Raw genomic sequence first — 41,594 nt, forward strand, 5'->3', positions numbered from 1 at the left:
GAAACAGTTAATGGACGGGTGCCGGTTATTGCCGGGACAGGCTCAAATAACACGGCCGCATCGATTGAATTAACAAAAAAAGCCGAAGAAATCGGCGTCGATGGAATTATGCTTGTGGCTCCTTATTACAACAAGCCGTCACAAGAAGGGCTCTACCAGCATTTTAAAGTCATCGCCGAGTCCACAAAGCTACCTGTCATGATTTACAACATTCCTGGTCGTAGCGTTGTGAACATTGATGTGGAAACCACTTTGCGCCTCGCGGAAATAAAAAACATTGTTGCGACAAAAGAAGCAAGTGGTGATTTAGATGCCATGGCAGAAATTATTGAGCGGGCTCCAGAAGGCTTTTCTCTCTATAGCGGAGATGATAGCTTAACTCTTCCAATCCTAGCCATTGGCGGTACAGGTGTCGTTTCCGTCGCATCACATGTGATCGGAAATGAAATGCAGCAAATGGTCCGTAATTTTACAGCTGGTCAGGTTCAAGCTGCTGCTCAACAGCATCGTCAGCTTTTACCATTAATGAAGACAATCTTTATTGCACCAAATCCAACCGCTGTAAAAGAAGCGCTTGAAATGCAAGGTGTTCCTGTAGGTTCAGTGCGATTACCCCTCGTCCCCCTTACTGCTGAACAAAAGCAGCAGCTACAGCTTGTCATGCAGCCGTCTGTCAGCTTTTTTGTAAGCTAATTTAATTTCAGAAAAACTGAAGGTGTCCGCCTCGTTACTTGAGCCGTTGGCGCCTGGAGCTAGACATCAGCGAGTGTATCCTTTCTTAACGCAGAATAAGCATGTGGTGCCATGGCATCACATGCTTTTTTCATTCACCGTCATTTTCTGTTTTTTCTGTAACAGGTAAGCATCCACATGGCCTGTGCCAAGTAAAACCCCTCCTACAATCAGAACGAGGCCAAGCACCTGTGAAGGATAAATCGCCTCATCTAAAAACACAGCTGATGAAATTAACCCAAAAAAAGGAACGAAATTGTTAAAAATGGCTGTCTGACCAGCACCGAGTCGGTGAATCGCTTCATTAAAAAATACATGCCCAAGTCCTGTCGCAATAACGGCTGAAAAAAAGAAGATAAACCACAACCAAGCCGTTCCCTCCGTCATCCCTTGAAGTCCACTTGGTTCTATATAAAGGCTCGTTCCAAATAACAGCAATGAACCAATAAACAGCATCATTCCTGTCATTTGTTTTGCATCGAGGGTGCGTGTCGCTTTTTTAATAAAAATGAAGCTTAACGCTTGCACAAACATAGAAATAAACACAAAAAGATCCCCTTGACTGACGGCTGAAAACCCTCCTTCTCCAAGGGCTAAAATAACGAATACACCTGATAAACCAAGAATAATTCCGAGAAATCTTATTCTTGTCAGATAATCGTTAAGGAAAAGAATTGCAAATAAGGACGTGGTTAATGGAACGAGCGCAAGAATAAGAACTGCGTTTGACGCGGTGGTCATCGTTAAGCCAAATGACAAAAAGAAGTGATGCCCGTACACGCCAAGAATCGTTCCCACAATCACATATCCCCACTCTTTCTTTGTCAGCCGCTTAAAGGAACGAAGCATCACAACGAGAAGAAGGACAACCAAGCCTGCCGTCATGATCCGAAAGGCCGTCATCGTTGCTGGAGGGAATACCTCAACTAACACCTTTAGCATAACGACATTCAATCCCCAGATAATCATGACAAGAAACAACAAACTATAAATAAGCCAAATTGGTGCTTGTTTCACCGAGATTCTTCCCTTCTAGACCCAACCGAATAAATGAAAGCAATAGACGATTGCTGTTAGTAATATCGATAAAATGGCAATAAATCGTACATTCTGTTTGACAATCACACCCGTTGATTTGTTTATCAGTCTTGAGGCCATCAATACCTGGCCTGAAAACGGAGACAGTTGTGTAGCCAAGGCCCAAGCAATGATCATCACAAGTGCTAAATACTCGCTGCTAACTCCAAAAGTAGACGGCGTGAGCGTACTTCCAATTCCGCTCACGATAATGACAGGATGCACCCCTATTTGAGCAAGCAAAATCGCAAACGCAATGAGTAAATAGCTCAATATAAAGACGGAACCGAAAGACGCCTCGTAAAGAAAGGCAGAACCATAGGCGCCAATCTCTGTTTCAGCTATAGCAACACTAAAAAATCCAGCACTAATAAAAACAGCAATTTCATTTTTTAACCTAAAAAAAGATGATTGCACCTGCTCAGACACAGCCAATAAATAATCTGATAAACTTTTGGCAATTATCGCCCAAAAAAACGGTAAAACGAGCGCTAACACGCAAACAATCGTAAGCATATTCACCTCTAAGAGAATGTCCAATGAAAAGGACAGGACAATTAAAACGAGCGAAAAACTAAAAAGAGGCATCAAAGAACGCCCAGAGTCTACTGATTCATCAAATTGTAGCTCTTTCTCAATGATCGGATCATTGGGGAAAGAAATTTGTTTAAACATGAGTAAGCAAACGACGATGTAGACAAGACCCATAGCGAAACCATATCCGCCTATTTCAAACCAAGACAAATCGAACAGCACAAGAACAATCCCAACATTGACAAAGTAAGGGGACCAAAAAATACAAAATCCGAATGCTCGCATAATCGTCAAGGTGAGCTTTTGGTCTTGGTAGGATGAAAAGCTTCCTTCTACTATTTTTTTCACAATTGGCATGGAACCAAAGTTTAATAGTACACCGATTAATATCGTTAGCAAAAAGCTCAGCCGATATGGATGAGATGCTCCGCCTTCCTTCTGTCGCTTCTGTACCTGCTCTTTCAAAAGGGACAAATAGCCAGCAATTGACATAAAGGTTCCAATTAAAGGGATGAGAAGAAACAAAGAAAGCAGATTAATGTTTCGTCCAAAACCAAGGAGGGCATCGTCTAAGGGCGTACCCTCTACATAAAAACAAAAGCCTCCTACCGTTACGAGGATAATGACAATGATGCGACTGAATGTAGAAACAAAGAAAAGCGTACTGCCGAGTAAAATTGCTGCTAGAATACTAGAAATCAGTATGATCATGTCACTTGGAAAAAACAAATGAAACAAATAAAAGAGTACCGTTATGTAACAGACTCCACCTAACAATCGAATAAATGGGTGTTGTTCCGTTGTTGTCATCCCCTTTATCTCTTTTTCACAGGTATCCTTTTCCATTTTATCACGTTATTGTGACTTCATCACCTTTCGATATACGAAGCAATTTGATTTCATACTCTTCACAGAATCCTGCATGAGCGGATCCCTCTTCTCATTTGAATGGAGACGAGTCCGTCAAGTAACGCTGAGCGACCTCTCAATAAATGAGTGTGAGCGAAAGGCCATCATTGTTTTATCAACTTGCACTGAAGCTCCGTCCCCTTTTCCACTCAAATCCGCAAGAACGGCTCATTCTTCCCACTCGAATGAAAACGAGTTCGTCAGGTCATTCTGTGTACCATTTCAATTAAGGTGGTGTGAGCGAAAGGCCATCATTGTTTTATCAACTTGCACTGAAGCTCCGTCCCCTTTTCCACATTAAAAAGACCGCAATCACGGTCTTCACGTCGCATTATGTACACTTTCTTCATAGGCAATAATGATCACTTCACGATTTGTGACAGCTTGTATTTCCTCTTCTAGCGCCTTTACCTTTGATAGCATTTCCGGATTTAGCTCTGCCGTTGTATAACGGTCTGACATTCGCTCCAAAATCATCGCCTCCCTCGTTCTACCTGTAAGGTACCCTATTTGTAGATGAATCATACATCAATAGATTTGGTGAGTGAAGCGTATGAAACGTGAAAATAAAAAGCTTAGAATCTTATACATTCCAAGCTTTTTTAATCGATAAAGTATTATTCGTTTGTTAGAATCTCTCTATCCATTTCAACTGAGGGAATGTGAACGAAAGCTCCATCCCCTTTTCACAGAGTAAAAATCAATCTTCAGTTATATTAATCGTTTCGATTAAAAATGATTTTAATTTCTTCTCCAACCATTTAGTAAGCAGACATTTCCCCTTGAAAATATCCACTTCTAAAACCAACTTCATCCTCTTGAAATTTTCCTTTAAGCAATTGTCCCATTTTTTTGATACTTTTCCGAGATCCTATCTAAATGAAGCATCTTGTCATTGTCGTCTGATTTTAAGATAAATTCCAACTCAATTATCATTCTTTCGTAGGCAATGGACATTCCTTCGAACAAACCTTTTTGAAATTCTTCTGAAATTATTCACCTCGTTCAAACCACAATGTTTCTCCGATTGCTAAAACAGAGAGCTGCTCCTGTGGTAATTGGAGTCGCTCCCACTCCTTGTGCAAGCGCGCCAACGCTTCAGGGCCTGTGTCATCAGCTAGGCGGTAAGCTCCATAATGCATTGGAATAAAAAGGTTGCCGTTTAACTCCATAAATGCTTTGATTGCATCCTCTGGATTAATGTGCGAGGCTTCCATAAACCATTCCGGCTCATATGCCCCAATCGGCATTAAGACAACGTCGATGTCAAAGCGTTCCCCAATGTCAATAAAGCCATGGAAATAGCCTGTATCACCGACGAAATAAACCGATCTTTTGCTGCGCAAATCTTCAAGCACCCAGCCACCCCAATGGGACGTGTTTGTATCGAACAGCGTTCTTTTTGTCCAGTGCTGAGCCGGAACAAAGGATAGCTTCACGGTTTCATTCTCCTGAATAAAACCCTCCCACCAGTTCGCTTCCACGACCTTTTTATAGCCCCTGCGCGTAAAAGCAGATTTTAAGCCAGTCGGAACATAAAAGGTCGGATTTCCCCTTAGCTTTCGGATCGAGGCGAAGTCCAAATGGTCATAGTGCCCGTGTGAAATGACGACTAGGTCAATATCCGGCAGCTCGCTCATAAGGAGTCCTGGTTCTGTGAGCCTTGTTTGAACCCCCATCCGCTGTGCCCACACCGGATCGGTTAAAATGTTCAAGCCGTTCATTTGAATAAGAAACGTCGCATGACCGACCCACGTTATCGAAAAGTTGCTTCGGTTTTGCTTCAGTTTTGCAACCTGCTTTTCTTTCGCATGTGGAATGTGAGTTGAAAGGTCTTTTTGCTTCGCTCTTCTTTCTTTAAACCAGCGAAGCATATCGGAAAAGGATTTTCGGTTGTCTATATCGTCATAGTTCGTGTATCGGGTTCTTTTCATTTTTCATTCCTTCTATAAATAGTCTCTAGTTAAACGTACACTTCAATTTGCTTTCTTGTAAAGTAATATGCCTTCACACTTATTTAATGCTTCCTTTAGGTTCCGTTATTCACGGACACAGATTCATTACTGGCTTGGCTTTTCCCGAAAAACTCGTAATGATTCTGGCTTTTTCCCTTTCGGCACAATTAAGAACCTGTCCCTTCTCTAAAAATCTCCAAACGATTGAACAACAAAAAAAGATGCTATTCTTACACATAGGCTGACTTTGCCATGGAACACTCTCTATCCTTCCTTGCATATGTTCAATTGACTATATTGCAAGACTCATTCGAATTTGCTATATTCAGGTAAAGTTCTTGGTTTTTTCATGCTAGTTCTTGATCAATTCGTATTGTGAATGGAAAAAGTCTCTCTGGAGGGGAATCAAAATGATTGTCGTCAGCTCATGTCTCGCTGGCTCAGAATGCCGATACAACGGTACACACAGTCTTATAAAAAAAGTGGAAGAGTTAGTGAAGCAAAACAAGGCAGTTATGGTATGCCCAGAGCTGTTAGGAGGCTTCTCGACACCAAGGGAGCCAGCTGAAATTATAGGCGGCAGAGGAGAAGATGTCCTAACCGGAAAAGCAAAGGTGATTGAAAAATCAGGAAACGATGTCACCTCCCTCTATGTAGCCGGAGCCTATAAAACGTTAGAGCTCGCCAAGCAAGTCCAAGCCACTTGCATCGTCTTAAAAGAATACAGTCCTTCCTGTGGCAGCGGCATGATTCATGACGGTAGCTTCTCCAATGCCAAAAGGGTTGGCGAGGGTGTCACGACAGCATTACTAAGAAAAGAAGGGTTTCAGGTCATTTCTGAAAGGGAGCTTGCAGCGAGGATAAGCTAGCTTTACTTTTCTTGTGGAGTGTTCGCCTCCATTGGCAAGAATCAAAAACACGAGTCATTTCTTCTCAGCTTTCTCTCGTATTTCCTTCAAAATGATGGAAATTGAGTTACATGAGGACCCCATAAAAACACGAGTCACAGAAAATGTCCGTGACCCGTGTTCTTTGTTACACAGTTGCCTGTTCTTTTTCGTCCATTTTGCTCCCCCGTCTTTTCAATCCTTTTATCCTTACAATACTTTTATCGACGACAGAATAGATCGCCGGAATAAGGATAAGAGTAATACCTGTACCAAATAACAAACCTGATATAATCACAATAGCTAACGGTGATTGGTACGTACTCGCTCCTCCTGTCGCTAACGCTAAAGGAAGCATACCTGCTGCCGTCGTAAACGTCGTCATAAAGATCGGACGTAGACGATCTTTTCCTGCTTGAATAAGGGCAGCTTCACTTGTGACACCCACTTCTCGAAGCTGATTAATCCTCGTAATGAGCAAGATTGCGTTATTTAAAATGACCCCGATTAAAATCACCATGCCAATCCCAGAAAGCATATTTAGCTCCTTCTGTAAGAGGAACAAACCTAGTAACACGCCCGTAAAGGTAAGTGGAATAACAGACATGACAATAATCGGTTGTAAAAGACTGTTAAATTGAATTGCCATGACAAGGAATACGAGGAAAATCGCCAGCACAAGAACGATAAACAGCTCAGTAAATGCTTCGCCTTGCTGTTCAAGCTGCCCGCTTAGCTCCAGTTCATAACCAGCAGGAACGTCGACAGATGCAATCACCTCTTCCATAAACGTGCGGATGCTCCCTAAATCTTCACCTAGAAACTCTGCACTAACGGATAGAACCCGGTCTCCGTCCACACGAGTGATTTGTAAAGGAGCTGTTACCTCTTCGAATTGAACAAAGTCAGAGATCGGTTTCATCCCTTCAGGCGTTAGCCACTCCACCTGACGAAGCTGTTCAAGTGTCTCGATTTTCTCTTCTCTCTCTAAATAAATCGCCACATCGTCAGATCCGTCCTTCATCAACCCTACAGGCTGACGGGCAAACAGCATGGAAATCGATTGCCTTATATTGGACGGAACAATGGCAGCACCTTCGATCTCGCTTTCGTTTAATTCGACTTGAAGAACTTGCTGATTCGATTCCATCGAATGGCGAATGTTCCGTAGCGCTGGATAAGCTTCTAGCTCCTCTATAACTTCCTCGGCTACATTTATTAATGTTTCAATCGAATCTCCCTTCACAGTTAATGAAATGTCTTCACTTACCCCTCCTGCGTCCATGGCCGATCCGACCTGGACAACCGGATAGGAATCTTGCAATTCTTCTAAGCGGTCTAGAATCGTTTCATTTACTTCACTTTGTGTCATCGTCGCCTCAGACTCTGGTGTCATGTTAATAAAGCTGTAGAGCGTGTTGCTTCCAAAGAGGAGGACCATATAATGGTCAACGTCCTCAACGGTTTGGAGTTTTTCATGGATCGCATCAGCTACATTTTCACGCTCGTCACGAGACACGCCAGGCTCTAGCATTACCACAACTTCTGCCTGTCGGTCGTACACATCTGGCATTAGTCCTGTCGGAATCGCCGTTAATAAGAAAAGAGAGCCTGCAAAAATCGCAAAAAACAGGCCAATGACGGCAATGCTACGCCATACCTTTTTTGACACCCACTCAATGACGGAGCCATAGCCACGAATGAGACGGGGCTCTTCTGTCTTTTTACGTAGCGGTTTCGTCAACCATCTGTCTGCTAAAACAGGAATAAGCGTAAAGGAAATCAACACCGAGCTTACGAGAGATATGACAATGACAGCCCCGAGCACCACAAAGATTTGACCAAGATCTCCACTAATCATACCGATCGGAATAAATACAACAATCGTCGTTAATACGCACGCAATGACCGCCGAACTAACTTCTTTTGTTCCTCGAACAACGGCGTTACGTAACGGCAAGCCGTCTTGAAGATTTCGGACAATCGATTCCAAAATAACGATCGATGCATCAATCATAATCCCAATTCCCAGCCCTAATCCAATTAACGTAACCATATTAATCGAATAGTCGAGATACCACATAAGCGCAAACGTTAAAAGAATTGAGGTTGGGATCGACAGAGAAATAATTGCTGTTGCTTTAATATTTTTCAAGAACAACAACATAATCAATATTGAAAGCAGACCGCCAATTAACACATTCGTCGATACATCTTCAATCGAACGAGTAATGAAATCCCCGACTGCCACTTGCTCTTCCAATATGGCATCCCCTAAAATGTTCTCATCCTGAATGCTCTTCAATTCCTCTCTTGCTGCGGCTGCAAGAGATACATCTGTTTCTTGCGAGGAGGGTGAAATAAAAATCGAGATATAATCGGCATCTCCATTTCGCCATGCCGTTGGAACGCGGTCACCTTCTCTAGCAAATGAAAACGTAACGAGATCCTGCAGTTCCTTTTGTCCGTCGTTTGTCATTACGGTTAACGTCTTAATATCGTCTTCCTTTGTAAACCCTTGTTGCCAACGGATCTGTGCTTGTTCCCCATTCAACTCGACCGATCCTAATACTTCATTCACGTTCTCTTCTTGAATCCGTTGACTTATTGCGATAGGATCCGTCCCATTTTCACGCAAGGTTTGTTCATCCCAGTAAATGGTCACTTCCCTTTCTGTCACACCCATCACGGTAACAACCCCAGCTTCAGGCAATGCTTCAAACCGAGGCTTAATCACTTGAAGCGCTTTTTGAGATAATGCGTCTATGTCTTCTCCGTACAAGTCAAGAAAATAACTATCTGTCCCTCCAAGAGACCATTCATATGTCATATGATCTTCAATTTGCGGATACTCCACTTGGAGTTGCTGAACCGTTTGCTCGAAATTAGGGAAGGCGATGCCGCCCTTCCCTTCCTCAAACATCACTTGAAATTCAATCATTCCTTCTGACGTGGTGGACGTATATGTTTCAACATGATCGAGCAAGCTCACCCGCCGTTCTAAGTTCTCTGCAATCCCTTCAAGCTCTAGCGTACTCGTGCTTCCAGCGTAGAGCGTTGACACCCCACCGTCTAATGTGACTTTTGGCATCAGTTCCAAATGCAGCTTCGTCAAACCATAGCCACCAACGAATAAGATAAGCGCTACAGCTAGGCAAACAATTAACTTTCTATTTAACAAAAAATGTAACCACTTCAATTTAGCTTCTCTCCTCTCCAAAAACTGTCAGTATGAGTATAATCTTTCATCTCCCACAATGTCACCAAAAATTTCATATTTACTATGAAATTCAGCCTAGAGACGGAGAAGCTTTTCGTTCCATGGATGTAGCTTTTGAAGCAGACGAGCGTGAAAGGGAAAACTGAAACAGATCACGGGGCTGGGACAAAAGAGTTTTTATTGAAGAGAAATCCGAACGTCATGATCGTCGATGCATAGAAATCGCTTCGGAAATATACTCCGCTAAGGTTGTGCATTGTTCGCTTTTTCAATCATACACGTTCGTTATGTCCCAGCCTCGTATTGATTTGAGTCGGTAGCCTAACAGAGTGCAGATACAAGGAGTTTACATTCATTTTCCTGAACGATGTAAATATCATTTCATCAACAAAAAAGAGCACCGACAAGCTAGCCTTGTCCAGTACCCTCATCCCTTAGCAATGAAATTATACTTAATTAAACTTACCGTTGTAAAAATCCTCGTACGCCTGTCTAATTTCTTCTTCAGAATTCATGACAAATGGTCCTCTCGCAACAACAGGTTCTCCAATCGGCTCACCTGCATAAAGAAGAACACGCAATCGCTCTTCACTCTCAATACGAATAGAGCTGTCTCCCCCTTCATTCTCCCCTTTTCCGAGCCATAGTACCTGTTGCTTCTCCCCTTTTACACGATCCTTACCGAACGCTCCCTCACCTTCAAGAACATAAAGGAAGCCATTATAGCTAGCTGGAATCGTAGGAGAAAGCGTTGCTCCGCGTTCAAGCGTCATTTCGATCATCGTCACCGGTGCATAGTTTTCTGTCTTTGATTGAACATCACGGTACGAGCCAGAAAAAAGCCTGACTGTCGCCCCTTCTTCTTCAATGACGGGGAGGTCATTTTGGGTTAAGTCCTGATAACGTGGTGCTGCCATTTTACTTGCTTTTGGCAAATTGACCCAAAGCTGCAAGCTGTGAACCGTGCTCCCTTCCACAGGTTCCTCCGCATGAAGAATTCCGCTACCTGCCGTCATCCACTGGACATCGCCTGCTTTTAAAAGACCCGATCCACCTTTGTTATCCTTATGCTCCAGCTCTCCATCAATCACATACGTCACCGTTTCAATGCCACGGTGAGGGTGAAAGCCAAACGTTCCTCTCTGAAACCAGTCCTCCGCCATCAGCAAAAATGGATCGAAATCAGACCAGTGACCCGGCTCAAGGACGAAGCCTTGCTTATGTCCAGCACCCTGTTGCTGATGAGTCACGTTCCATACGCGTTTAATCCCTCGTTCATTACCTGCCATTGCAACCACTCCCTTATCTATCATCCTTCACCTTTTATCTAAAACCAAATCACAAATACATGCAAACAGTTTGCTCATCGTATTTTCATTTAAAGACAGGATGAAAGAATAAAGGACGGAACATACTATCAAACGATAAAGAGTGAACGGAGGGACAACATGAACGACATGATTGATGAATTAACAGAATGGTTTGAGGCTAAAAAAGGCCAATCGTTGCATATACAAAAGGCGGAGCATTCAACAGGAACGGATGACGTCACTGATTTTGATGATGTAACGATTAGCCTGGAGGAAGTCTCCCTTTCTCAAAGGAGCGAAGAGGATCCTGATGGCTATGTACCAAATCAGGAGCTGATCCTCATGGGTAACGGCCACATTCAAGGAGAAGACCGAAACATGCCGCTGCCACAAAACCGATTTGAAATTCCTCTATATGATAATTTTCAGTTATCCAAGGACGGGGAGGTTGTGAAGATTTATACGGAAAAAGCTGTTTATCGGGTTTCGCAGAGTTGAATGCTAAATGAAAAGGAGATTTTTATTTTGAAGGGTCCCTTTCGCCGCTATTTAAGTAAGCCAAAAGACTTCTTTAGACTTTCTAAACTTCTTATTTTATAACAACTGGAACATTATAATGGTTTATTCCTTAAAAAATTGGATATTAAACAAACACGTCCTTGTTATACCATTGTATAATCAGGATGACTTTCATCATTGATAATTATCTAAGAAACCTTCATATCCATCAACATGTTGTGATGGTCTATATGACTTCCTTTTTGTTTTTTTGTCCCTTTAATGTTTCATCAATGACCTAAATAATCATAAATACCCTAAAGCATGCTGCGTTTTTTACTCAGAACCCTTTTCTAAACTGAGTCATAAAATTCATCCGAATATCACATAATGGTTGAAAGCTCTTCGGCAATTTGAGCAATCTGTTCATAGGCTTTTTTGAGTTCATTAATTGACGCCGAATTATTTTCTATTTTTGTAGAAACAGTTTGCATCATTTCTACCATGACCGATAATGAATGTAAAATCTCATTTATTTGATCTGAAATATCATTCGCAGAATCCTTACTTTTGTCAGCCATCTTTCTCACTTCATTCGCAACAACTGCAAAGCTACGCCCATGTTCTCCTGCCCTCGACGCTTCAATCGAGGCATTTAATCCAATTAAGTTGGATTGCGTAGCGATCTCTTTAACAAAAGAAGCTACCGATTGTATCTTTGCTACATAATTGTTAACAATCTCTGATTCTTTATTAAGTGATTCCATATCATTAACAATGGTTTGCGATGCATCGTGAACGTTATTCGTACTGGAGATCATTTCCTCAACAACAGCAGTAAATTCAGCGATACTCTTCTGCAACACAGTTTGGCGGTCAGTAATGTCCGTTGCTATCTTAACAACAGCTTGTACTTGCCCATTTGAAGCTAACACGGGAGTATAAAATGCTTCCAGCCACACAATTTGTCCATCTTTTGTAATCCGTTTCACTTTATCATGAAATGCCTTACCATTACGTAAATTGTCCCAGAAATCCACATATTCTTGACTATTTCTGAACTCAGCAGAACATAGTTGCCTATGGTGTCTACCTTGTATCTCACTCATTTTATAGCCCATCACTTGGGAAAAATTATTATTTATCCATGAAATATTCCCAAGTGGATCAAAGGTGATCATCGCAAACGATTGCTCCATAGCAGTGAACATTTGTTTTTCATCAAGGACTAGCTGGTGTACAGTCATTATTTTATCCCCTAAATATATTTATTTTATGTAAGCCCGATATGTTAGAAAACTTCTCATACGTTCAAATGTAATTATTAATCGTTGTAAGATATATCGGTTGTATTCCGACTTTATTATACAAAATTCTATTACACTATTAATATTAACAAAATTATTTCAAATGATATACTTTTTGGTCTCACTCTTATCAAAAATCGCCCCTATTTTATCGGTAATTTCCCATTGTAATGTCAAATAATCAAAACCAGCCATGATTGATCACGGGTGGTTTTGATTATTTAAGAATTAATGGCTTTTAAGCCTGCTTGATTTAGAAAATTCTATGGCTTATTATAATGCGGTTGGAAAAAGAAATCCACAAACGCTAATTCCCCAACAGTCATTTCATTTTGAATACAAACGGATATCGTATTAATCGCGCTTGAGTAACATCTGCTTTGGATAATAATTGTGCACCAACAATTCGATTCGTCGTTTCTTCATATACGACCTTTAATCTAACTTTCTCTGCACCAGGCATAAATTCAGGAAGATTTGCATCAGTAATTGTGATAGTTTTCACATTCATTCCGAAAAAACTAGCTGCATTTTCTGTTAATCCTGTTGAAGCCATTTAAGATTATAGATTTTGAGTGCAGATGTTCCTTGAGTTCCCATATATCGTACAGTACAGTTGGGTTTGTTAAATTCTTTGCTACCAATGCTCCCATTCGAACCGCATTTGTTGCAAGTGGAATAGGCAAGTTGCTTTGCTGGATTATAAAAAACAGCACAACTATCTCCAGCAGCATACACATTCTCTTTGCTTGTTTGCATATATTCATTACAATGATTGCACCATTTGCAAGCATATCAACTTGACCACTTAATTGAACACTAATAATCTATATCCTAAATAACAAAAAAGCACGAACCTCAAAGTCCGTACTCTTTCTCGAGCTCTTCTAATTGCACCAATGATTGCTCTGCCCAAGGGCTTGCTTCTTCTGCCAGTGCTTCTTTTTGTTTCTGCAGTGCTGTTTTCAGGGAGTCCTTGTAAGCTGGCAGGTCCTCTTCGAGCTTTTTTAACGAAGACAAGGGCATCCAAGCTTTTTCATATTGCGCCAATGCTTTTCGTTGGTGAAACAACGGCACATTAATCTGCTTTGGATTGTGCAGATCTCCTTGGGTTGGATGCTTGAATACGGCTAAGACCTTTACAAGGGCTCTTTGTTTTTCAGGCTCTAACTCCAGTAATTCTCCACCGTAGACTCCTGTTTTATAAACTCCACGTACATAATCACCAACATTCATTGCTCCTTCTCCCCTCTTCCATTTAATGAATCGCTATATTCGTGTAAACATGCTAACAAGATAGACAGCGATGCATGCAAAACCGATTGCAAAAGACCATTTTGCCCGTTGTTTTTTGCCATGAAGAACGCTGTAAATGCCAATCGCCCCAAATACACCGATGAGTAGAAAAAAGCCAAATGCCGTTAGGACGACGATAATATCACTCGACATCATGTCACCTCCATTATAATCCTGGAACGAGGGATGTAAACAAGTCCCACATAAATTCAGAGACAGGAACGAAATACGTCTCTGCAAAAACCCCAAGTGAATCTGAATCTGTCACAGCGTCAATAATGACAAACGTAAAGGTGACAAAAATAACAATAATCGCAACAGCGAGGGTTAAGGCTAAAAGGCCGATGTATGCTAAGCCAAGGCGGATCGCCCATTTTATTACAGGTGATTTAGTCTTTTTGGTCACCGACATATGAAATTCCCCCCAATTACTCTATTCGTTTTTGCTGATACTACTATCGTACCAAAAGCAACGATGTTTGGAGAAATTGAAATGGGAACATCTTATGAATCCTATTGCTGGGAGGCTTACACCCCTCTACCAGCCAATGCTTCCTTTTATCTATCCTGTTGTGCAGATCTCGTTTTCTATAACTAACGCAAAAAGACCGCATACTGCGGTCCCTTATGCCATCCAATACGGGGGCATATTTTTGCCCCAGTAGATGCTACCAAGCTCGTGATGGCCTTCAAATGCGTCTTTATCGGAATGATAATGAAAATTGAACCAATAGCCTTGTTTCGGCGGTTGATCGCGACGAACGTGAAAGCGCAAAAGGTCTTGACCTGTTGATGTGTCATACAGATGAATGATCTTTTCACCTAATCCTGCTGAAGGGTCATCCGAGAGGGTTAAACTTTGTAGCTGATCCATTGACAGCCCCTCTGTTTCATGTATGATCACATCTTTCAACCGAGTCAATATTTCCGCTTCAAAGGTTTGGCCGATTTTCGCTGCAATCACATCGCCAAACTTTAGTAGACTTTGCTCGTAGGTTTGCTCAATGACCGTATCAGCAAAAGCATTCAGCGTCGCCGCATCCCCGCGGTGAATGTAATCATCCGTTTGAACGGGAAGAACCGCCTCATACAACGCATATGAGTTCGAATCAACCTTATAAATATAAGGCTTCTCCGTATTCGTGCTTTCCGACTTGGGCAATGCCGCTGCTTGTGCATCCCTCCCTATGTCAGGTGGTGCAATAAGACCGAGGGTCACGATTGCTGTCGACACGAGAAGCCCTCGTTTTAACCATGTGATCATCGCCGACTACGCCCTTTCATGGAAACTAGATCTTATCTATATTTTCGCATGAAAGCTATAAAAATACCATTACAAATACGTAACAAGTTTTTGAATGATTATGGTAGATTCGAAGAACCCATCAAGAATCGATCACACTCACGAGCCGCTTCACGTCCCTCATGAATGGCCCAAACAACAAGGCTTTGTCCACGGCGGTTATCACCTGCCGCAAAAACGCCTTCTACACTTGTTTGATATTTTCCGTATGTTGCTTTGATATTGGAACGATTGTCTGTTTCAAGCTCCAATTGACGGATGATTTCTTGCTCAGGACCTGTAAAACCAACAGCAAGGAGTACAAGGTCTGCAGGCCATACCTTCTCGGTGCCCGGAATTTCAACACGTACTTTGTTGCCTTGTTCGTCAAACGTCGTTTCAACTGCGATCGTGTGAATTTCTTTTACCTGTCCGTTCCCATCACCGACAAATTTTGTTGTCATGACTTGGTACGCGCGTGGGTCATTTCCGTACACGGCTTTCGCTTCCTTATGCGCATCTTCTAAAGAATGTACAATTGGGAAAAGTGGCCACGGATTATTACCAAGGCGTGTTTCACTCTTCTCGCGGTTTATGTCAAATTGCGTAATGGACTTAGCGCCGTGACGAATAGAGGTTGTAATACAGTCAGCACCTGTATCCCCTCCACCGATCACGATGACATTTTTTCCTTCAGCTGAAATGTATTTTCCATCACGATGATTAGAGTTTAATAAGCTCTTTGTATTCGCTGTTAGAAAATCCATTGCAAAGTGAATACCAGCCAAGTCTCTGCCTTCAACTTCCACATCGCGAGGCTTTGTCGCACCTGTACATAAGATCACAGAATCAAAGTCAGATTTAAGCTGAGCAACAGGGAGATCCTTGCCGATTTCCGTGTTTGTTTTAAAAATGACGCCTTCTTCTTCAAGAATGTTGACGCGGCGCTGTACTACTGCGTAGGCAAGCTTCACATCAGGAATCCCGTACGTAAGTAATCCGCCAATTCGATCTTCTCTTTCAAATACGGTTACAGTGTGGCCTGCTTTGTTCAATTGAGCAGCCGCTGCGAGTCCTGCTGGTCCTGAACCAACAACAGCAACACGTTTTCCGGTTCTGGTTTTTGGAGGGTTGGCTTTAATCCATCCTTCCTTGAAGCCACGTTCAACGATCGAATATTCAATGCTCTTGATCGAAACAGGGTCATCTGAAATTGCGACCGTACATGAGCCTTCACATGGAGCAGGGCATACACGTCCAGTAAATTCCGGGAAGTTATTTGTTTTATGAAGACGCTCAAGTGCTTCCTTCCATTTTCCTCGATAAACGAGATCGTTCCATTCTGGGATTAAGTTGTAAACTGGGCAGCCAATTTCGCCAGAGCCAACCATGGTTGTACCCGCTTGACAAAAAGGCACACCACAGTCCATACAGCGAGCACCTTGCTTGCGCAAAGCACTTTCTGGCATCATGATTTGAAACTCTTGCCAGTTCTTTGTCCGCTCAAATGGGTCTTTCTTCGGAGAAGTTTCTCGTTTGTATTCCATAAATCCTGTTGGTTTCCCCATTGCAATCACTCCAACCTTCCATCTATTTTCCGATACCCACAATGGGCAGGAAGCGCGTGGATACGCTCCCTATTTCCCACTCACACGACTTTTGTCGTTTTTATTTTCATCAAATGCAGCCATGACTGCCTCTTCACCTGATAGACCTTCTTGCTTCACGCGCTCAATCGCTTCGAGCATCCGCTTGTAGTCTTTTGGGATGACCTTGACGAATTTTTTCAATGCAACGTTCCAGTTGCCGATCACCCGCTTTGCAAGTTCACTGTCTGTGTAACGGATATGATTTTCTAGCATCGTTTTCACGTATGCTACATCCTCTTGCTCGGTTAATGCTTCGAGGAATACCATTTCCTTGTTGCACTTATCGGCAAACGTACCGTCTTCATCAAAGACATAGGCAATCCCACCGGACATCCCTGCAGCAAAGTTCTTTCCAACTTTACCGAGGTTAATGACTCGTCCGCCAGTCATATACTCTAAGCCATGGTCTCCTACCCCTTCAACGACAACATTGGCACCAGAGTTCCGCACACAGAAGCGTTCGCCAGCAATGCCTCGAATGTACGCCTCTCCACTCGTTGCACCGTAAAAGGAAGTATTCCCAATAATGATGCTTTCCTCTGCTTTAAAGCTAGAGACAGCAGGTGGGCGAACGATCAGCTTTCCGCCTGATAGTCCTTTACCTGTATAATCGTTGGCATCTCCTTCAAGGTCTAGTGTCATCCCTTTTGGTATAAATGCACCAAAGCTTTGACCAGCAGAACCCTTAAATTCAAGATGGATTGTATCTTCCCGAAGGCCTTCTGCACCGTAACGCTTACTAATTTCACTTCCGACAATCGTTCCGACGACACGGTTTGTGTTTCGAACCTGGAATGTGCCACGAACTTTCTCTTGACGTTCAAGCGCAGGCTCACAAGCACTAAGAAGCTCTGTCATATCAAGCGATTCCTCTAGCTGATGATCTTGTGCTTTTGACCAATAGTTCTTTTCATGGTCAGGGTTTGGTTGGTAGAGCAAGCTAGACAAATCAACATGCTTTGCTTTCCAATTATCAATCTCCTCGTTCATCTCTAAAACATCGGTGCGGCCGACCATTTCTTCAATTGAACGGAAGCCAAGCTCTGCCATTGTTTCACGAATTTCTTGAGCGACAAAGGTCATGAAATTCACAACATGCTCTGCTTCACCCATATATTTTTTACGCAATTCTGGGTTTTGTGTGGCGATACCAACTGGACATGTGTCCAGATGACAGACACGCATGATAATACAGCCTAAGACAACAAGTGGGGCGGTTGAAAATGCAAATTCCTCTGCTCCAAGCAACGCTGCAACGACAACATCGCGCCCTGTCATGAGCTTTCCGTCTGTCTCCACGCTAATTCGATTACGTAAATTATTTAAAACTAAAGTTTGATGCGTTTCAGCTAAACCTAGCTCCCAAGGAAGTCCTGCATGCTTAATACTCGTACGAGCAGCAGCACCTGTTCCACCATCATAGCCACTAATGACTAACGCATCTGCTCGTCCCTTCGCTACACCAGCAGCAATCGTCCCAACACCTGTGCCTGAGACAAGCTTGACACTAATGCGTGCTTGAGGGTTTGCGTTTTTCAAGTCATGAATTAATTCAGCTAAGTCTTCAATTGAATAAATATCATGGTGAGGTGGTGGTGAAATCAGACCAACACCAGGTGTAGAGCCACGAACCTCGGCTACCCATGGGTATACCTTTGTGCCAGGAAGCTGTCCACCTTCGCCAGGCTTCGCCCCTTGCGCAACCTTAATTTGAATTTCATCGGCATTCACAAGGTAATGACTTGTCACACCGAAGCGACCAGATGCCACCTGCTTAATCGCACTACGACGGAGGTCTCCGTTTTCATCAGGTGTATAGCGTCTTTGATCTTCTCCACCCTCTCCCGTATTGCTCTTACCGCCAATGCGGTTCATGGCAATTGCGAGGGTCTCATGAGCCTCTTGAGAGATGGAGCCAAATGACATCGCACCTGTTTTGAAGCGTTTGAAAATGCTCTCAACCGGTTCAACCTCTTCTAAAGGAATCGGCTTGCGGTCAGCTTTGAATTTCAACAAACCACGAAGCGTTGTTTGCTCCTTTGTTTGCTCGTTGATCGTATTGGAATACTTTTTAAACAAATTGTAGTCATTGTTACGACATGCGTGTTGAAGCATATGGATCGTATGCGGGTTGTATTGATGCGGGTCCCCGCCGCGACGCCATTGCAAGTCATCACCTGGGTCTAACGTTTTGTCTAACCCTTCTTGCTCCGAATACGCACGCTCATGACGAAGCAATACTTCTTTGGCAATGATTTCAAGGTTCACGCCACCAATTCTTGACGTTGTCCATGTGAAATATTTATCGATGACTGACTCATGGATTCCGACAGCTTCAAAAATTTGCGCCCCGCGATAGCTTTGAATCGTAGAAATCCCCATTTTTGAGAGAACCTTCATGATTCCTTTCGTCGCAGCCTTCACATATTTGTTGACCGCTTCCACATATGAGATATTTTCTAACAAACCATCGCGGATCAAATCCTCGATGGAGTCGAAGACAAGGTAAGGATTAATCGCCTCTGCTCCGTAACCAAGGAGAACAGCATGATGGTGAACCTCACGTGGTTCGCCAGATTCTATTAAAATGCTAACCTTCGTACGCGTGCCTTGACGAATGAGATGATGATGCAAGCCAGCAACAGCAAGCAAGGATGGAATCGCTGCACGATCCTTGTTCATGCCTCGGTCACTTAAGATTAAGAGTGTTGCATTACGAGCGATAGCTTCATCGGCCGCTTTAAATAACTCATCCAAAGCAGCTTCAAGACCCTTTTCTCCAGCCTTGGCGTCAAATAAAATAGGTAACGTTTCAGATTGAAATCCGTCCATTTTATTGTAGCGGAGCTTCGCAAGCTCTTCATTATTTAGAATCGGATAAGGCAAATAGATATGACGACAGCTAAGTGGTTCTGGATTTAGCAAATTTCTTTCAGCCCCAATGGTTGTACCCATCGCTGTAACAATCTCCTCACGAATGGCATCAATTGGCGGGTTGGTTACCTGGGCAAACATTTGCTTAAAGTAGTTAAACAATAGCTGTGGTCGTTTTGATAAAACGGCTAATGGTGAGTCATACCCCATAGAACCAATTGGATCTTCTCCATTTGTCACCATTGGTTGAATCACCTTAGAGATTTCTTCATACGTATAACCGAAAGAAAGTTGACGCTCTCTTAGCCTTGCGAAATCTGTGTTTTCAACCTTTGATGTTTCAAGGACATCCTCCAAATGAACGAGGTTTTCTTCAACCCACTCCTCATACGGGTATTCACTGGCTATTTGATGCTTAATTTCCTCATCAGGAATGATGCGTCCTTCCTTCAAGTCAACCAATAGCATTTGTCCTGGATGAAGTCTTTCCTTGTACAAAACGTTTTCAGGATCAATGTCCAATACACCTACTTCAGAGGACATGATGATGTAATCGTCTTTTGTTACATAGTAGCGCGATGGTCTGAGTCCATTACGGTCAAGACATGCACCGATTTGCTGACCATCTGTAAATACGATCGCAGTCGGACCATCCCATGGCTCCATTAATGTGCTGTGGAATTCATAGAACGCCTTTTTCTCACGGCTCATTTTCAGATCGTTTTGCCAAGGCTCTGGAATCATCATCATGGCCGCATGTGCCATGGAGCGTCCCGATAGTGATAAAAATTCAATCGTGTTGTCAAACATGGCCGAGTCACTACCATTTTGATCAATCACCGGATGAATCTTATCAATGTCTGCTCCAAATGCGTCGGATTCAAACATTGCTTCTCGGGCATGCATCCAGTTAACATTTCCTTTCACGGTGTTAATTTCACCGTTATGAATCATGTATCGATTCGGGTGTGCTCTCTCCCAGCTTGGGAAAGTGTTTGTACTGAAACGTGAATGGACAAGAGCCAATGCCGTTTCAAAATCAGGATCATTAATATCCAAATAGAACTGATTGACTTGGGCGGTTGTGAGCATTCCTTTGTAAACGATTGTGCGGCTTGAAAAGCTCGCAAAATAAAAAGAACCTTCGTCCACTAGCTTGGCAACCTCGCGCTCAGCCCGTTTCCGAATGACGTAAAGCTTTCGTTCAAACGCTAATCCAGCATCCACATGGCTATCCTTTTCAAGAAAGATCTGTCGAATCACTGGCATGGCTGCTTTTGCCGCATTGCCAAGCATTGAATCATCAACTGGAACCGTACGCCATCCAAGAACGGATTGTCCTTCTTCCTGAATCAGCGCTTCAATCTGGCGCTCACATTCTTGACGTACCATTTCATTTTGTGGCAAAAACAGCATACCAACACCATAATGACCTTCTTCTGGGAGTGAAAAACCTTCCGCTAAACAGACTTTTTCAAAAAAACGATGAGGGATTTGTAATAAAATACCTGCTCCATCACCTGTATTCACTTCATCTCCCTGCCCACCACGATGTTCAAGATTGCGTAATACATGAAGTGCATCTTCAACAATTTGATGTGATTTTACACCCTTCATATGAGCTAAAAAGCCAATCCCGCAATTATCATGCTCAAACTGTGGGTCATAAAGGCCTTGTTTCTTCGGGTATCCATAGTTCTGCATGGGCATCTACCTTTCCTTAAAAAATAAAAAGCCATAAACACTTCACGAAATGTTCGAGCTAATATACAAGATAATATCATTTTTCTGACATTTCGGCAAATTAATTATTATAATTTTTTTCAGTGAAAACGCTTTCTTAACTGGGGTTATAGGTAAATTTCCCATGTTGACACAATCTATTTTTATAAAGAGTATGAATAAAAATTAGAATTTATGAATATTTATTATTATTTTGTTTGAAAATTTTATTTTTTTATAAAAGTAGTGTTCCAGTGTACAAATGTTCATTTTCGAATATTCTTATAGAAAAGCTTGAAAATATTCCTTTTTCACAAAAGTGCTTTTGTCGTTTTTTGTATTTTGTATGGCTTTGGATTCTCTTTTCGCTTTCGTAGATTTTTACAATCTCTCGCACCGTTATGCAACTGGTTAAAAATGGATATAAGTTATTTACTATACCCGTTTATGCACCATTTAAACGTGTTCATACTAATCTTTTCCCCATATGGACCATAATTTTTCTCTACAAACGTGACATGACCATTTTTTCGAACAAGGAGAATAGTTGACGATCTTGTTCCGTAGTTCTCACCATTGATAAAGATCGGCGAAAGTGTTCTTTCTAAGGTGATTCCCACCTTAGTATTTGGCAGCATCTCATCTGGGAACCGTTCCTCATCTCGCAACATCTGCAGCAGGGCTTCAATGATGTCTTTCTCATCTTCATGCTCTTTTAAGACATGTTTCAATCCACTTTTTGCTTTCCTCGCTTTTGGCCAGTTTGAATTTAATTGGGCATTGCTTAGCATGTAGTAGCCCGGTGATAATTTTTTAGGATTGGCCACACGGTTTGATTGATAATACAATTCTCGAAACGAACCAAAAATTAAATTGTAACCTTCGTAATTTTCTGAACCTCTACTTAGTTTCTTCATATATAATAGGGGAGTCATCTTTTCAGCTAAAAAATCACGAACAAGGTATCCCCGTGACTGAAATGGCTTCTGATTTGTTATTGCGCCCATTTCTCTCACATTGGTTAATGCCCCAAATCGCCCTTCTTTTGTTACACCAAGCCAGGTTCCATTTTTTTCAAGATCCTTCCCTGCAAGGATGGTCGGATCTGTGTCCCAAAATTGTGCCTCTAGAGTGGGACGGGCATAAAATTCATCTCGATTTGCAGCCATGACAAACTGAAAGCGCGGGTCCGCTTGAAATGCAAAGGTTATTAAACACATAGGTACCTCTCCTCTCTTGACCTTAATGTAGCCGAAACTTGTGGAAATCTGCAAAGAACACGACTCATGTATGTTGTCATGTTGTCCTCCATCCTTCATAATAGAAGCAGACAAATTACGACGTTTCCTGAAACCGTTAATGCGCATAAAGCGTATACGTATTAATGATAGCGGCTAGATGCCAAACACATTTAAACGACGGTAATGGATATAAAGAGATGGAGGTTTTTACTATGATAAACCACCAAGATACAAAGGCTGTAAGCAAACAAAAAAGCGAAGAGCTTTTAAAAAAATTTCAAACGGAGGCCAATGTAGATGAGCTCATTGAATCCCTCGGAGGACTTGGCGAAGAAGCACAGCGCCAAGCAGGGGAGTCATTAGAAGCCTTAAAGCGTCCGGTGAAGGAAATGATGAACGATGAAAATAATCAGCTGCCTCAAAAGCTCCATGAACTAAAGGAAATGGTCGCCCAGCTTGAACCCGATTATTTAAAGCAAGGCTCCTTTCAAAAGCTGATGAATAAAGTGCTCCGGCGCAGCCCGATTGAGCAGTATGCACGTAAATACCAAACGGTTGAAGCCCAGGTAGAGCAAATCATAGAAGGGCTGTTATCAGGTAAAGACAAGCTGCAAGAGGATACCTTAATGCTTCAGCAGTTAAAAGAAGTCGCTCGGGAACGTATGGCTCATTTAGAAGAGCAGATTGAGATGGGGAAGCAGTTAAACGACATGCTTGAGCAGGAGATGACGAGCGAACGCTGGCAGGATAATCCAAATCCTCTGAAAAAAGGGCAGCAAAAAATCATTTCTAGAGTTAAAAACATGTCCCAAGCGATTATGGTGCTTCAACAGTCCCTCGCCTCTGTTGATTTAATTATTGAAAACAACGATAAGCTAGAGGAAGCCATCTTTAATGCGATAACAATGACAAAAAATATCATTACGGTGACCGCTTCGATTCAATTGGCGTTAAGCAACCAGAAAAATGTGATTTCAGCGGTTCGAAATGTCAATGAGGCCACTGAATCCATGCTTCTTTCAAATGCAGAAATGCTGAAGCAAAATACAGAGGAGACGTTAAAAACGCTTGAAGAGCCAGCGATTGCTATTGATGCGTTTAAGAAGGCGTACGAGAATGTTTTTGAAGCGATTCAATTAACGGAGCAATCAAATGAACGAATTGTTAATAGCGGTAAGCAATTTATCGCTGAGCTTGACACTTTAAATCAGGAAATGAAAACAAAGCTTCTTGACCGTTAAGAGAACATAGGCTTTGTCAGAAGGAGGTGCTCCTATGAAACTATTACAAGAGTGGCCTTTTTTTCACGTCTTTGTTCCAAGCCACCGAAAGCCAGTTGATTCCCATATTCTCGGAGATGAAGCAAGCCGGAAACTGATTTCTGATACGGAAGCCTTGTTAAACAAAATGGTGAACCAATCATTGGGACAAAATCAAAGGAAAACGGTTCGACGTAAGCATAAAGAACGAAGAATCATCGTAAAAATCAATCAAAAACGGATAAGAGTCATCATGATGGACACAAAGTTTTCTTCTGCTGCCGTTCAAAAACGAATGTTCATTGAATGCTTTCGCAAATATGTAAAAGCAAAGGATGGGGTTGGCAAGTGCAAAGAGGCATCGATTCATTACTTAAAAGATGGTCGTTCTCATGTTCGCAGCATTCGGCAATCTCCTCTCCTCCATGGTGTCTTTTTTCAAATTAATCGTTTGGATGAAGCGTATTTAGGCCATCGCTCCAATGCAGAGCAATCTGTGTCTGCCTTGACAATGCAGCATCAGGAACGGGCTGCCGCAAGTCAAAATGACATGCGCCTTCTCCACCAGGAAACAGAGCGATTCATTCGACAGCTACGACCGTTTTCTTTGGACCCATTACTGGAAAATCGTCTGTCACGAATTGTGGACCAAACTGAAAAGCTGATTCCAGATTTTGAACTCCTTGATTTCGAAGAGCGGCACACCGTAAGACGGATGCTTCGGGAGGACATTCCTAATTTGTTAAATACGTATCTTTCCCTTTCGTATCAGCACCAGCTTGCTCAAAAGGAAAATGTGTTTGTAGCCTTATCAAAAATGGAGCTCTCCTTAATTTCACTCAATGAACAATTAGAGCAATCAAGGGTCGAACGAATGGAGCACCTCCTGCGCTTGAATCAATTACGCTACGACAAATAATGAAGAACGTCTGTCTCTTTGTTGGACAGACTTTTTTCTGTAAAAAAGGGGTCGGAACTTCAGTTCAAGTTGACAAAACATTTAAGCCCTTCCGCTCACACCCCTTCATTGAAAGGTTTGCTCAGCATTATTTGACGGACTTGTTTCCATCCAAGTAGGAAGAGCGCGCCGCTCATGAAGGTATGTGTAGAAAGGACTAAGCCTCATTTCGCAATGAATAATTGAAGAAGCTATTGGGGATGTGCTTCTCATGGGATAAGATAAGGACAGCGCTCGTGATGATTTCCTTGTTGCAAACGGGCAAGAACCCTTTTACACTATTTTTGTAAGGGTTTTCCTGAAGGAGGAATGCACATGTCGAATTGTAGAAGTGTTGGCAATCGAATTTCATTAATTGATGGCTTTGATTTGAATCTGAAAGAACGAACAGGAACATATGTCATTCATGAAAAGGAATTAACATTGATTGAGACTGGCCCAAGCCTTTCAGTTCCCCATATTCTTGAAGGATTAAAAGAGCTTGACATTTCATCTGCTCAAATCCGTCATATTATTGTTACTCACATTCATTTAGACCATTCTGGCGGTCTTGGCTTATTGCTGAATGACTGCATAAATGCTCGTGTCTATGTTCATCCACGAGGTGCCCGTCATCTCGTTGATCCAAGTCGGTTAATCAAGGGTGCGAAAGCTGTCTATGGTGACATGTTTGAACGTTTGTTCACCCCTATTCTTCCTGTACCAGAAGATAAAATTACAACCGTTGAAGATGGGGATGAATTAGAAATTGGTCCTGCTTGTAAGCTTGAGTTTTTACATACTCCGGGTCATGCTGCTCATCATATTAGCATTTTAGACCCGGTTACAAATGGGATTTTTACAGGAGATACGCTTGGTGTTCGATATGAGCCTCTTTCAAGAGAAGGCATTGAATTTGTGCTGCCTTCAACCTCTCCCAATCAATTTCATCCTGAGCAAATGCTCCAATCGTTAAAACGGATTCGTAAAAAACGTGTCGAGCGAATTTATTTTGGGCACTTTAGCGTATCCACTGATCCTGAGTTTGTCTACTCTCAAATTAATCATTGGCTGCCGATTTTTGTGGAGGAAGGCAAAATGTTTGCAAGCGAAAATAAATCCTATCACGAGCTCGCAGATCACCTTCTTGGGATTATCCAAAGGTATTTACGAGAAAAAGGCATTCCTGACACTCATCCTGTCTATGAGCATATCCGTGTCGATTTATTCCTCTGTTCAATGGGAATTCTTGAATACTTACAGAAACGAACATGAATCCTTACTCAACCGCAGGATGGAAACAAAGAAAAAGTTCTCTACCCCCTGAGAAATCAAGGAATTTTTCATAATTACTTGCGAAAAGGAAGGCAACTTGACTATAATAGAATGAATAAGTTTTAATAAAGCCCCTTTTTATCAATGAATGGGGAGCTATCCGAACAACGATCGGAATTGATACGGACTGCTATAAGCTCCGTTGAATAGAAACGACCAAGAAATAAAGTGAGGGTTTTCATGGATCGAAAAAAAGCACAAACGTTAATCGGAACTGCGGTCACAGTTCATGAAGGAAATCTAGGAAGCTATTTTGGAGAGTTATTAGAGGTACATGCAGAGCCTCGAAAAACATGGGTTGGCACCGTTAAAATTCTTGGCATTGCTACTTTCCCTACCCTCTCCTTGGACGATGAAAAAACGTCCCTTCCCCTTTATAAAGAAGGAGAAATTATTCAATGCTCTGGTTCTAAAATTAAGCCTTCTGAAGCAGAAAATGTGGAAGACATTGAATACAAGCGTTCATTGCTGCAAACTGCACAATTAAAGCTTGCTGAGCTAAATCAGACGATCGAACACAGTCACCGTCACATTGAATCCATCGTTCATTATTTAAAGTCTGTCGGTGCTAGTCCCGATGAATTAAAAGGGACGCTTGATCAATCAGATTACATTTACTATACATGTATGTTTGAGCAGAAACGGCCCATATTAGTCGATGAGCAAGGGGAAGAGCTTGACCTTGAGGGCTGTCCATTTGAATTTGAATGGAAAACAAAACAAGGCTGGGTACCTGTGCACTACCAGGGAGAAGGTGTTTTTGTCTCTAAAGACGGCACGCCATATCGGATCAAAGAAAATAAAAAGATTCGCTTGAAAAAAATTCAGTTGGATCCTTACTACATTTTACGAAATGAATTGGAAAAACCAGCGCTTCAATCACTTGAAAAGAGTTTAGCAGGTCTTGGCATCTCTCATGATCATATGGTTCATTGCCACAATTCCTTACTGATCAAATTACTCCAATCAAATGGAGACGCTCAACAATCATTTTCTGGTGTGAACTTTATTGCCTACCTAAGTACACAAGGTATGATCCTTGTACAGCATCATTACGAGCGAAAATTAGTTGAAAATGGCACAGATGAGATTTATGACCGTTTTGAATTTACATCTGATTCTGGAAAACGCTCGATTATTACCTACACAAACGAATTTTCACGCTAAACGAAAAGCATTGAGCTTCATCGCTCAATGCTTTTTATCGTTTGAAAACCAAGAAAGAAGTTCCATTCCAGTCTCTTCGTCCATATCCTTTAATACAAAGGTTTTTCCGACAATGCTTGATTGAACAGAAATGAAGAAGCTTGTTAGCCGTAAACGCTTCTGAAAGTAGGACGTTCCTGTTTCAGCGTTTTGAATTTTTTTTCTTGGCGCCACGACCATAACTTGATTTAGTTTGCGATAACGGATCCAAAGGAAATCATCATTATAGCCTGATCCGGCATCTCGGTATTGAAAATAACCAAGCAACAGTGCGAAGAATACAAGAATCACGCTATAGCTTCCGTAACTCGTAAATATAAAGAGTAAAACCGTAATCACAATTGGAATGAACACTAAGCGTAAGAACGTTCTAGGTAAGGCCCTTTTAGGGATCGGCTGAACCGTGCGTTGAAAGGAATATTCAGGCAAAGTTTCGCCTATCACTTGCTCTACATCGCGCATGTGAATAAGCGGGATTAAAATCGTTGAGAGCTGCTCATCGTTTGAACCGCCACCTGCGCTTTCCACATAGACGGACGTAAAGCCAAACGGCTGGCGGAGAACGTTACTTACAAAACGAATCGCCGTTACACGCTTGGCATTCAAGGTTAGCTGTCTCTTTTCTAGTAACCCTCGGGAAATGATTAGCTCATCCCCATTTTTCTCTAGCGTAAACCCTCCGTATTTGAGGAGGGTACCAATCATGGAAAGAAGCCATGCAACGATCGCTAAGAAGAACACGAGGCCAACAATAAACCAAGCTCCTGTAGCTAAAAGAAAACCAAACGTTTTTTCATAAATCGCATCAGGGATAAATTGTTCAATTTGGCTATACAGTGCTGCAACAGCAGATAAGGTTAAGCCGATCCCGCTCGAAGTCATCGCCGCAAGCAGTAGATGCCGGCCGTCTAATTTCCAAATTGTCTTTTTCTTCTCTACAGGCTCTGTTTCAGTTGCAGAATCATCCTCGGAATAATTTTCGGTTTCCTTTTCCTTCTCAAGCAATTCTTTTCGTAAGCTTTCAGCCTCTTGCCTAGTAATGGCAATCAGCTGGACTTCTGGTTCATTTCCCCCACCTGCAGTTTCGATTTTAACTTTTACCAGTGAAAACATTCGTTGAAAAATACCAGCCGTTACATCCACTGCTTGAATTCGTTGCTTACGAATGTAGCGTTTCTTTTTGATCAGTAGCCCTTTTTCAACATAGAGCTCCCCAGCAAACAAACAATAACGGAACGTTAGCCAATGAAGAAGTCCACCAAAAAACGTGAGCGTCAGAATTCCAAAAAAGATGTAATTGAAATTGATAAAGCCTGATGAGTTTGAACTTCCGAGAAATAAACTAATCAAAAGGGGAACGATAAGCCCTCTCAATCCGCTTAAAAAAGAGACGACGATGGCCGCTGGATGAAGGCGCTTCAGCTTATTCATCTTCTGCCACCGCCGCAAGTGCCGCAATTCGATCCCTTAATTCATCAGCTACCTCGATGGACAACGAGGGAATTCGATGAACGGACGCAGCAGTTGAGATCGTCACAGCAGCAAGATTGTACTTTCTTAATAATGGACCTTGTTCTGTGTCAACATGCTGCACCCGTGTCATTGGGATCAGCGTACGCTTGACAATAAAAACTCCTCGTTGTAAATCAATTTCCTGCTCAAGAACGTCATAGCGCCAGCGCTTCCGGCGAATGCTTGGAACCAACCCAACAGCGATGACCGTATAGACTAGGTAAACCGCAAGAAGCACCCAAAGAATCCAAAGAGGAAAATCAAAAAAATACCGTAAAACCCCATAGCCAATCGGAGCTAATAGGACTAATAAGCTTTCTAAAAACGCCTGAAGACGCCATGCTGGTAACGCCTTCGGGGAAATTTGTGTCTGTGGAGCTGGACGCACAAAATGACCTCCTAGTCGTTCATCTCATCTTCATCTTTAACATAAATAATCGTGACACCTAGCTCCTGTAGCAGGGCAAGAACACGGTCATTTAACGTTTGGTCATAAAGCAGTCCGATTGATTCCACTAATTCAAGCTCTTCTAAATCACCAGACTCTGCATCTTCAATCAATTCAATAATATCATCCAAACCTTTTTCTTTTAACTGGTCCATTATCGCTTCTTTTTCCATCATATGCCTCCTCCACTCTGTCTTTTCATTATATAAAAACATCCCATCTTAAACAAAACTCGGCTTTTTTCTTGGCTCATGGTGAAAGCCTTCGTTGCATTCATATTTAGCCCTTTAAATTTTTAACGACGTTGATAAACTCCGTTGTTAAAAAATTTACTTCCCTAACGTACGCTTCTAAAAAGTGGCGCCCGCTTCCGTGGCGCCGCATCGTAACCGGTTATTCTGCTTCTCTATTTTTCGTAACACTTTCTGTCATTTGCTTCCATACGGAGCCTTTTGCTTCCTCTCCACCAACAATCCGCTCCAACGCCATCTTCACTTGCATGCTTACTTCAAACTCAGGATCATCTTCTGCTTCACGAAGGGCTTCAATGGCTGATTCATCACCCACTTCGTAAAGAAACATCGCAGCACGCCAGCGAACGAGCTTGTTTGAGTCCTTCAACGCCTCAATCATGGCTGGAATCGCTGCTGGATCACCTAAGTCAGACAAGCAATCACCTGCCGTACGGCGAACAGTGACCGATTTGTCTTTTAATGCTTTGTACAAGTATGGAAGCACGACCGGTTTTTCAATCATTCCTAAGTAGACCGTAGCCAAACGGCGGATCGATGCCTTCTCATCCTCGAGGGCTTTTTCAAGGACCGGTAAATCCTTCTCTTTCGGATCCATTTGCTCTAGTGCGGCATAACGATCCTTCCAATCAGGCTGGGATAGGTCATCTAACGTAACCTCTCTGAATCGATTTTCCGCTAAAGCTTTTTGCTCCTCTTTCGTACCCTTCGCAGCAGCCACGAGGCGATCCAGACGCTCTTGAGGATAGGCAGCTGAGATTTCTTCTGCGACCTCCTTCGCCACGTCTTCCATTTCGCCGTAGCGGACTCCTTGTTCAACCCATTTCCGTTCCAGGACAACATTATCGTCTGGTAGCTGTGCTGCAAAGGCTGCATTGGCGAATCGCTCTGGAAGACCTTCACGCATTTCACGCTCTCCATCTGTTAATTTGATTTGCATGGGTATTTCTTTGAACATTTGCAGGAATACTTGTACTTCCCCAAAGTGTTCAGAAGGTGCTTGCGCACTGCTTTCTGACACTTCAGTCTCCTCACCAAATACGGCGCGTACTTGCGGAAGAATGACTTTCCAATCAACCTTTGCATTTCGTTCAATGGCTAAGAAATCAGCGACATGGTAGACGCCCTTTACTCCTTCAATCTCAAAAAGTGATTGGATGTAGGACGGGGCATCCTCTTTATTTTTTACCGTATAATTATTGCTTTTACCACCCGGCAAGCTTTCATCAAGGGTTAATTTCATTGTATTGGGACTTGGTGTAGGTTCAATTGATAAGATTTTCACAGACATCGTCTCCTTTCAGTTGCTGCGCTCACTCTTTGTCTTGATCTTAACATAGGGCCAGGTTGCAAGCCAGCTAAGACACTCGCTACTGTAGCTTCACGGTGGAGAAGCCTGGTTAAAGAAAACTCTCCTCGCCTTGTTTCTATCTCACGGGTTAGAGCAAGCACTCATGGTTGTTTTGAGACATTAGGATAAATGCTTTGCCAAGCCTTGTATGATCTCCATCAATGTAGCCTTATCGGAAAAACGCTCCATGATTTCAAGGTTTTCATTTAGAATGAACGTCGTTGGCACACTCATGCAGCGGTAAGCATCATACGTTTTCGTTCCTTCATCAATCAATACTGGGAACGTAAAGCCTTTTTCCTTCGCAAATGCAAGTCCGTCAGATGGATGAGCTTCTCTTCCAGTGACATTGATCGTCAAAAAAGCCAATTTATCAGACTGCATTCTTTTAAAAAGCTCTTCCTTTTGTTCGAGATCACGGTTCGAATCTGGACACCATGAAGCCCAAAAAGTAATCATCACTACTTTTCCTTTTTGGTCATGAAGACTCACTTTTTCCTCATTTTGTCCATCCAATAAAGTAAACATTGGTGCTTGCATGAAAAATCTCTCCATTCTCTGTTTCGAGCTCCTAGTTTGAACCAATATTATTACAAAGCAGTGTATGTATGAACCTCAAACAAAAGAAGGATCGGACCCAGCAGTCAGCAATCAATAGCAGTACAGCCTTTTGCTATTGAATGGGCGTATCTAGAGGGTCAAATCCTTATCTTCTAAAACTTATTTATTGCCCACAGTGCTCATTATAAGCAAGAGCTAAGCGACGAATAATCGTCTCCGGATCTGAACCTTCAATGTCTTCACGTGGGATAAAGTGAACAAGTTCATTTCCTTTAAAAAGAGCCATAGATGGAGAAGAAGGTGGATGTGGTGCTAAAAATTCACGCATCTTAGCTGTTGCTTCTTTTTCTTGTCCAGCAAATACTGTTACAAGATGGTCTGGACGACGATCGTGGGCAAGGGAAGCCACAGCTGCAGGACGGGCAAGTCCAGCTGCACATCCGCAGACAGAATTGATTACGACCAGTGTCGTACCTTCAGCATTTTTCATGTAGTTTTCTACATCCTCTACTGTAAGAAGCTCTTGGAATCCATTGTCAGTTAATTCTCTGCGCATCGGTTGCACGACCTGCTTCATGTACTCTTCATAATGCATTGACATGTTTTTAATCTCCTTTCAATGTTGATGTGGAAGAAAAAGCTTTATGAATCGCCTCTACCGTCGTATAAGGCTTGATTCTATGATAAAGGTGTTCTAGAGAACGAAACGCGTAAAGACGTTCCACTTCCACATCCTGGTCAAATAATAGTAAGCACGGGACACTGGTAACCTTTCGCTCCTGAGCAAATTGAGGTTTTTCATTGATGTTCACTTCTTTTATTTCAAAGCGAGGAAAGGTTTGTTCCATCACCCGAAGCATAGACTTTGCAAGCTTACATGTTCCGCATAACGGTGAATAGACAAACACAGCGTAGGTGTGCTTGCTGGTTGTGTCTATTTTTACATTTGCTGCCACAGTCATCCCCTCTCAACGAGCATTTCTTTTACATTGTATCAAACTTTCCATCGTGTGAGCATGTTTTCTGCCTGCTTATACCCCTTTTATACGAACCGAAATGCGTAGATTGCATATACATAATTTATTATATTGTGCAAGCTTGTTACTGTTTCCAGTCCCATCCTTCGGACAAGCTGCCCCTCCACAGCACAAGAGAGACGGCTCTCCGTCTCTCTTGTTCAATGGTTTAAAATCATCCGGTTTTGCAATTGCCTAATCTGCTGTAGTGTTCGACCGATTTGCTCCCGCTGCTCTCGTGTTCCCATCCGTGCCAAAGCATCAAGCTCATGACTCATTTCTTCAAGTGAAAGCTGGGCTTCGTGAAAACCATTTCCCCGCTCAGGTTCATTCCGTTTCGCACCATCTAATCGCTTTTCGGCCTCTTCCATCGTCTTTTCGGCTTTGGCGATCGTCTCGCTAAGCTTTTTTCTTTCCGTCATCTGTACGCACCCTTTCACAAATGGAATCTACAAAGGTACGTTATCCCAAAGAGTCCGCTTTTATTCTTAAGGTAGATGATGAATATAGAAATCTTCCGCAAGGTAGCTGTTCATGAATCCTTGTTTTGCTTCTTCTTCTAATTCTTCTTTTAGACCTGCATAACGGGAGCTAATATGAGTTAGGATGAGTGCATGGACGCCTGCTCGCTGCGCCAGCTCCGTTGCATCCTTAATGGTCGAATGTCCAAATTGATGTGCATGCTCGCGGCGATCCTCCCGAAACGTTGCTTCATGGATCAAAACATCAACCCCTTTTGCAAAGGTAACGAGCTTTTCGACAGGACGCGTATCCCCTGCATAGACAAAAGAACGGCCTTTTTTTGGGGGGCCGATAAAATCATGCCCGTTCATGATGTCACCGTTTTCAAGCTCGACCTTCTCCCCTTTTTTCAGCCGACTATAAAGGGGACCTGGCATAATGCCACGCTTCATTAGCGCCTCCACGTTTAGCGTTCCTGGTCGATCGCGCTCCGCTACTCGAAAGGCGAAGCTTGGCATTACATGGTCCAGCTCTTCCACATCGACACGATGCGTATCCGTTTCAAAATAAAAGCCTGCTTCAATTTCAATGATTTCTATAGGATATCTGATGTGCGTATTGGAAACCTCGAGAGCAGCCTGTATAAAAGCCTTCAGTCCTTTTGGTCCATAAATGGTAAGGGGGGATTCTCCACCTTGGAACGATCGGCTCCCTAATACACCTGGTAGCCCATAAATATGATCCCCATGCAAATGGCTAATAAAAATCCGTTCAATCTTCACTAAACTAATCGACGAGCGTAAAATTTGCTGCTGCGTTGCTTCCCCGCAATCAAACAACCATTGTTGCCCGTTTTGTAAAAAGCGCACGGCACACGCACTAACATTTCGTTCAATGGAAGGAATGCCAGCACCTGTTCCTAAAAAATGAAATTCCATATGACCACCTACATCTTTTAATCATTCCGTTAACAGCTGGCGCTTGATTCAGTTGTTCAGACGTAATCTTAAAGAAACGGTTACCTATGTCTCAACATTTACTAGGTGACCAGGAGTTCTTTTATCATTATTGCTCAGCTAGCAAGTCCGCAAACGCTTTAACATATGGCGGCAAATCTGGCGGACGACGACTTGAGACAATATGTCCATCAACAACCACAGCTTCATCCAACCATATGGCCCCTGCATTTTCCATATCATCTCGGATGCCAGGTGTGCTTGTGACACGCTTACCAGATAAAATTTTTGCAGAAATTAATACCCAACCAGCATGACAGATTTGACCAATTGCTTTCTTGTTTTCATTCATATGCTTTACAATCCTTAATACGTCTTCATATCGCCGTAGCTTGTCAGGTGCCCAGCCACCAGGAACAAGTAGCGCATCATAATTCGCCGGATCAACGTCTGAAAAAGCATATTCGGAAGTAGCAGGCACACCGTATTTTCCTATATATTCTTCCTGTCCTTTGGCACCAACTAAATCAACGGTAGCTCCTTCCTCTTGAAGACGAAGGATTGGATACCATAGCTCCAAATCTTCAAATTCATGATCTATCAATGCGATGACTCGCTTTTCTTTTAGACGCATGTACAGCCCCTCCCAATCATTTCTCTTTGTCAAGTATAGCATGAATAGAAAAAGCAGGAAACGCCCCTTCCTCCCTCCAACTACATGCAGAGGTGGCTCTCCCAGGATAAACCCAGTCACCACCATTTGCTCAAAACACTTCAATCCTGAACGATCGCTCAATCATTAGACGTCCTTGCTTGGACACTCGAGATTTCGAACTCTTCCTCCACTGTTTTCTCTTGAATCGGTGATTTTTTATAGCGACCAATGATTAAGCTTGCCATCAAAATGACAAGAATGGATAGAAGGGCATGACTCCAGCAATGATACTTTTTTATCCATCCACTTGATTTTTCATTAACAAAGAAGCATTCAAAAAGACGCTCCTTCACTGTTAGGGGCGTCTATTTCTGATCTCGCTTAGGCGATTAAGCGATCAATTAATTCAATCAGCTTCACAATTTCAGGCTTACTGACCTGACCGTCAGCGCCAACTTCTTGGCCTTTATAAAATAAATCCTTTGTGATCAAAGAAGAAAAAATAATGACTGGCAAGCTCTTCAATTCCTTATCACTTTTAATTCGTTTCGTTAAATGATGGCCGTCCATTTTCGGCATTTCTAAATCCGTAATAAGTAGATCGACTTCCTGCTCTAATTGGTTCTCGTTCTTTAAATACTCCAAATATTCAAGGGCAGCTTGACCGTCATCAAAAAACGTAATTTGGTCATAGCCTGCTTCAGAAAGAGTATCGAACAAGAGCTTCCGTAGTATTGCAGAATCTTCTGCGATGATCAGCCGCTTGTTTTGCCGTTCCCGCATACCTAGCTGCTTTACTTGCTGCACATGGATGCCCTTTTCAGGACTAATGTCGAGAACAACCTTCTCAAAATCGAGTAAAAGAACCATTTGTCCGTCCATTTTCACGACGCCTGTTGTCATTCCTTCAAGTCCCTGGGACAAATCCGTCGGTTTTTCAATTTGCTCCCATGAGATTCGATGAATTCTTGAGACATGCTGAACACGGAAAGCCACTTTCATTTGGTTCAGCTCTGATACAATCAGCTTGTCCCCATTCGGATTAGCTGATGGCGCAAAGCCTAACGTCTTGCTCAGATTCACTACGGTGAGAATTTCATCGCGCAAACGTATAATCCCCTCAACATGGGGATGGCTATTCGGCATCAAAGTGACAGGTAAGGGCTGAATAATCTCACGGACCTTCATTACATTTATGCCAAACGTTCCGTCTCCAATATTAAAAACGATGACCTCTAGTTCATTTGTGCCAGATTCAAGTAATATCGATTGATCGTTGCTGGTCATATCTCGCTTCCTCCTTCTCTTGGCATGCGACTTACGTCTAGAATAGCATGAGTTGACAAGGAAGACTATCGTTTTTTTCCAATTTAGCATGGACTAACATTCTCTTTTCAATGGATTGCAAGCCCATTATACAAGCCTTTATTCCACATGCCCGCTCTCAGGAACGAAAAACCCCTCTGTAAAAGCTTGTTCGCTTTGCAGAGGGGTTTTTCGTTTTAAATTAATAAATTAAACAGCGTCGCATTTTTATTAATTTCGTCATAATCAAATCCTTTTTTATTTAAACGATCAATAAGCTGAGCGTAATCCTCATCACATTTTAACTCAATTCCAATCAAAACAGGACCATCTGGTTTATTGTTTTTCTTCGTATATTCGAAACGAGTAATGTCATCATCTGGACCAAGAACCTCTGTAATGAACTCACGCAATGCCCCAGCACGTTGAGGGAATTGGATGATAAAGTAATGCTGTAGCCCTTCATAAATCAGTGAACGCTCTCTCATTTCCTGCATCCGCCCAATATCATTATTTCCACCACTTACGACACATACAACCGTCTTGCCTTTAATCTCGTCTTTGTAAAAATCAAGAGCTGAGATTGGCATGGCACCTGCTGGCTCTGCAACAATAGCATTTTGATTGTATAGCTCCAAAATCGTTGTACAGATTTTTCCTTCAGGCACAAGAACGATATCATCAAGGATGGTTTGACAAATCTCAAATGGTAGCTCCCCTACCTTTTTTACAGCAGCCCCGTCGACGAATTTATCGACTTTCTCTAATTCAATCACTTCCCCTTGCTTTAGCGACTCTTTCATCGAAGGGGCACCTGCAGGCTCACAGCCAATCACTTTCGTCCGTGGACTGATGCTTTTAATATACGTACCTACTCCACTGATTAACCCCCCACCACCGATGGAGCAGAACAAATAATCAATGTTATCATCGATGTCATTCATGATTTCCATACCGACCGTACCTTGACCGGCAATAATTTTTTCTTGATCAAATGGATGAATAAACGCCATTTGATGTTCATTGCAATAATTTAAGGCTTCCTTAAAGGAATCATCAAAGGTATCCCCAGTTAAGATAACCTCCACGTACTCTTTTCCAAAAAATTTCACTTGATCGACTTTTTGCCGCGGCGTCGTTGACGGCATGAAAATTTTCCCAGGTATTTTCAAGGTGTGACATGAATACGCGACACCTTGTGCGTGGTTTCCTGCACTTGCACAAACAACTCCATTGTTCAGTTCTTCCTGCGGTAAGCTCGAGATTTGGTGAAATGCACCGCGAATTTTAAATGAACGAACCACCTGCAAATCTTCCCGCTTCAAATAAACATTACAGTCGTATCGTTCAGAGAGAACTTGGTTTTTTTGCAGCGGTGTATGAACAACAACATCTTTTAACGTTTGATTAGCAATGATAATATCTTCAATCTGAATCTTTCCCATTTTGGCTGTCCTTTCGTCTCCCAGTCCAAGCTGATCTGATTTATGATGTACTTTGATTTGAAAATCCATTAATTACAACACTCATCTTAACATAACCCTCGTCTTTTGCGAACCCTGAAACTCCTTTCAAAACGCTTTTATCATCAAGATCACTAATTATTGCTCGAAAATTCCAATATTTTTTTATGTATGTCGCAATGCCCAGCATGTTTAGAAGCTCCTTATGCCAGGAATACTTCTTAAAAGGCTTTCTTATATGATAAAGTGTTTTCACAAGCTTGTAACGGAATCATATTGATTATTTGTCCATGGAAAATTATAATAAAATTGTTGCAATCTTTTGTTATGCTGCATCAGTTTGGATGATACGCTTGAACAGATAGATGAGGAGGGTCGACATATGGCAAAGAAATTTTCAATCACGACAGCATTTTTATTTACGTTTTTCCTTCTTCCACTCCAAGTAGCTTTAGCTGCTGGTAATGGAGAAGCTGAAGAAGCCGCACACGCTGAACCTTCAGGATTTTTAATCTCGGCTTTAGCTATCATGTCTTTTGCGACATTAATTGTCATGATCTATTACATGTTCCGTGACAACGGATAAGCACGACGAATACATAAGGAGGTTTTTTCAATCTCCTTCGGCTGCTTGAGAGAATCTTCTCAGCAGTTTTTTTTATTTCAGAAAAACCACTCGAATAAAAGTCGGTTTGTCATTGTTTTATGATTAAAAGTTCCTCACATCTTACACTAACCTTTTTTGAACATTAAATCAAAGACAGGATAGTACCCATTTTCATTCTCACAATTTTTTATCATAGACAAAAATGGCCGGAGCATCAGCCCGCGACCGTATCAAAATCTATTTATTTTACGTCTGTTTCTATCTCCCGATCATCATGGGTAATCCAATCACTCCAACTACCAACATAAAGACGGACGTTTTGGTAGCCTAGCTCTACTAGCGTAAGAACGTTTGGACAGGCGCTCACACCTGACCCACAATACACGATAATTTCATCTTCTTTGTTAAGAGAAGAAAAACGTTCTCGTTGCTCCGCTAGAGGCTTCCGTTCTCCCTTTGCTGTTACATTGTCCTTCCAAAAATGATGAATGGCACCAGGAATACGTCCAGCGATAGGATCAATGGGTTCCGATTTTCCTTGGTACCGTTCAAGCTCTCTTGAATCAATCAAGGTTATATTCGGGCGCTTCCGCTTTTCTTTCAGTTCTTCATACTCAATTTGCATGTCCTCTTTGATCAATGGTTGAAAAGCTTTTTCTTGAAAAATTGGAACGTCTGTATCCACTGGATATCCGGCTTCTAGCCATTGATCGTACGTCTCATTTAACACATACACTTGTTCATGGCCGAGATAGCGTAAAAGCCACCAAAACCTTGATGCAAATGGACCGCCTTGATTGTCATAAGCAACAACCGTCGTTGACCTATCGATCCCTGCACTTGAAAGCTTCCTTGCCAATTCATCTATGTCTGGTAACGGATGTCTGCCTCCATGGGCTTGCGGCTTTCCAGATAAATCCTGGTCTAAGTCGAAAAACACCGCACCAGGAATATGACCTTTGATGTATGCCTGTAAGCCAACCTCTGGCTGTCCAAGGGAAAACCGACAATCAACGACTCGCACATTTTCGTCTTGAAGGTGCTCCTTTAACCAGCTTAAAGAAACCGTCTGTTCCATTCTCTCCACCCCACCTTTTTGTTCTTCTCTTCTATTTTTGATCAGGTGAGAGTTTTTGACAATCGTTCTTTAATTGGTTCAAAATATAATCAATCGACTTAATCATCTCTAGAAAGCGTTTCTTCCCGGTTTTCGGGTAAAACGCTTGAACCGAAACAATTTCAAGGTTCTCATATGTGTTTTCTACTTGTAGTGGATAAAGATAATTCGGCTTGTAGGCTCGGATAAAGGCAAGCGTCAACGGCTTCCATTCGTCTGCACGTACCTTTACCGCGTCGGCGAAGGGCTTCACCTTGCCAAAAAAGTCAGGCTCATACCCTTCCTCTTCTCTTACTGTATGAAGATAGTAATCATGAGCTTCACGATTATAGCGTAAAAGCTCCTCCGTTAGCTGTAACAATCTCTTCTGCTCCATTTGGTTCATGGCTGCCATGACACCTCCGCTATCATCTTAGCAGAGTTTTCACCGAAATTAAAAGGAGAATAAGCGAATCAAGGATAACCGTTTTTTCTTCGTTTCTCCTCCAGCTGCAAGAGGCAATGCTTCCACCGTTGGTTCCTTCTCTTCCACCTTGTCCTCAAGCTTTGTTAATCGCTGTTCAATTTTGTGTAACAGCTTCATCATATCATCGATTTCAGTACGATGCTTTAAAATTTGGTAGCTTACAACTTCATCAGCCTTTTGTGAAAGCCGTTGTTCAAGCTCATTGATGCGCTGTAGACATTGCTCTAATTGCTTTTCCACTGCGTTCACCTGAACCATCTTTTTCGGCTCCACATGTTCCTTCAACACCTCCTGATATGGATCAAGATTCACTTCCTTCATTCGTTTTCCTGCTTGGAGTTGTTCATGGATGGAGCAGAGAACCTTCAAATGAGTATCGTCAAACAGGTAATGGCCATGTTCATTCGTTTCACAAGCAAGTCCAAAATATTTAACCCATCTTTGCACCGTCGTAGGGTTCACACCGATCCGTTCTGATACTTCCTTTGTTTTTAAAAGCTCTTCCATACAAACCCCTCCCAAGACTTATTTGCTGTATCATTTCGCACTGAAACGGCTTGTCCCCTTCCTCCTTGACAAAACTAGAATGAATTCGGCAAAGAAAGTGTCAAAGGATCAAATTTATCATACAGGGTGCGAATTTTCGTTCAAGCTGATCAAATTCCCATTATTTTGTCATGAGTAGAGCGAGTTCTCAGGTTTATACTAATACAAATCCTAGAAAGGAGGGTTTCTCAATGAAATCTGAAACAAATGAACGAAGACAGCGAAAAAAAGCTCCTACTAGCCAACAATCAAAAAAGGCAACAGGCTATGGAGATAAAAAATTGACAGGTCCAAGCCGCCCTGCCGAGTAGTAACGATGTGTAAAACAACCCTCACCATTAACCAATATGGCCGAGGCTGGGACATAACGAACGTGTATGATTGAAAATGCGAACACTGCACAACCTTAGCGGAGGAAATATACGTAGACTCCTGCGGGATCAAAGGCTCACCAGCCGCCCGCGGAAGCGAAGTATATTTCCGAAGCGAATGCTATGCAGCCACTATTGCGTTCGATGTCTCATCAATAATTATTCTTTATGTAAGCTTCTTTTTTATTTGATACAGGAGAAAAAGCTCAAGCTGCTTTTTTTGCACCCAGCTTGTTCGTTCTTGTGGATGCACCCCTTTTTCCACTGCAAAATAAGCTTCAACCTGTTTATTTTCCTCGTACCAATCCTTTTTTTCCTCCAACCTGTGATTCACAATCGGATAGATAATACGCAAAAAAGGACTTGTATTTGTTGTTTCCCACTGCAAATACCTACCATAGTCTCTTCTTGAACCGGTATGCTCTGTCGACGTTGCAAACGTATAAAAATGTTGAAAATAGTCTGGATGGAATAATAATTGCTGAAGCTGCTTCCCGAGCCAAATTCTTGCATCTATCCTGCGAAAATCACGTACATATAAACCGTAAAGCTTTCCTTCTAAGACAGGAAACAATACAGCCCCAAAATGTCCCTGCTCTTCGAGAAAAAAAGGAAAACTACGAAATACACGTTCACGAAAGCTGGGATGGTCGATCACACTCGATTGGATGACATGCTGCTCATTAATAATGAGCGCGGTGCATAAACGCTGTTCATCTCGTTTTTCCCAGAAAAGCTCCCATTCCTTTTTCATAAAGCGGGAGACATTAAAATGCTTTAATAAATCGAACAATGGCTGCTTCTTTCGCTTTGACCATTCGTAGAGTAGAAGCTGTGGGTATGCATCTTTAAAAATTAACCAGTTGGCCCGTTCATAGGCACAAAATAACAAAGCCCGTTGCTCTTGGTTCACTAATTGTTGAAACCATTTGCTCTGAAGATCCGTCATATGATAGCCGGCATTTCTTGAGACCAAGCTTGCGAGCAGCGCCCAGCGAATTTCTGGATGACGTTGATAAAAACGTTGATAGGCCATCGTCCTAGCGATGTTATCAAGATTATAATGGGTTATTTTTGTTTGAAGATGTGCCAACATGCTTGCTTGTTGTTTTGAAATCGAGAATGGCTTCGTGTTCACTTTGAACCTCCAAACTTTTCAGGCTTTCGATGGTCACTCATGATCGCCTTAGGCAAGAAAGAGAGTCACAAACTTGATACAAACTATATAACAAGGGTCGAGCTTTTATGGTAAGATTAAATGATGGATTTTAACCAAT

Annotated in this window: 39 protein-coding genes and 1 pseudogene; 8 read left to right on the forward strand and 32 right to left on the reverse strand. The window is 42.2% G+C overall.

Annotated features, from left to right (window positions below; all coding sequences use genetic code 11):
• The coding region (gene dapA / locus BLT_RS0111475) for a 4-hydroxy-tetrahydrodipicolinate synthase (protein ID WP_017727938.1) at positions 1 to 693 on the forward strand (693 nt) is incomplete at its 5' end.
• Between the two features lie 117 nt (positions 694 to 810).
• Here the strand turns inward: dapA and BLT_RS0111480 are convergent.
• The 4 genes from BLT_RS0111480 to BLT_RS0111500 form a co-directional block, all read right to left on the reverse strand.
• The gene (locus tag BLT_RS0111480) at positions 811 to 1,749 is read right to left on the reverse strand and encodes a DMT family transporter (protein ID WP_017727939.1); all 939 of its coding nucleotides are present in this window, start codon (positions 1,747 to 1,749) and stop codon (positions 811 to 813) included.
• Between the two features lie 15 nt (positions 1,750 to 1,764).
• Positions 1,765 to 3,153: a hypothetical protein gene (locus BLT_RS0111485; protein ID WP_236611091.1), complete on the reverse strand. Its 1,389-nt coding sequence runs from the start codon at positions 3,151 to 3,153 to the stop codon at positions 1,765 to 1,767.
• Positions 3,154 to 3,573: 420 nt separating this feature from the next.
• Entirely contained in the window at positions 3,574 to 3,723 is a 150-nt protein-coding gene (locus BLT_RS24045; RefSeq protein WP_017727941.1) for a hypothetical protein, read from the reverse strand.
• A gap of 521 nt (positions 3,724 to 4,244) precedes the next feature.
• The gene (locus tag BLT_RS0111500; RefSeq protein ID WP_017727944.1) at positions 4,245 to 5,186 is read right to left on the reverse strand and encodes an MBL fold metallo-hydrolase; all 942 of its coding nucleotides are present in this window, start codon (positions 5,184 to 5,186) and stop codon (positions 4,245 to 4,247) included.
• A gap of 431 nt (positions 5,187 to 5,617) precedes the next feature.
• Between BLT_RS0111500 and BLT_RS0111505 the strand changes: the two genes are divergently transcribed.
• Positions 5,618 to 6,076, forward strand: a complete 459-nt coding sequence (locus BLT_RS0111505; RefSeq protein ID WP_017727945.1) for a DUF523 domain-containing protein — start codon at positions 5,618 to 5,620, stop codon at positions 6,074 to 6,076.
• Positions 6,077 to 6,242: 166 nt separating this feature from the next.
• Here the strand turns inward: BLT_RS0111505 and BLT_RS0111510 are convergent, their stop codons facing one another.
• The gene (locus BLT_RS0111510) at positions 6,243 to 9,293 is read right to left on the reverse strand and encodes an efflux RND transporter permease subunit (protein WP_017727946.1); all 3,051 of its coding nucleotides are present in this window, start codon (positions 9,291 to 9,293) and stop codon (positions 6,243 to 6,245) included.
• A 473-nt stretch (positions 9,294 to 9,766) separates the two neighbouring features.
• Positions 9,767 to 10,603 carry a pirin family protein gene (locus BLT_RS0111520; RefSeq protein ID WP_017727948.1) on the reverse strand — a complete coding sequence of 279 codons (837 nt, stop codon included), beginning with the start codon at positions 10,601 to 10,603 and terminating at the stop codon, positions 9,767 to 9,769.
• A gap of 159 nt (positions 10,604 to 10,762) precedes the next feature.
• On the opposite strand from BLT_RS0111520, the gene BLT_RS0111525 reads away from it, so the two are divergent.
• A complete protein-coding gene (locus BLT_RS0111525) occupies positions 10,763 to 11,122 on the forward strand; it encodes a hypothetical protein (RefSeq protein WP_017727949.1) in 360 nt (119 codons plus the stop codon).
• 383 nt (positions 11,123 to 11,505) lie between these two features.
• Here BLT_RS0111525 and BLT_RS0111530 read toward each other — a convergent pair whose 3' ends face one another.
• From BLT_RS0111530 to BLT_RS0111575, 9 genes and pseudogenes are all read right to left on the reverse strand, one after another.
• Positions 11,506 to 12,369: a methyl-accepting chemotaxis protein gene (locus tag BLT_RS0111530; protein ID WP_017727950.1), complete on the reverse strand. Its 864-nt coding sequence runs from the start codon at positions 12,367 to 12,369 to the stop codon at positions 11,506 to 11,508.
• A gap of 323 nt (positions 12,370 to 12,692) precedes the next feature.
• Positions 12,693 to 13,241 (reverse strand): annotated as a pseudogene (locus BLT_RS21825) (NADH oxidase); the annotation flags it as partial.
• Positions 13,242 to 13,287: 46 nt separating this feature from the next.
• Positions 13,288 to 13,665, reverse strand: coding sequence for a kinase-associated lipoprotein B (locus BLT_RS0111545; RefSeq protein WP_017727951.1), 378 nt, complete (start codon positions 13,663 to 13,665; stop codon positions 13,288 to 13,290).
• Positions 13,666 to 13,698: 33 nt separating this feature from the next.
• Positions 13,699 to 13,878: a hypothetical protein gene (locus tag BLT_RS0111550; protein WP_017727952.1), complete on the reverse strand. Its 180-nt coding sequence runs from the start codon at positions 13,876 to 13,878 to the stop codon at positions 13,699 to 13,701.
• Positions 13,879 to 13,891: 13 nt separating this feature from the next.
• The gene (locus tag BLT_RS0111555; protein WP_017727953.1) at positions 13,892 to 14,137 is read right to left on the reverse strand and encodes a hypothetical protein; all 246 of its coding nucleotides are present in this window, start codon (positions 14,135 to 14,137) and stop codon (positions 13,892 to 13,894) included.
• A 213-nt stretch (positions 14,138 to 14,350) separates the two neighbouring features.
• The gene (locus BLT_RS0111560) at positions 14,351 to 14,989 is read right to left on the reverse strand and encodes a YpjP family protein (RefSeq protein WP_017727954.1); all 639 of its coding nucleotides are present in this window, start codon (positions 14,987 to 14,989) and stop codon (positions 14,351 to 14,353) included.
• A 98-nt stretch (positions 14,990 to 15,087) separates the two neighbouring features.
• Positions 15,088 to 16,575, reverse strand: a complete 1,488-nt coding sequence (locus tag BLT_RS0111565; RefSeq protein ID WP_017727955.1) for a glutamate synthase subunit beta — start codon at positions 16,573 to 16,575, stop codon at positions 15,088 to 15,090.
• Between the two features lie 69 nt (positions 16,576 to 16,644).
• Positions 16,645 to 21,234 carry a glutamate synthase large subunit gene (gene gltB, locus BLT_RS0111570; protein WP_017727956.1) on the reverse strand — a complete coding sequence of 1,530 codons (4,590 nt, stop codon included), beginning with the start codon at positions 21,232 to 21,234 and terminating at the stop codon, positions 16,645 to 16,647.
• A gap of 446 nt (positions 21,235 to 21,680) precedes the next feature.
• A complete protein-coding gene (locus BLT_RS0111575; RefSeq protein ID WP_017727957.1) occupies positions 21,681 to 22,472 on the reverse strand; it encodes an NRDE family protein in 792 nt (263 codons plus the stop codon).
• A gap of 233 nt (positions 22,473 to 22,705) precedes the next feature.
• On the opposite strand from BLT_RS0111575, the gene BLT_RS0111580 reads away from it, so the two are divergent.
• The 4 genes from BLT_RS0111580 to BLT_RS0111595 all read left to right on the forward strand — a co-directional run bounded on the left by BLT_RS0111580 (position 22,706) and on the right by BLT_RS0111595 (position 27,191).
• Positions 22,706 to 23,734, forward strand: coding sequence for a toxic anion resistance protein (locus BLT_RS0111580; RefSeq protein ID WP_017727958.1), 1,029 nt, complete (start codon positions 22,706 to 22,708; stop codon positions 23,732 to 23,734).
• Between the two features lie 34 nt (positions 23,735 to 23,768).
• Positions 23,769 to 24,671 (forward strand): hypothetical protein, encoded by a 903-nt coding sequence (locus tag BLT_RS0111585; protein ID WP_017727959.1) that lies wholly within the window; start codon positions 23,769 to 23,771, stop codon positions 24,669 to 24,671.
• A 348-nt stretch (positions 24,672 to 25,019) separates the two neighbouring features.
• Entirely contained in the window at positions 25,020 to 25,964 is a 945-nt protein-coding gene (locus tag BLT_RS0111590) for an MBL fold metallo-hydrolase (protein WP_026105089.1), read from the forward strand.
• Positions 25,965 to 26,204: 240 nt separating this feature from the next.
• Positions 26,205 to 27,191 carry a DUF2777 family protein gene (locus BLT_RS0111595; protein WP_017727961.1) on the forward strand — a complete coding sequence of 329 codons (987 nt, stop codon included), beginning with the start codon at positions 26,205 to 26,207 and terminating at the stop codon, positions 27,189 to 27,191.
• A 24-nt stretch (positions 27,192 to 27,215) separates the two neighbouring features.
• Here the strand turns inward: BLT_RS0111595 and BLT_RS0111600 are convergent, their stop codons facing one another.
• The 13 genes from BLT_RS0111600 to ilvA form a co-directional block, all read right to left on the reverse strand.
• Complete coding sequence (locus BLT_RS0111600) at positions 27,216 to 28,661, reverse strand: PH domain-containing protein (protein ID WP_017727962.1); 1,446 nt, start codon at positions 28,659 to 28,661, stop codon at positions 27,216 to 27,218.
• Positions 28,654 to 29,130, reverse strand: coding sequence for a PH domain-containing protein (locus BLT_RS0111605; RefSeq protein ID WP_017727963.1), 477 nt, complete (start codon positions 29,128 to 29,130; stop codon positions 28,654 to 28,656). The genes BLT_RS0111600 and BLT_RS0111605 overlap by 8 nt, the downstream gene beginning before the upstream one ends.
• 11 nt (positions 29,131 to 29,141) lie before the next feature.
• Entirely contained in the window at positions 29,142 to 29,363 is a 222-nt protein-coding gene (locus tag BLT_RS0111610) for a hypothetical protein (protein WP_017727964.1), read from the reverse strand.
• A 220-nt stretch (positions 29,364 to 29,583) separates the two neighbouring features.
• Positions 29,584 to 30,726 carry a conserved virulence factor C family protein gene (locus BLT_RS0111615; protein ID WP_017727965.1) on the reverse strand — a complete coding sequence of 381 codons (1,143 nt, stop codon included), beginning with the start codon at positions 30,724 to 30,726 and terminating at the stop codon, positions 29,584 to 29,586.
• Between the two features lie 186 nt (positions 30,727 to 30,912).
• Positions 30,913 to 31,332: a TlpA disulfide reductase family protein gene (locus tag BLT_RS0111620; protein ID WP_017727966.1), complete on the reverse strand. Its 420-nt coding sequence runs from the start codon at positions 31,330 to 31,332 to the stop codon at positions 30,913 to 30,915.
• A gap of 184 nt (positions 31,333 to 31,516) precedes the next feature.
• Positions 31,517 to 31,954, reverse strand: coding sequence for a BrxA/BrxB family bacilliredoxin (locus BLT_RS0111625; protein WP_017727967.1), 438 nt, complete (start codon positions 31,952 to 31,954; stop codon positions 31,517 to 31,519).
• Between the two features lie 4 nt (positions 31,955 to 31,958).
• Positions 31,959 to 32,309, reverse strand: a complete 351-nt coding sequence (locus BLT_RS0111630) for a thioredoxin family protein (protein WP_017727968.1) — start codon at positions 32,307 to 32,309, stop codon at positions 31,959 to 31,961.
• A gap of 221 nt (positions 32,310 to 32,530) precedes the next feature.
• Positions 32,531 to 32,791: a DUF2524 family protein gene (locus BLT_RS21830; protein ID WP_017727969.1), complete on the reverse strand. Its 261-nt coding sequence runs from the start codon at positions 32,789 to 32,791 to the stop codon at positions 32,531 to 32,533.
• Between the two features lie 66 nt (positions 32,792 to 32,857).
• Positions 32,858 to 33,769 carry a ribonuclease Z gene (gene rnz / locus BLT_RS0111640; protein ID WP_017727970.1) on the reverse strand — a complete coding sequence of 304 codons (912 nt, stop codon included), beginning with the start codon at positions 33,767 to 33,769 and terminating at the stop codon, positions 32,858 to 32,860.
• A gap of 127 nt (positions 33,770 to 33,896) precedes the next feature.
• Complete coding sequence (locus BLT_RS0111645) at positions 33,897 to 34,421, reverse strand: type 1 glutamine amidotransferase domain-containing protein (protein WP_017727971.1); 525 nt, start codon at positions 34,419 to 34,421, stop codon at positions 33,897 to 33,899.
• A 158-nt stretch (positions 34,422 to 34,579) separates the two neighbouring features.
• Positions 34,580 to 34,795, reverse strand: coding sequence for a hypothetical protein (locus tag BLT_RS0111650; protein WP_017727972.1), 216 nt, complete (start codon positions 34,793 to 34,795; stop codon positions 34,580 to 34,582).
• A gap of 28 nt (positions 34,796 to 34,823) precedes the next feature.
• Positions 34,824 to 35,729, reverse strand: coding sequence for a chemotaxis protein (locus tag BLT_RS0111655; RefSeq protein WP_017727973.1), 906 nt, complete (start codon positions 35,727 to 35,729; stop codon positions 34,824 to 34,826).
• Between the two features lie 215 nt (positions 35,730 to 35,944).
• On the reverse strand, positions 35,945 to 37,192 hold the full coding sequence (ilvA, locus tag BLT_RS0111660) for a threonine ammonia-lyase IlvA (RefSeq protein WP_026105090.1): 1,248 nt from the start codon (positions 37,190 to 37,192) through the stop codon (positions 35,945 to 35,947).
• A gap of 400 nt (positions 37,193 to 37,592) precedes the next feature.
• Here ilvA and BLT_RS0111670 point away from each other — a divergent pair, with 400 nt between their 5' ends.
• A complete protein-coding gene (locus BLT_RS0111670) occupies positions 37,593 to 37,796 on the forward strand; it encodes a hypothetical protein (RefSeq protein WP_017727976.1) in 204 nt (67 codons plus the stop codon).
• 262 nt (positions 37,797 to 38,058) lie between these two features.
• Here BLT_RS0111670 and BLT_RS0111675 read toward each other — a convergent pair whose 3' ends face one another.
• The 4 genes from BLT_RS0111675 to BLT_RS0111695 all read right to left on the reverse strand — a co-directional run bounded on the left by BLT_RS0111675 (position 38,059) and on the right by BLT_RS0111695 (position 41,455).
• Positions 38,059 to 38,895 (reverse strand): sulfurtransferase, encoded by an 837-nt coding sequence (locus BLT_RS0111675; protein WP_017727977.1) that lies wholly within the window; start codon positions 38,893 to 38,895, stop codon positions 38,059 to 38,061.
• A gap of 31 nt (positions 38,896 to 38,926) precedes the next feature.
• Positions 38,927 to 39,328, reverse strand: coding sequence for a YppE family protein (locus BLT_RS0111680; RefSeq protein WP_017727978.1), 402 nt, complete (start codon positions 39,326 to 39,328; stop codon positions 38,927 to 38,929).
• A 39-nt stretch (positions 39,329 to 39,367) separates the two neighbouring features.
• Complete coding sequence (gene racA / locus BLT_RS0111685) at positions 39,368 to 39,907, reverse strand: chromosome-anchoring protein RacA (protein ID WP_017727979.1); 540 nt, start codon at positions 39,905 to 39,907, stop codon at positions 39,368 to 39,370.
• A gap of 576 nt (positions 39,908 to 40,483) precedes the next feature.
• Positions 40,484 to 41,455, reverse strand: a complete 972-nt coding sequence (locus tag BLT_RS0111695; RefSeq protein ID WP_017727981.1) for a DUF2515 domain-containing protein — start codon at positions 41,453 to 41,455, stop codon at positions 40,484 to 40,486.
• Positions 41,456 to 41,594: the final 139 nt, after the last annotated feature.

The sequence above is a fragment of the Halalkalibacterium ligniniphilum genome (assembly GCF_000334155.1).
GTDB lineage: Bacteria > Bacillota > Bacilli > Bacillales > Bacillaceae_D > Halalkalibacterium > Halalkalibacterium ligniniphilum.

What these genes read in the sequence shown, in the direction of transcription:
- BLT_RS0111530 (WP_017727950.1), bottom strand. Translation starts at nt 12,369, where the DNA reads ATGACTGTACACCAGCTAGTCCTTGATGAAAAACAAATGTTCACTGCT.
- ilvA (WP_026105090.1), bottom strand. Translation starts at nt 37,192, where the DNA reads ATGGGAAAGATTCAGATTGAAGATATTATCATTGCTAATCAAACGTTA.
- BLT_RS0111560 (WP_017727954.1), bottom strand. Translation starts at nt 14,989, where the DNA reads ATGATCACATGGTTAAAACGAGGGCTTCTCGTGTCGACAGCAATCGTG.
- BLT_RS0111575 (WP_017727957.1), bottom strand. Translation starts at nt 22,472, where the DNA reads ATGTGTTTAATAACCTTTGCATTTCAAGCGGACCCGCGCTTTCAGTTT.
- BLT_RS0111555 (WP_017727953.1), bottom strand. Translation starts at nt 14,137, where the DNA reads ATGTCGGTGACCAAAAAGACTAAATCACCTGTAATAAAATGGGCGATC.
- BLT_RS0111620 (WP_017727966.1), bottom strand. Translation starts at nt 31,332, where the DNA reads ATGCAAGCACCAATGTTTACTTTATTGGATGGACAAAATGAGGAAAAA.
- rnz (WP_017727970.1), bottom strand. Translation starts at nt 33,769, where the DNA reads ATGGAATTTCATTTTTTAGGAACAGGTGCTGGCATTCCTTCCATTGAA.
- BLT_RS0111600 (WP_017727962.1), bottom strand. Translation starts at nt 28,661, where the DNA reads ATGAATAAGCTGAAGCGCCTTCATCCAGCGGCCATCGTCGTCTCTTTT.
- BLT_RS0111655 (WP_017727973.1), bottom strand. Translation starts at nt 35,729, where the DNA reads ATGACCAGCAACGATCAATCGATATTACTTGAATCTGGCACAAATGAA.
- BLT_RS0111550 (WP_017727952.1), bottom strand. Translation starts at nt 13,878, where the DNA reads ATGTCGAGTGATATTATCGTCGTCCTAACGGCATTTGGCTTTTTTCTA.
- BLT_RS0111610 (WP_017727964.1), bottom strand. Translation starts at nt 29,363, where the DNA reads ATGGAAAAAGAAGCGATAATGGACCAGTTAAAAGAAAAAGGTTTGGAT.
- BLT_RS0111645 (WP_017727971.1), bottom strand. Translation starts at nt 34,421, where the DNA reads ATGCGTCTAAAAGAAAAGCGAGTCATCGCATTGATAGATCATGAATTT.
- BLT_RS0111675 (WP_017727977.1), bottom strand. Translation starts at nt 38,895, where the DNA reads ATGGAACAGACGGTTTCTTTAAGCTGGTTAAAGGAGCACCTTCAAGAC.
- BLT_RS0111590 (WP_026105089.1), top strand. Translation starts at nt 25,020, where the DNA reads ATGCACATGTCGAATTGTAGAAGTGTTGGCAATCGAATTTCATTAATT.
- gltB (WP_017727956.1), bottom strand. Translation starts at nt 21,234, where the DNA reads ATGCAGAACTATGGATACCCGAAGAAACAAGGCCTTTATGACCCACAG.
- BLT_RS0111625 (WP_017727967.1), bottom strand. Translation starts at nt 31,954, where the DNA reads ATGTCAATGCATTATGAAGAGTACATGAAGCAGGTCGTGCAACCGATG.
- BLT_RS0111545 (WP_017727951.1), bottom strand. Translation starts at nt 13,665, where the DNA reads ATGAATGTTGGTGATTATGTACGTGGAGTTTATAAAACAGGAGTCTAC.
- BLT_RS0111580 (WP_017727958.1), top strand. Translation starts at nt 22,706, where the DNA reads ATGATAAACCACCAAGATACAAAGGCTGTAAGCAAACAAAAAAGCGAA.
- BLT_RS0111485 (WP_236611091.1), bottom strand. Translation starts at nt 3,153, where the DNA reads ATGACAACAACGGAACAACACCCATTTATTCGATTGTTAGGTGGAGTC.
- BLT_RS0111520 (WP_017727948.1), bottom strand. Translation starts at nt 10,603, where the DNA reads ATGGCAGGTAATGAACGAGGGATTAAACGCGTATGGAACGTGACTCAT.
- BLT_RS0111585 (WP_017727959.1), top strand. Translation starts at nt 23,769, where the DNA reads ATGAAACTATTACAAGAGTGGCCTTTTTTTCACGTCTTTGTTCCAAGC.
- BLT_RS0111595 (WP_017727961.1), top strand. Translation starts at nt 26,205, where the DNA reads ATGGATCGAAAAAAAGCACAAACGTTAATCGGAACTGCGGTCACAGTT.
- racA (WP_017727979.1), bottom strand. Translation starts at nt 39,907, where the DNA reads ATGGAAGAGCTTTTAAAAACAAAGGAAGTATCAGAACGGATCGGTGTG.
- BLT_RS21830 (WP_017727969.1), bottom strand. Translation starts at nt 32,791, where the DNA reads ATGACGGAAAGAAAAAAGCTTAGCGAGACGATCGCCAAAGCCGAAAAG.
- BLT_RS0111680 (WP_017727978.1), bottom strand. Translation starts at nt 39,328, where the DNA reads ATGGCAGCCATGAACCAAATGGAGCAGAAGAGATTGTTACAGCTAACG.
- BLT_RS0111670 (WP_017727976.1), top strand. Translation starts at nt 37,593, where the DNA reads ATGGCAAAGAAATTTTCAATCACGACAGCATTTTTATTTACGTTTTTC.
- BLT_RS0111525 (WP_017727949.1), top strand. Translation starts at nt 10,763, where the DNA reads ATGAACGACATGATTGATGAATTAACAGAATGGTTTGAGGCTAAAAAA.
- BLT_RS0111565 (WP_017727955.1), bottom strand. Translation starts at nt 16,575, where the DNA reads ATGGGGAAACCAACAGGATTTATGGAATACAAACGAGAAACTTCTCCG.
- BLT_RS0111500 (WP_017727944.1), bottom strand. Translation starts at nt 5,186, where the DNA reads ATGAAAAGAACCCGATACACGAACTATGACGATATAGACAACCGAAAA.
- BLT_RS0111505 (WP_017727945.1), top strand. Translation starts at nt 5,618, where the DNA reads ATGATTGTCGTCAGCTCATGTCTCGCTGGCTCAGAATGCCGATACAAC.